Here is a 57,671-nt window from a genome sequence, read left to right as displayed (position 1 = left end):
AACTTGGGCGATTAACAAAGCGGTAGAATTATTTCAGCAAGAAGCCAAACAACTACAACAGCTAGGACAACATCCCCAAATTCCATCACTAGATGCCTATTTTGAACAAGACAACTATCTGTATCTCGTACAACAGTTTGTCGATGGGGACAATTTGTTAAACCTTTTCCAAAATCAAGGAATTTGGCCAGAAAACCAAGTTAAGCAACTATTACTCGAACTTCTACCTGTTCTCAACTTTATTCACGAACAAAAAATCATTCACCGAGATATCAATCCTCAGAATATTATGCGCCGTCGCAGCGACGGTGTATTAATGCTGATTGATTTCGGAGTTTCCAAACAGTTGTCGGGAACAGCGATGTCGAGACTGGGAACGCAAATTGGTACGCCTGGTTATTCACCATTTGAACAAATGAAAGGGGGTGAAGCTTATCCAGCCAGCGATTTGTTTAGCTTGGGGGCGACGGCTTTTCATCTACTGACGGGGCTATATCCTTTTGATTTGTGGGTGGATCAAGGTTATAGTTGGACAGGAAATTGGCAGCAACATTTGAAAAGTCCCATAGAAAAGGGATTGGAATTGATTTTATCTAAGTTGTTGGCAAAAGATATTCAGCAGCGCTATCAATCAGCCGAGGAAGTTTTAATAGATTTTCAACATCACTCAAGACAAACTCCCCCACCGACACCAACTCCCGCGCCGACTTTAAAAAGGTTTGACTTTGACCCGGTGACAGTTGAGGTGCGGGGTAATATAAGTAGCCGTCAACGCTGTCAAGCACAATTTTATAGTGAAAATTTAGGTAGCGGTGCAATCTTAGACATGGTAGCAATTCCTGGTGGCAGTTTCGTGATGGGTTCCCCCAATACGGAAGCAGGGCGAAGTAACAATGAAGGGCCGCAGCGTACTGTTAATATCTCTCCTTTTTTTATGGGTAAATATCCCATTACTCAAGAACAGTGGGAAGTAGTGATGGGGAATAACCCTTCTGATATCAAAGGTTTGAAACGTCCTGTAGAACAAGTAAGCTGGAATAATGCTCTGGAATTCTGCCAGAAAATTTCTCAAAAAACCGGCAAGATTTATCGCTTACCTTCGGAAGCCGAATGGGAATATGCTTGTCGCGCCGGAACTACAACGCCTTTCTATTTTGGCGAAACAATTACCCCAAATTTAGTTAATTATGATGGCAATTATCCCTACGGTGCTGCGCCGAAGGGACGTTACCGCAAACAAACAACGGATGTGGGGAGTTTTCCGCCGAATCCGTTTGGTTTGTATGATATGCACGGGAATGTTTGGGAATGGTGCAGCGATAAATGGCACGATAATTATAGTGGCGCACCGACTGACGGAAGTTCTTGGGAAACTGCAACGGATAATAAGCGGGTGCTGCGTGGTGGTTCATGGAACAACCATGCGCTCTATTCCCGTAGTGCCGATCGTGACAGGAATTCGGCGGGCTACAAGTTGAGGAACTGGGGTTTTCGTGTGGCGGTAGCTTCGGTTTCTTCCTCGTCCTAGTTTCCGCGTAGTAGTGGTAGGGTGCGTCGCATTGAACAATCTACAAATCAAATCCACAATCTCGCAGCGACGCACCGCGAGAGTCAGTCAGGTGCGTCGCCATCTCAAACCTGTAAATTCCATCGAATATCCCACAGATCCGCACCCTACAAAAACTGTTGACCTGCTATCATCAAGATAGACGCATCGTAGGAAAACAACCGATGACACTAACAGAATTACTCCCTACCATTAGAAAACTGTCTGCGATCGATAAACGAGAGTTAATCCGTATTCTCATGGCGGAAGAAGATATCAGTGAGAATATTTTTCCTTTGGAACCTTACAAGACTTACTACTTACCAACTCCCTACGATACTTTTGGCGCTGGTGCAGCTTTGATGCAGGCAATGAATCTGGCTAACAGCGACGAAAAGTGAGTATTATGCGATTTCAATACTCTACCAATCACCCCTCTCAAGATGAGTTTGACAGCTTACCGCGCATTCCCTTGATTCTGCGCCACAATAACCAGAGAGTCGAAGTTGTTGGGTTAGTAGACAGCGGTGCAACAGTGAGTGTATTGCCTTACCAAATAGGAATTCAGCTTGGCTTAGTGTGGGATGACAGCAAAGCCATTATTCGACTGGCCGGTAACGTGGGTAATCAACCAGCGATGCCAGTATTTTTCATGGCTGAAATAGGGGAGTTTGCTCCGGTAAGATTAGTATTTGCTTGGGCAAAAAGTGATAGTGTATCATTGATTCTGGGACAGACAAATTTTTTCTTAGAATTTGACGTTCACTTTTATCGTTCTCGGCTTGAGTTTGATATTGAGCTGAAGCGTTAATTTTTACCATAATTTATTGGCACGGTTCACTCCTGTCATACTTATCCTTCAATTCAGTCACAGCCAACTATAGCTACACTGTGGCTAACGCAGAATTAAGACAATTGACAGAAGATAAAAGTCATATTTTATCTACTTTGTCCTATCCTTTTCAAAATCAAGCAGGTTTGGTTGAGACAGGTTCTTCGTCCCTTTTCTACTTTCGACTGGAAGGGAATATTTGTATCGAAAGTCCTATACAATATAAACAATATCATTCCTAAAATAAATGATTTGCTGTATCAATCCCGATTGCCCCAATCCTCAAAACCCGGACGGGCAAACATATTGCATCAGTTGTGGCCTTCAACTCGTACCCATCCTGCGAAATCGCTTCCGCATGATCAAACTCCTCGGTCAAGGTGGCTTCGGTCGAACCTATTTAGCAGAAGATATTGATAGACTAAATCAACGCTGTGTCGTTAAACAATTAGCACCCGATGTCCAGGGAACTTGGGCGATTAACAAAGCGGTAGAATTATTTCAGCTAGAAGCTAGACAACTACAACAGCTAGGACAACATCCCCAAATTCCCTCCCTTGATGCCTATTTTGAAGACAACAAATATTTGTATCTCGTACAACAGTTTGTGGATGGGGATAATTTGTTGACGCTTTTCCAAAATCAGGGAATTTGGCAAGAAAGCCAAGTTAAGCAACTATTACTCGAACTTCTACCTGTTCTCAAGTTTGTTCACGAACAAAAAATCATTCACCGAGATATCAAGCCTGAGAATATTATGCGCCGTCGCAGCGACGGTTTGTTAATGCTGATTGATTTCGGAGTTTCCAAACAGTTGTCGGGAACAGTGATATCGCGACAGGGAACGCAAATTGGTTCCCATGGTTATGCACCGCTTGAACAAATGCAAGGCGGTGAAGCTTATGCAGCCAGCGATTTGTTTAGCTTGGGGGCGACGGCTTTTCATCTACTGACGGGGGTACATCCTTATGGTTTGTGGACGGAACACGGTTATAGCTGGACTGCAAATTGGCAGGAATATTTGAAAAGTCCCATAGACAAGGGATTGGAATTGATTTTATCTAAGTTGTTGGCAAAAGATATCCAGCAGCGCTATCAATCAGCCGAGGAAGTTTTAAGAGATTTTCAACGTCAGTCAACACAATCTCCCGCACCGACACCAACTCCCACAATTCCTGTGATTCCACAGCACTCTTTGCCGTTACGAACTAACACAACAAGGCGAGGTTTCTTGCAATTAGCGGGTTTTGCTGGGGGAGGATTTGCATTAGCTGTGCTGGGTCAAAGTTTGTTGAACAACAAAACTTCTTCATCTTCACCAAATCTTCCACCTTCATCCAACAAGGAACAGCCATCTCCTAAATCATCATCTCCTAAATCATCTCCAAAAACTACAGCCAAAAGTTCATCGCCAAAACCATCTCCACAATCTGTAGCAGAAAGTCCATCGCCAAAACCATCTCCCAAACCATCTCCCAAACCCGCACCAGAAACTCCAAAACCTACGCCATCTTCCAATGCTTTAAAAAGCTTTACTTTTGAAACAGTGACAGTCAACTCAACGGGGCAAATTGCCAACCGCCGTCAAGGAAAAGCACAGGCTTTTATAGAAAATATGGGGAATGGTATTACTCTAGAAATGGTAGCAATTCCTGGTGGCAGTTTCGTGATGGGTTCGCCCGATACGGAAGCCGGACGAAGTAGTTATGAAGGGCCGCAGCGTACCGTGAAGATCCCTGCTTTTTTTATGGGTAAATATGAGATAACTCAAGAACAATACCAAGCGGTGATGGGAAATAACCCTTCTGAGTTCAAAGGTGCGAAACTTCCGGTCGAAAAAGTAAGCTGGAATGACGCTGTGGAATTCTGCAAGCGGCTTTCTAAAAAAACAGGCAAGACTTATCGCTTACCTTCAGAAGCGGAATGGGAATATGCTTGCCGCGCCGGAACTAAAACACCTTTCTATTTTGGTGAAACAATTACCCCAGATTTAGTTAATTATAATGGCAATAATCCCTACACTGGGGCATCGAAGGGAGTTTACCGCAAACAAACAACTGATGTCGGGAATTTTTCACCCAATGCTTTTGGACTTTATGATATGCACGGAAATGTTTGGGAATGGTGCAGTCATCCCGACAACGATCAAAGCGATCGCCGGCTGCGGTGTGGCGGTTCCTGGAAGGACTCTGCGGTGAATTGTCGCAGTGCGTATCGTCTTAGCAATTCGGCGGGCGATCGTTACTCGGACATCGGTTTTCGCGTGGCTTTGGTTTCCGCGTAGTCTCGGGTTTTCGCTTCTTTGCTGTAGTCTCCCGCGAGGACTCTTATTTTAAGACTCGGCTGTTTCAACCTGGTTTATAAATATAGTCCTGGACGCATCAAAACCTTCATAACCGGGCTTTTTGCGGTTTCTGCGGTTTGTAGCGCGTCTTCTGGGCCAAAAAACCAGGTTCCTAACCACCCGCGCATAAGTCCTATAATAGTTAAAATATGCCAATGTCACATATTAGGAAGGATAAAAAATATGACCCTCAATCTTCCTCTGCCCCATTCAATTCAAAATTTTATTAACGAACAAGTGGAATCGGAGGCTACAGTAATGCAGCGGAATACATCTTGCATCTAATTCGCCAAGAACAAGCAAGACTCGCGCGGGTTGAGTCGTTATTTTTGGCTGGTTTGGATAGTGGCAATTCTATAGAGATTACCGATGATTGGTGGGAGCAAAAACGCGCTCAGTTGGTGCAGAAACTTGACCGACAGCAGCAATGAATGTAGCATCTCAGCAGTTGCCTAATTTAACGGCAAAAACCAAGTCAGAAGCCCTAGTGATTATAAGTGATTATAGCAGATAGCGGCTTTGTATTCAAAACTAAAACAGAGGGTGGATATGAAACATTCGAGCATCCTGATGGTAGTTTAATTCATATTAGACCCGCTGGTGAAATTGTCCGAACTGGGCCTAAAATAAAAAACGATCGCGGTAAAAGTTACCGCCGCCGATACGACCAGTTTGGCAATCAGATTCAATTCATGGCAGGTTCAAACACCCACAGTACCGGAGAAAATATAATTATATGACTCTTACAGCCGTGAAGCGTAGCTATCCCGTAGGGAATCGCCCTTTAAAACATTTTTGCATAGAAGACTTGAAAAGTGCCGACCTTGCAGGCATTACTCTAATCCCCCAACCTTTAACCTTGCGCTTAGACTTTACATTCGGAACCGGGATTTATGACACTTCCATCGAATTCTATCAACTCGTTCATCAGGTAATCTCTCAACCAGTCAACTCCGACTCAGAAGAGTCTTGCTTCTGGGTGGGTAACGCAGAATTAAGACAATTGACAGAAGATAAGAGTCAAATTTTATCTACTTTGTCCTATCCTTTTCAAAATCAAGCCGGTTTGGTTGAGACAGGTTCTTCGTCCCTTTTCTACTTTCGACTGGAAGGGGATATTTGTATCGAAGTAGTTTGCGGTAGTTACAAAATTTTTCAAGAATTGGAATCGGCGGTTGAAACCGCGTCTACACCAACGTAAACCTGATGGTGCGTGGGTTGAAGCTGTAGGGTGCGTCGCCCGAAACAATCTCCAAGTAAGAGGCCAATCTCATAGCGACGCACCCTACAAAATACGACATTACTTAATACTCTATCGCGCCCAAAATTGACTTTACATGGCCGCACAGATTCCCATGATGATATAGTAGGTCAATCTCACAGAAAAGTCAACCTCGATCGCCCTTAAATTCTAATATTTCAAAAAGCCCATCAAGCAATTTCCTAATTTATTTGCCATTGCACGATCGCCGATCTCTTCATTCTGGCGTTGCGCGGACTTCGTTTGACAATCGCCGCATCCCTCGCCACATCCCTCGCCCGCCCTTAATCAAGGTTAGTATAGAATTTGCGAGCGATCGATACTACAATGCCCTTAAACGCCGCATCGCTTCTGTCTGAAATGCTACACGAGTTGGAAATAATGACAGATCCGTGGCAAGATTAAGGGAATGTTAAGTTATGCGACGCTTTCGCAAACAAGATTTCCCGCTGAAACTGTCCCCCTAACCCACCTTCCCCATTAGGAACCCACCCATCTATGATTCCCAACCATTCCTTCGCGGCTGACGAGCATTCTAGTAAACCCGACAAGCCCGAGGAAGCTTGTGGCGTTTTCGGTATCTACGCACCGGGTGAAGATGTCGCCAAGTTGACCTACTTCGGTTTGTATGCTTTGCAGCACCGCGGTCAGGAATCAGCAGGAATTGCCACCTTTGAAGGTGAAAAAGTCCACCTGCACAAAGATATGGGACTGGTTTCCCAAGTCTTTAACGAATCGAGTTTAGGTCACTTGCCCGGTAACTTAGCAGTAGGCCACACTCGCTACTCTACTACCGGCTCCTCACGCGTAGTCAACGCTCAACCTGTTGTCGTCCAAACCCGTTTGGGAAGTCTGGCATTAGCACATAACGGGAATCTTGTCAATACAAAAGAATTGCGCGAAGAATTGCTGTCTCGGAAGTGCGAATTTGTCAGTACGACGGATTCAGAGGCGATCGCAGTGGCGATCGGTTCCGAAGTAGACAAGGGCAAAGACTGGCTGGAAGCAGCGATCAGCGCCTTTGGTATGTGCCAAGGAGCCTTTAGTTTGACCATCGCCACCCCCAAAGGCGTGATGGGAGTCCGCGACCCCCAAGGCGTCCGCCCGTTGGTAATTGGCATCCTCCCCACAACTCCGGTACGATACGTTTTAGCATCGGAAACTTGTGGCTTAGATATTATTGGTGCTGAATTTTTGCGGGACGTAGAACCGGGGGAATTAGTTTGGATTACAGAGGAAGGTATGGCTTCCTTCCACTGGAGTCAGCAACAAAAGCGCAAACTTTGCATCTTTGAAATGATCTATTTTGCTCGACCCGACAGCCAAATGGAAGGTGAAAGTTTATACAGCTACCGACTGCGGATCGGGCGTTTGTTGGCAGCAGAATCTCCGGCTGATGCTGATATAGTTATCGGCGTTCCCGATTCTGGAATCCCGGCGGCGATCGGCTTTTCTCAAGCTTCCGGCATTCCTTACGCCGAAGGATTGATTAAAAATCGCTACGTCGGGCGCACTTTTATTCAACCGACTCAGACAATGCGGGAGTCAGGAATCCGCATGAAACTCAACCCTCTCAAAGATGTCTTGGAAGGAAAGCGAGTAATTATTATCGACGATTCGATCGTGCGCGGTACTACCAGTCGCAAAATAGTCAAAGCCTTGCGGGATGCGGGTGCAACAGCAGTTCACATGAGAATTTCCTCGCCGCCGGTGACTCATCCTTGTTTCTACGGGATCGACACCGACAATCAAGATCAGTTGATTGCGGCTACTAAGTCAGTCGCAGAAATTGGCGCCCAAATTGGGGTAGATTCTTTGGCTTTCTTGAGTTGGGATGGAATGCTGAAGGCGACTAACGAAGACCCAATGAGTTTTTGTTCGGCGTGTTTCACTGGTGATTATCCGATCGACGTTCCAGAAATGGTAAAACGGTCTAAGCTCATATTAGAAAAAGCTGGAACCTAAAAAATAAAAAAGCGGGAAAGCGATTGCCCGTCACTTTCCCCAATTTATGGATTTTCAAGTTTTTATGGTAAGTCATTGCCAGAATGTGTGTAGAAATGTTACATTAACTTAGCTTTAGCAGTTCTTGCAGAATTTGTGAACAGTAGTGAACAGTCGGTTGGGTAGAACTTGTGTGAAACCCAACCCTCGGATTGGAGATGGGAGATTGAAGATTGAAGATTGGAGATTGGAGATTTGTGCTTGAATCTAAAATCGCAAATCTAAAATCGATGGTTTTTCCCTACACTCTCGTTCACAATTCTTGCTCGAAACGCTGTATGCTACCTGCAGACTGGAGGTAGTTCCTCCAGATGTCCACTCTCAGATTGAAGTCGCATTTCGCACCAACAACGGGCACAGGAGATTTTTTCAGATAACAGGGTCGATCGCACTAATTTTTCCGACACAAGTATTCGACAAGCCAACTTGCTTGAGAATCGCGGACGGGCTATTCATGCGAACTAAAGAACTTTAGAAACCCTTGCAGAGTAAAAATATGGCTCCTTGCAGGTTGAAACTGACCTCACCTGCATAGGGATACAACCCCCCGACTCATGTCGGGGAGAGCCAAAAAATTTAGATATTAGTTTAAGCCCCCAGATTCATCTGTGGAGTAAATCTAAAATCTAAAATCTAAAATCTAAAATCGATTGACTGTTAAAAGAAGGCGGAATGCGGTTTCTCAAGTCAGCTTAAATCGGAAACTTCGTGCAATCAAATACTGTTCTCAATCCCGCGAGCAATCCAGGCTCATCCTCTCGTACAGCAGAGTTACCTTTTACTCTTCAAGATATCAAGGCAGCCATTCCAGCCCACTGTTTTGAGCCCTCGGCATGGAAATCTCTGGCTTATTTCTTTTTAGATATTGGCATCATCGCAGGTTTATATGCGATCGCCTACACCGTCGATTCCTGGCTTTTTTACCCAATCTTTTGGTTGATGCAGGGAACCATGTTTTGGGCATTGTTTGTAGTGGGCCACGACTGCGGACACGGTTCATTTTCTAAGAGCAAATGGCTCAACAACCTGATCGGACACCTCTCCCACGCTCCAATTCTCGTGCCTTTCCACGGTTGGCGGATTAGTCACAGAACCCACCACGCAAATACAGGCAGCTTAGATAACGATGAAAGCTGGTATCCGGTATCGGAGAGCAAATACAATCAAATGCCTTGGTACGAAAAGCTGGGACGCTTTTATTTGATGTTATTTGCCTATCCAATTTATCTATTTCGCCGATCGCCCGATCGAACTGGTTCTCACTTCATGCCCGGTAGCTCGCTTTTCCGTCCGTCCGAAAAATGGGAGGTGTTGACGAGTTCCGCATCCTTGGTACTGATGGTAGGCTTTTTAGGCGCGCTAACCTATCAGTTTGGTTGGCTGTTTTTACTCAAGTTCTACTTAGTTCCCTATGTAGTGTTCGTGATGTGGCTGGATTTGGTAACATTCCTGCACCACACAGAAGCCGATATTCCTTGGTATCGCGGTAAAGATTGGTCTTTCTTGAAAGGTGCATTGTCTACGATCGATCGCGACTACGGAATCATCAATTCCATCCATCACGACATCGGCACCCACGTAGCCCACCACATTTTCTCGACAATGCCGCACTATCACTTGAAGGAAGCAACGGAAGCCATCAAGCCAGTGTTGGGCGATTATTACCGCAAGTCAACTGAGCCAATTTGGAAAAGCTTTATTCGCTCTTACTGGGATTGTCATTTTGTCTCCGATACAGGTTCTGGAGTTTACTACGAATCACCTAACAGTCGGCGCTCTGCTGAAGTTAAGTAGCTTAAATAAACAATAGAATAAGCAAAAACCCGGCTTTTTAAAGAAACCGGGTTTTTCTTTTTTGTGCGTGTTTGATAATAAGATGTTCCACATTTAGCCTGGATATTGGGGGCGGGCATCTTGCCCGCCCCACAAGAAATTTACAGATTACCTTTAATCCCGATCGCCGTAACAATAGTCCACGCATCTACCAACAGCAACAGCAGCGTACATCCCAGTAAAATAAGATACATCCAAGGCTGCGACAAAGGGCGGACATCTCTAGTATCAATACCTGTTTTTGCTTCCACCAAACCGACTAATTTACCAAACCCAGCCACTCGCATTGGCAACAAATAACCTTCACCCGAATGACTCAAAAAATAGTAAACTAAACCTCCTTGACCGGTCGATCGAGGTTTGAGAGCTTTTACCTCAGTCCAAGGTAGCGACCAACCCTTGCGAAACCAACGCGGAAACCAGTTGGGATATGTGACTTCAATCCCCTCCTCGCTCAAAATTACCCTTTCACTGAGCACGCCGTACAGGCCCACAGCGCCGACAAAGATTGCCGCCCAGAGGCCCGCCGGGGGAACCGGTGCTTTTGTTACTTCCGACAAAAACGGCAAGGGAATTGTCAGGGCTGTGTACAAGCTCAACAGCGTGATTCTAATCAGGGGAGAAAGCCGGAATACCGCCGGCTCAAATACTGGGGCCGAAGATGGGGAAGAAGCAAGAGGTTGTGCTGACATGGCTGAAATTCGAGAAGCTGTTTAATGATATTTTTGCACAGTTGCCGAACCCGCCAACCAAACTCAGGGAAATAGGAAAAACCGGACAATATTTGCCGTCGGGAGTTTTGATCTAAAATTCATTTCACAAACTTTGATTCTTAAGTGTTGAGTTTTTAAGGCTTTGTTGAAGTTGGAATTTTGAGCGCGGAGTTATCAATTCACTGACAATTTATAACTCAAAACTCACAACTTCAATTAATCAACGGCCGTTAGTGCCGGTACAGTCAGAGGTTCTGAGATTTCTCGGGATTTGGGGCGGCCAGTCATTGCTGCTCGATCGCCCTGAACTGCCTCTCGCGATCTGCTAGGATTGACGTTTGAATAGGGGCCTTCGTTAATCTGCAAGCGATCGCAAGGAATTTTATCCGACAAAATTGCACTGGCCATCATCCCGGTGTGAATTTCCAATGCTGCGGCCGGCATCGCTTCAAACACTAAGCGCTGTCCGGGAAACACCACTCGTTCAAAGTACCAGTTAGGAATGTTGGCGATGCGAGCAATCTGAATCTGACTGGTGGCGTTAACGTAGCAGCACAGAATCTTGCTGTCGGTGTCTGAGGGTACGGGGTCAAGAATTTGAGCCATAACTGCTGAGGGAGCCTTGCCTAAAAGTTTTAGTTATCTTCTCAGGCTAACACTAGGTGATCCCGCCTACTGTAAAGCCGACTACCAACTCCCTAATACATGAGAGACCGATCGAACTTAAATTAAAATCTAACCGGATAAATATCGGATTTTTGACTCCCCGCTGGGATTTTCATTCAAAATACGCTGTATTGACTTAAAAATTAGCTTTTTTCTGCTGCTCTCGCCGATCGACACCAACAAGCTCGGCCTTGAACCCAATAGAAAAATTTAAGAATATTTAATGTCAAATTGCGAAAATTAGACATATTGTAAAGTTATATTAAAAGAATATTAACATAGCTGAAAAAGTTCCACTTTAGGATATGGCAATCATGGAAAACCGAGAAAACCGAGTCCTGTACGTTCGCCTCCCCTGCAATCCTATTTTCCCGATCGGAGTTGTGTATCTTTCGGATCACGTACACAAGCTGTTTCCCGATGTCGAACAGCGCATTTTCGATTTAGGTGCCGTACCCCCCCTGGATTTCGCTAAAGCTTTGGATGCCAGCATAGACGAGTTTAAGCCGACTCTGCTGGTTTTCTCTTGGCGCGACATTCAAATTTACGCGCCCGTGGGCGGCCGGGGCGGCAATCCGCTGCAAAATGCCTTCGAGTTTTACTACGCCAAAAATCCGCTGATCAAGTTCCGGGGAGCACTCGGAGGACTGCGTTTAGCAGCGTCTTACTACACCGAACTCTGGCGCAATTTGGGACTGATTAAGCGCGGATTGAAGCGGGCCCGGAAATACCGCCCCGAAGCTCGTGCAGTGGTCGGAGGCGGTGCTGTGAGCGTGTTTTACGAGCAGTTGGGCCGCAGTTTGCCGACGGGAACTGTGGTTTCGGTGGGGGAAGGCGAAGCTTTGCTGGAGAAGTTGATTAAGGGCGAAGATTTGGCCGAGGAAAGGTGTTATGTGGTGGGAGAAACTGTGCCGCGCGCGAAGCTAATTCACGAAAAGCCAGCCAACATCGAGAAAACAGCCTGCAACTATAACTACATCGAAACCATTTGGCCGGAATTTTCCTATTATCTGCAGGATATGGACTTCTACGTCGGAGTCCAAACCAAGCGCGGCTGTCCTCATAATTGCTGTTACTGCATTTATACGGTGATTGAAGGGAAACAAGTGCGGATCAATCCAGCGGATGAGGTGGTAGCAGAGATGCGGCAATTGTACGATCGAGGTATCCGCAATTTCTGGTTTACCGACGCTCAATTTATCCCAGCACGCAAATTCATCGATGATGCAGTTGAATTATTGCAAAAAATCATCGCCGCCGGCATGGACGATATACACTGGGCCGCTTACATCCGTGCGGATAATCTCACACCAGAGTTGTGCGATTTGATGGTAAAAACGGGGATGAATTACTTTGAAATCGGCATCACCAGCGGTTCCCAGGAACTGGTTCGGAAAATGCGGATGGGCTACAACTTGCGAGTAGTTTTAGAGAATTGTCGCGATTTAAAAGCAGCCGGTTACAACGATGTGGTTTCCGTTAATTACTCATTTAACGTCATTGACGAAACCTTTGAAACCATCCGGCAAACTATTGCTTATCACCGAGAATTAGAGCGAATTTTCGGAGTAGATAAAGTAGAACCAGCTATTTTCTTTATCGGGTTGCAGCCGCACACAATTTTGGAGGAATACGCCTTTAAAAAGGAGATTCTGCAACCTGGTTACGATCCGATGAGTTTGATGCCTTGGACAGCGCGCAAGTTGCTGTGGAATCCCGAACCTTTGGGTTCGTTTTTCGGGCAAATTTGTTTAGAAGCTTGGCAGCGTAATTCCAATGATTTCGGCCGCGAAGTGATGGCTATTTTGGAGGAAAAACTCGGCTGTGCGGATTTGGAAGAAGCATTAACCGCGCCAGTGGAAATTAAAGACAAACAGTTGGCAGCAGTTAATTAATTACCAGGTTCCCCGTCAGGACGACGGTTCTTTTCAACAGGGGAAATGGGAGGAAAAATGTATCTTCTGTTTCCCTTTTTATTATTGACTAAATAGCTAAGCGCAAATAAACATTATCCTGTAACCGAGTCTGTTCGCGATCGCCTGGGCGTCTAGAAACCTGGTTTCTAGGAAAATCAAAGGTTTAGTAACGAGAAATATATGAAGAAACCCGGTTTCTCAAATCAGCGTGAACAAGTCATAAAACCTTAAAAATGTCCTAAATGCAAGAGATTGCTTTCCTGCGATCACATTGACATACTTATGTATTTTTACTGGTGTAGCGTGCACAGTTCGCACCTTACTTAAACCGACGGTGTACCGTGTTCCCTGCACATCTCACCTTTGACATTAAATATTATTAATATCCAGCAAGGATCGCTTAAGATGTAATTATATAGTTAAAACCAGGAGTGACAAGATGTTTTATAAAGAGAGAGTTAAGGGCATTAAAGGGGTAGTTCTAGTTATGACAGGCATTAGTGCGATCTGCTTTTTGACTGCCTCAGCAGAAGCAACTGCACTAAATCAACCGATTGACAAAGTTCGGGCGATCGAACCCAACACTTTTGGCAATAATCAACCGCTGCAAATTGCTCAAGTTGAGGGATGTCCGAGGGCCGAAATGGTGCAATCTTTCGCAACGCCCAACTTTTCTATATACATTTGCAAAACCCAGGAAGGCGATATTTTTTACCGAGGCCTCAGCAAAATAAATGGCAGCCAAATCAATGTCATGCAAGTAACGACAGGTGAGGACGGAACTTATGAAGCGACTAACGGCAATATTATCTATTCGATTAACCCCCAACGCCTACAAGTCCGGCAGAATGGTAAGGTAATCTTGACCGAAGGTGTGATTAAGTAACACTAATTGTTATTTAATCATAAATTCACTAAATTCAGGGTGTATTTTATTTAAGTGAAAAATTCAAGAGTCGCCAAAACATATTGATTCCTTAATTATCAAAGCTCATCAGTGGTAACGCTTATAAAATTGACTAACTTTTGTTTAAATACCTCTGAATTAGGACGATCGCCACAATATCGTCCACCGGTCTAGGCGGCGTCCGCATTCCCTGGGGAATCAAGCGAGAAAGTCCCGTCGGAGGGTACATTTGCCAGTAGCGTTCCTTGGCTTCTAAACTGCTGTATCTCTCGTCAACCTGAACAATTTTGAGCGCAGGCGACAAACTCTGCGTTAGTTTGTGTTTCCAACTCTTAGAAGTCGTTTGATCTCCGAGTACCAATAACTCAATGGGAAACTGTTCGCACAGAGATTGAATAGTAGAAATTGCTGCTTCGGACTGCACAACTTGATGGTAGCAGACCTTCTTATCTCTACCCATTACAGCTATGCCACATTTGTCTTTACCTGGATCGAAACCTAAAATCATAGCCAGTTACCTATTATTAATTACCATGTTTATTTTTTTATTTTCAAGTCTCCTGGGCCTGGTTTTTGTTGTCCGGTGCGGAAAACAACAGCTCCGTTTTCAAGAGCCACTAAATCTATTTTAAGGGGCCCGGCGATGTAAGTGACATCTGTGGCGATCGCCTGAACGTCCAGCGGTTTCTCGTACTGCTGCAATCGCTCGATAAAACCAGCTAAAGTTTCAATCTGACTGTCGGCCACTTGAACTCTACCGCCGACAACACCGATCAGGCGAGCGCGAAATTGACAAGCTTCTATCAATTGCAGCAACTGCTGCCGCACCTGTTCGTGGGTCAAAGTCACGGGATCGACAGCAACCCCTGCAATCACATCTCCAGCGCGGAACACAACTCGATTGATTTCTGCTTCTGCAAATACCTTAATTACCTTTTCTTCCCGCAGGTAATTAGCACCAGCGACAATCCGCACCACGTAATCTTGACCGTCTTTAATCTGACTAATTAGTTGATCGATTTCTGCTTTAGTAATTTGAATAACCTGGTCTCTAACCTTCCTATTTTCCGGCTGCATGAGTCCGACGGTGGTTTTATTTGCTTCTTGCAAGAGTCGATCGATCGCGCGACTCGCCATACCAGGCTCAATAATACGAACGACGCCAGCAGCTAAAATTTGACCGCGCCTGATGGCAACTGTACCCTCGCGGATTGCCTGAAAATCGCGTTCCAAAACTTGCACTTGCTGCTGCAATAAAGTTTGTTGCTGTTCGAGTTGAGATTGTTGCTGTGCCAAGGTTTCTAGGAGTGCTTCCCTCTCGGCAATTACTTTGTCGCGCTCGACAATAGTTCGATCGCGCTCGGCGAGATTTTGCACCCGCTGAGCAATTTCCTTGTCCCGTTGGGCAATTAGTTGGTTGCGATCGATAATTTCTGCGTCTCGCCTGGCAATTTCTCTCTCTCGCTTGGCAATTTCTTGATCGCGCTGGGCAATTTGAGTTTTTACCTGCTCGATTAACTGTTGGCGTTCCTCTTGCAGTTGGGCGATTTCCGCTCCTAAAGTCGTTTTTTGACCAGAAACTGTTTTCAACTGGTTCTCGGTGCGATCGAGCTGAGCTTGTGTAGTCGATCGGATCGTTTCAACCAGTTTCAACTGTTCTTCGGTGCGGGATTTAGCCGCTTCCACACTGCTGAGCTGTTCTTCTGTCTGAGATTTAGCTGCTTCTACCTGACTTAACTGCTCTTCAGTTTTAGACTTGGCTGCTTGCACGCTGTTGAGCTGGGCCCGCAGCGAGTTTAATTTTGTTTGCGTTCGAGCTTGCTCAGCATTAGCTGCTTGGAGGGATTGATTAATTTGCTCTAAATTGGCTCTAGCTTGCGCTTGGGCGGCTCTGGCTTGAGCTAATTCAGTTTCAACTCGATTTTTTTCTTGAGTAGCCTGGTTGATTTCTCGGCGGGCGTTGTTGAGCCTTTTTTGAATCTCGTCTATTCTAAAAACTCCCGTTCGCAGCGGCTTGCTAGTAGCAAACAATATGCCCAGAGTGAGTGCTGACAGGATGCTGCCGGCCATCACTGTCACAACAACAGCAGTATCGCGGGGGCGAAGTTTGAATAAGCTCAACCTTGCCTTGCCGACTTTCGTCCCAAGGCGATCGCTAACAGTGGCGATCACACCCCCCAACACTAAAATTACAAATACCAGGATGTATCCAGCAGTCATTCCGATTTTAGATTTTGGATTTTGGATTTTGGATTGAATCTAAAATCCAAAATCCAAAATCCTATACTTTCTCGGCATCAAGTAAATTGCTGGCTTAGGGCCACCGGGTTGTGGACTGTGATCTTTTTCTTGTGGATCGAGATCATGGTTTCTTGTCTGAGATCCCCGAGCAAACGAGTCACAGTTACCCGTGTCGAGCCGATCGCTTCGGCGATCGCTTGGTGGGACAGCTTCAAATCTATCGTAATCCCCTCTGTACCGGGTACGCCAAAATCCCGGCACAGAATCAGCAAAAAGCTGACGAGTCTCGAACCCATATCTCGGTGGGCCAGCGTTTCGATCATCATCTCGGTTTGCAAAATCCGAGACGACAGTCCCCGCAGCATCACCATCGACAATTCTGGGTCTTCCTTGAGCGCTTTCTCAACTTGTTCGATCGGCAGCGAGATCAATTCCACCGGTGTAAAGGCTACCGCATGGTAAAACCTGTCCGATCGGTGTCCCGTAATCAGAGACAGCACCCCAAATACGCTATTTTCGCGCAGGAGGGCGACTGTAATTTCTTCCCCTGCTTCGTACACCCTGGAGAGCTTCACAGCACCTCTAATGAGAACGTAGACGCGCTCAGCCGGGTCTCCAGGGAAAAAAATTGTCTTGCCCCGTTCAAAGGTTTCCACAATGGGTGGAAACGCCCCGCCGCTGATTTGGCGGAACACGGCTGCTAGCGGTCTATCATGCGTCACGACTAGATCCTTTGTACTAATCAATACTTTATAACTTGCCGATTAACCTTATTGAGTAAATATACTTCCTAACCTCCAATATCTAGGGATTCTGTTACTTCCATCTAATGTTAAGGTAAACACACGCTGTATGATTAAATCTAGCCCTTCTCTTAACTTTTTCAATTCCCCCCCATGTAGCTCCACAGCAAAATTAATATCAATTGTGTCTCAATTGTGTCTCAATCAGTTAAATCTGAATCAGTTGTGTCTAAACTGGCGGGGTTGTCGCATAGAGCCAATGAGAACGGTGCAAGTTGCTTTTAGATAAACTACAGATGATAGATTTGACCGGAAAAAATGCTCTTGTTACGGGCATTGCCAACAATCGCTCGATCGCCTGGGGCATCGCTCAGCAGCTCCACAAAGCTGGGGCCAACCTCGGCATAACTTATTTGAAGGACGAGAAAGGCAAGCACGAGCGCAAAGTCGCTGAACTGGTGGAACCGCTCAATCCCAGTCTGTATTTGCCCTGCAATGTCCAAGACGAGAGCGAAATTGAGTCTACTTTTCAAACCATCGCCGACAAGTGGGGCAAGTTAGATGTCCTGATCCACTGTCTGGCTTTTGCTGGCAAGGACGAACTTTCGGGAGACTTCACCAACACTTCGCGCCAAGGTTTCTCCAATGCTTTGGATATTAGCGCTTACTCGCTGGTGCGGCTTTGTGCTGCTGCTAAACCCCTGATGGCCGAGGGCGGCAGTATTGTGACGCTCACTTATTTGGGCGGCGTCCGAGTAGTTCCTAACTATAATGTGATGGGAATTGCTAAGGCGGCTTTGGAAATGAATGTTCGCTATCTGGCTGCTGAACTGGGCCCGTTAAATATTCGGGTAAATGCGATTTCTTCTGGTCCGATTCGGACTCTGGCTTCGTCAGCAGTTGGCGGTATTCTGGACATGATCCACCACGTTGAGGAAGTGGCGCCGCTGCGGCGGACGGTGACTCAGCAGGAAGTGGGAAATGCTGCGGCTTTTCTGTGCAGCAATCTCGCTAGCGGGATTACGGGTCAAGTTTTGTATGTCGATGCCGGTTACGAAATCATGGGAATGTAACGGTAGTCGAGAGTTTTGATTTATGTAGGGGCGGGTTTAGACAATAAACTTTTACTTTAACAAGTAAGTTTTATTCAAAAACCGCCCCTTTCGAGAGTTTTGAGTTTTGCATAATTCTCTTAACTAAACACTGGAGAATCAGCGCCGATCAAGCTGTAATCTTCAATTACTAATTATCAATAACTAATGAATGACCAATTGCGAATTATGGAGATAATCGATCGCCCTTCTCTACCTCCTACAAGTTCAGTTCAACCAGCTAGGGCCGCCCTGGTGAAACGCACGACACTGGAAACGGATGTCACGGCCAGCCTCAATCTCGACGGTGTGGGAACTTGCAAGGCGTCTACGGGGATTCCGTTTTTAGACCATATGTTGCACCAGATTGCTTCTCACGGATTGATCGATTTGGACGTGCAGGCGATCGGGGATTTGGAGATTGACGACCACCACACGAACGAGGATGTGGGAATTACCTTGGGCCAAGCCCTAGCAAAAGCTGTGGGGGATCGATCGGGCATTTCTCGCTTCGGGCATTTCATCGCACCTTTGGATGAAGCTTTAATTGAAGTAGTGCTAGACTTTTCGGGACGGCCTCACTTAAGTTACGGCTTGGAAATTCCCAACCAGCGGATCGGCACTTACGATACTGAATTAGTGAGAGAGTTTTTTTCGGCGGTGGTGAACCACACTCAAATGACACTGCACATTCGACAGTTGCAGGGCGGAAATTCTCATCACATTGTAGAAGCGGCGTTTAAGGCATTTGCGCGAGCTCTGCGGATGGCGGTAGAAATCGATCCGCGGCGCGCCAGTCGGATTCCGAGTTCTAAAGGAGTTTTGTAGTTCGCGGTTTGCAGTAGCGCTTCGGGGCTACTGCAAAGCTGTAAATCAAAATATATCTGCTATATAGTTAAAAACACCTTGACTTCCCTCGCCGTACTTCCCGATAAATTCATCGATTATTCGATCGCTACACCTTTCTATAGCTTCATCAATAGAACTTTGTGCTAAAACTTGACTAGCCGAGTGACGCAACACTTCAAACAGATTCACAGTATAGCGAGTATCTTCACTGACAAAATCCCACAGTTCTCGACCTATTAAAGTTATCATGTCCGAATTTGGCAAAATTTGCTTCAGTAAACCAAGTGTGACAGTTTTATTAGTTCTTTTGCCGTAAGCTATACCAATATAAGCGCGATCGCCCTCCTGAATTTTTTCCTCAATTTTGGCAGCCCAATATACTATCTGGTCTTTATCCATATCATTCGGGCCGCTTTTTACCTGTATCCAGCATTTCTCGCCATCACTGGTAGTTTTAATTGCGTCCCATCCTGACTTTCCCGGTGGACTTTCTGCACTTTCAGAGCAAGATATCAATAGTTTTTGAATAAAAAATCCCATTGAAGTGACAATAGACCTAGTAGCAGTCATATAAACATTGAGCCTGACAACTTCTTCGGGAGTGTCCAGATTTAACGCCCTAATTAAAAATGGGTTGGGATGAATTTTCCCTAAAGTCAGATTTTCAACCATAACTAGCTGTCGCCCAGTAAAATCTCGACAAATGCTGGCTAAAAAATTTTCAGCGATAGTAAGTTGCAGCGAAAGCTTGCCTGAAGATATAAATGCTAAAATGCGTTCAATCTCATCGGGAGTAAATCTGAGCGCTCTTTTGCCCGATATGCTGCTGATGCCGTTTCTGAGTGTTGCGGCTTCTAAGTTGAAAAATTCTTCTAACTCAGCAAAGTGACTGGCGAAAGAGCGAGACTTGCTGGCAGGCAATCCTATTTCTTTCTCTAAGACAAATGCTAATAATTCATGAAGTTGCTCTGACACTTTTATTTCTCCTCAACTCTCTTTTAAATATTAGTTAACTGAAAAGAGAAAGCTGTTGACTTATTTCTCTTCCTCTAACTTGATAGCCCTTAATTACCTGACAAAGGTACTTACCGATCGCCTCTCCCAATAATACCGGAACTGCATTCCCAATTTGCCGATATTTAGAAGCAGTTGAGCCATAAAAAACCCAATCGTCTGGAAACGTTTGAATTCGGGCGCACTCCCTTACACTCAAAGGACGCAATTCATCGGGATGACACATATCTGTAGCCTTTTGATGAGGACTCGTGGTCACAGTAGGCGATGGTTTCTCCCACGCTAAGCGTCGATAAAAACCAACTTTACCGCCTTCAGATTTATAAGCTCCTCCCATTGCTTCTTGCTTTAATTCGCTGGGTAAATCCCTCCAGTTTTGACCGGCTGTTAAAAGGCGCAAATACTTGACGCGACTTTCTGAGTAAGGGACAAATTCTGGTTGAGAATCTACTAAATCTTTTAATCCTTCTCTTAGCGTCAGCCATTTGGGTTTTTTACCAGTACCTTTCTGACTGTAAATTGGGAGCGGCAAAGTAACTGAATCATTACCTTTATAACCAATAAAAACAACTCTTTCTCTAACTTGAGGAACGCCGTAATCAGCAGTATTGAGCAAGTCATACACAACTTCATAACCAATGCGTTTCATCTCTGCCAAAATCACTTGTAAAGCTGCACCTGGCATCTCATCTGGTTCTAATTGCGGGAAATCTAAACCTCTGCGATCGTGAGGTCGATGTCGAAGCGGAGCTGACAGCAATCCCTTAACATTTTCCATGATAAAAAAGCGCGGTTTGATTTCGTCAACAATGCGTATGAAATCCATAAATAAGCTACCGCGCGGATCGCCAACAGACCCCCGTTTTCCGGCTGTGCTGAAAGGTTGGCACGGGGGGCCACCAGTCACTAAATCTACTTCCTCAGCGCGCAGAGGCCTATCTAAACCTAAGATTTTTCCGCCTTCTTGTAATAGAGTTTGGGCGCTGACTTGGCAAATATCTCTCGGTAGAGCAGATAAGGATAAATGAGGACGATTTAGAGAGATTGTTTTGGTAGCATCAGGTTCGATTTCTACTAAACTTACTGTCTGAAATCCGGCTTTTTCTAGACCTAAATCTAAACCGTAGGCTCCAGTAAAAAGACTAATAGTTATCGCTTGGTTGTCAATCACAGGTTTTTGCCTCAAGAACAGCTTGGATCATTGCTCAAAATTAAGTTGATGAGAATTTCTTTTAATGAACTGCATAGAGTGCAGAGGAAGCTGAGGAAGAAAAGAGAGAGAATATAAGAGAAGACAGGACTTACGCAGAACCTCTCTATGTAGGTGTGCAGTGCACACCTTACTGCTAAAAGCTCAAACCGGGGTTGCCGCTCAATCTATCCAAACTTCGTCAAGAATCGGAAAGCATCGAGTACATGACTCGCGCAAACGTAAGGCGAAGTATTATAAAAAGCTTGCCAAGCCGCAGCTTTATCTTCATCGTATTTATCCGCTCTTTCTGGGTGTTTACCTTGCCAATTCAGCCGCACTGCGTGACCGACTAATACATCTAAAACGATGTATTCTTCTACTTGCAATTCTGGGTTGCGCTGGGCGATCGCAGCCAACTCCATCAGCGCCTCAATATTGACTTGTCGGTATTCTGGTGCGACAATTTTATTCAGCAAATGCTCGATTTGTAGCGCAAAATTCTTTTCACCAGGGGTCATTTCCGATAAAATGATATGGCTATCTAACCGATTGCGCCGCTCTAATTTGTCGCCAATTATCAAGCCTTTGCAGTGCCGCAGGAGTCCCCAAACACTCGGATAAAAATCCTTCGGTACGCGATTGACTGTACCTTCCATTTGCCGCTTCCGGCGCCATCCTCCCCCAGGCATGGTTGGTTCTTCAGAAACTGGCGCGACTACCCATTCAATATCTTTTTCCGGCTGTTTGACGCGCAGGGATTCTTGCTGTTTGAGGATTTGATTCATTTCCTCGTATTCCGTCAACACTTGGCGCAGGCGATTTTTGATTTCAAAGGGACTTAGCTGCATTAAATATTCGTAAGCTTCATTTTGCGTAACTCCTAACTCGCGGGCTAATTCGCTTGTTAAGAGCAAAATAAAGTAGCTAACTCTCAGCGTCAGCAGGCCTTTAAATAACTGCGGTTCGGCTTTAATTAGCAGGCCGAGGTAGATGAGAACTTCTTGAGTTAGAACTCGATCGCGAATATCTTCTCCGCAGAATTGGCGAATTTTGTCCATCACTTCTGTATAAGAACCCGGTCGCGAAATTATCGAATCTTCGCTGTAAGCTTTCCCCACAGCAATCTGCTTTTGTCGCACCAAAATGTCTGTCACCGCATCTGACAAACTGATATCAACTTTGTCCAGCAAACCTGCGGCATGGCGGATGACTGCCCATTGGATTTTTGATTGCGAACTTTCTCCAGCTTTTGTATAAACTTCGTTGAGCAAATCCACAACTTTAACTGTTTGTTCTGCACCCCCAAATCCTGTATCAAAATTTAATCCCTTGAGGCGAACTAACGTGTGCAGCAACTCAATTTCTTCGTACAAGTTTTCTGAATCACGCAGGCTAGTTAGCAAAAATTGAGTATTAGTCTCGCACTCTAATTTAAATTCTTGCGTGTGACCCAGAGGCCAAGTTTTCTCAGGATTGTAACCGAGATATCTGGGGGTTTCGACTGCACCTGTAACTGGAGATTCTGTGAATTCAAAATCGTGCATGAAATCAATTCTTTCGGTGCCAGCGGTCAGCATTAACTGCTTAAGGTTTCCGAGTTTAACTGGCGTGTTATTACAGTGTCCATCCCGGAATTCTTTCATTAATTCTAACAACGCTTCCCGGCCTGTTTCCAGCATCGTGTGAGTCAGCATCAGCGTTACCGTAGGGCGTCCCAACTGATACCAGTGGCTGTGAATGTGAGCTATTTCGCTCTTGATTTGAGCTACTAAAAAATGGTAATCTAAAGTTAAGTAAAACTCTTGTCTGTTCAAAAATGAGGGGAGAAATACGATCGCCTCTTCGCGAATTTTAAACACCCGAGAAGTTGTTAAACTCCGCAGACGGCGCACAGGGCGGCCGGTTAAACCTAATGGGTCGTTGCGTCCAATTTGCGTGTAAATAGCTGATAATTCTTTAGTCTGGCGGACTTGAATTGGTTCTACCTGTTTTGGAGTTTGCGCCGCAATGCCGTTAGTGGCTAATTCTGCTTGCAAATCTTCGTCTTCAGCTAACAGTGCAATTTGCACTAAAGGTTCTCTGTGCGGGCCGACTGACAAATGTCTTCCCAGCGGGTCGATATCGCCCACTGCGATTAATCCTTCATTTAGCAATTGACCGAGAAAATACAGACTTTGCGCCCAAACTAGGGGAATATTTTCATTCGGTAAGCGCTGCTGGCTACTGGGATTTAGCTTTTCTGCTTCTATATTTTCGGCGGGCACGTAATACAATTCGGGTAGTAGCGGCAAACCAGAGCGATCGACTGCTAGAGATTCCAAACGCTGCTGGTACTCCTGCACTTGGGCTTGATTTCCCTGAAATATGCCGTCCAACAATAAATAAGTGAAAAATAGCGGCCACTCGCATTCAATGTGCTCGAACTGCCTTAATTCTGTGGGTTCGTAGTGCAGGCGATCGGCATCTTCCAAAACTGTCTGGTGTCCGTCCCGCAGAAACCGCTTGCAGCCGTATTTTCCTTGCAATTTGTCAATAATCTTATTTCGAGTCCGCTCTATTAATTCTCGATCTTCCACAGCAAAAGCCGGAAAACTAATCACACTCAATAAAGCGGCATCTACTTCTTTTGAACTAGATTCGCGAGGCAAAAGGGATTCCAGAGTTATGCGACTTCTGGCAATTTCGTCTGGCAAAACGTGAATAACTGACGCTTGAGAGCCTTTAATTCCGAACAAATCTAAGCCATTTATTGCTTCCAGCGCTGCTTTGGCCATACCAACTGAACTGGCGTTCAATTCTGCATTGCCGCGATTGATTTTATGGCCTCTTTCCCAAATTCCGTAATCCGGCGTGCGGTAGGCTCTACCGATGTAGTAAACTAAATTTTGCACGAAATTGACTTCATCAATTGTAAAAATTACGTGCAGCCCGGAAGCCGTCATTTGAGCAAGAATTAATAAGAATATAGATGTAGCGTCTACCTGTAAATGTCCCCACTTGTCATCGCCGACAACAATCCCTCCAGTTTGAGTATTGTATTTAGCGTGCAGGGCATCTAGCGGCGACTGAGTATTTTTAAAACGTTCTACTTTGCTCGATTGCTGCATCATCGCAAACAGCAGGCCTCGCATTAGTTTGACTGTGCTTTGTTCGAGTTCAAATGTTCTGCCCTGATCGCCATCAATTTTGCGATAAGCTAAACCCAAACCCCAAACCGCGAGAATGCTGTACACGTTGTCGCGTACCCAGGCATCGGTGTAGTCGCCGTGGGCGTTGACGGCGGTACTCGCCGGCAGCAAACCTGTAATTGGATTTTGGCGCTTGAGGATGATGTTTTTGATTTGCTGGTAGTAATAATCTAACCTGGTTTGCCGCTGGGTTTTTGCGATCGCCATTTCGTTTTCCTTCTTTTTCCTGATGCGAGTAGATTTGCGGTGAATAGACTTTTAAATATATCAGAGATTAGATCATTTCTCAAGTTATCCAAACACAAAAAGGTAATTGCCATGTCTACGCAAAACCACAATAACAAAAGCGTTCCTTTCGTGAAAGTTGTCTACTCTACAGTGAAAATTAATGGTAAAATAGAGCTAGTACCGATGGAATGGTACGCAGACGGCTCTGTCAAAAAAATCGAACGCTAATGCTCGATCGCACTTGGCTGGCAAACTCTAATGAACTTGCGCGACCGTCGCTTACAAAAAAACCGATTTCTGGGCCACCGAACGATGACTTAACAGACTATTGGTGGCACAAACCGGTTTTTGTGCGACCAAAACTGGTCTAGCGTCGATCGCCAATCTAAGCTAATTTAAATAACTAGGTGTGTAGGAATCTCAAAAAAAAAAATATGGATCGATCGCGCCCACAATTTTCAGTGCTGGGACTACCAGTTCACATATTAGATGATTATGCAGGTTGGCTGATGCAGCGCCTGCATCAAGGGTTAGGAAGTCATGTGGTGACTTTGAATGCTGAAATGGCCATGCAAGCCGAGCAAAATCAGGCTTTAGCAGATGTAATTCGCTCCGCTGAACTCGTGATTCCCGACGGTTCGGGAGTGGTGCTGTACTTGCGGATGCGCGGCAAACCGGCACGGCGCTATCCGGGGATTGAATTAGCAGAATCGCTGCTGCAAGAAGCCGGAAAATTGCCTGATTCAGAACCACTCTTTTTCTTTGGAGGTTCCCCCGGGGTGGCGGCTGCGGCGGCAGAAACTTGGCAGCAAAAAGTTAAGGGATTGTCAATTGCTTCTCAACACGGTTATCTTTCCGCAGATGAAGAAAAAGACTTCCGTGAAAGCCTCAAAAAAATGCAACCAAAACTGATTTTTGTGGGCTTGGGAGTGCCGCGCCAAGAATTTTGGATTGCCGAACACCGACACCTTTGTCCTGATTCGATTTGGGTGGGAGTTGGCGGCAGTTTCGATATTTGGGCGGGAACAAAAACCCGCGCGCCAGCGTGGTTTTGCGACAATCATTTAGAATGGTTGTATCGGCTTTATCAAGAACCTTGGCGGTGGCGCAGGATGTTAGCTTTGCCACAATTTGCTTTGAAAGCTTTGGGGGATTTTCGAGGGTAAAAGCTGCCACAATAAAATAGGTTTGTAGTGAGGACTCAAATCCTCATAAAATTATCAGGACTTCAGTCCTCACTACGAACCTATTGCCATTAGACAATGTAAGGAGAATCGATCGCCTTTGCCCGATTAGTTGCCACCAAAGTCTGGTAAATTAAAGCCGAAATCTCAGCGCGGGTAATATCCCGCTGCGGCGAAAGCCAATCGCGGGAAGGATAATTAACCACAATCTTCAAAGCAGTTGCTGTGGCGATCGCACTCAAAGCATAATTAGGAATTTGAGAACGATCGATGTAAACTTTCAAAGAATCAGGATTGCCACCCTTAAGTTCCAAACCGTTAACCAAAGACACGATCGCCTCAGCCTTAGTCAAATTCTGATTCGGGCCGAACTTCAACCCCGGAAACCCCGCCAAAAACCCCCCCCGATTTGCCCGTTCGATCGCACTTCTCGCCCAAAAAGTAGCAGAAACATCAATAAAATTTGTAGCCGGCACCCTCGGAATCGGACTAAACGCACTCACCAACAGCGCCGCATATTGAGCACGGTTTAAACTCTCATCAGGCCGAAAAGAACCGTCAGGAAAACCGCTAATTATATTCGCCGCAGCCAAAGCTTCAATAAACTTCTGTGCCCAATGTCCAGAAATATCGCTGAACACCGCACCCCCGATATTCGGATTGCCGCCGCCCTTTCTCACCGCAGCTTGCACAGCTTTAAAAGCATTCACTTTCCCGTAACCAAACCAATCGCTGCGGCCGTTGTTAGGATCGTAATTTCCCATGCGATTGCCCAACTGGGGATCGGGATCGAGATCGACAATTTTCTCAGCAGTTTGTTCGAGAATTCCCCGCACTTCCCGCGCCGTTAAACGGGGGTTAGCCGAAAGTATCAACCCTGCAACCCCAGCGACTACTGGAGTGGCGCTGGAAGTACCGCCAAAGGTATTCGTGTAGTCCCCCGAATCGTAGCCGGCAACCCCGACTCGATCGGCAGTAAACACCCCCAAACCGGGCAAATACTGCGTCACCTCCGGCGGCGTGCCGATATATCCGGTTTCTGGCAACCAAGTTCCCGGCGGCGCGTTGTTGCTGGGGGCGCAAACCGAGATGCTGGTGCCCCAATTGCTGTAGGCTGCTTTTTTGTTGAGGGAAGTGGAAGCGCTGACGGCAATTACGTCGGGGTGAACGGCAAATCCGTTTAGCCATCTAGTTTGACCCTCTACGACGTTGTTGGGCCAGCCTTTCTCGTTAACAGTACCGTTGACTGGGCGGTTGGCATTCCCCGCAGCGAACATAATAACGCAGCCTCTGCCGCCCCGCCCTTGGGTTGCGGCTTTGGTGATAACGGCACTCTGTCGCAGGGAAATGGGATAGTAAACTGCAGCAGGTCCCCAACTGCAAGAAATGACGGCGGCACCTTTTTCGATCGCCCAATTAAATATTTTTTCGACAGAATTGTCATCAAGAAAACCCGTGGTACGGATGGGCATCAGGGCGCATCCGGGGGCGACGCCGACAATGCCTTTGCCGTTTTCTTCAGCAATGGCGACGCCGGCACAACTTGTGCCGTGGTTGTCTGAGTCTGCGACTGGCATCGGGGAAGTGTCGCCGTCTTTGAAATCGATGGGTGAGACGATTTTGCCTTGGCCTTGAAAATCTGGGTGGGTGATGTCAACTGAATCGTCGGCGATGGCAATTACGATCGATCGAACTCCGCGAGTCATGTTCCAAGCTGGTTCTGCATAAATTTGAGCACCGCCGACAACTTCGTTGCCGCCTTTGTTGTTGAGATACCACTGTTTGGGATAAAGCGGATCGCGGGGCGTGTAATGCTGCTGCGTCTCTACTACAATGTTGGGTTCGGCTACGAGAACTTCTGGATATCTTGTCAGGCGGTTGGCAATTTTGACCGGGTTTTCTGTTGCTTGTTTTGTGACTTCGCAGACGAAAGTGTTGGGAATTCCTTCTACTGGCCGGACTATTTTTAAAGCTGCTGCATTGGCGATAGCCTTGCGCGATTGTTCGTCTACTTGTTCGCCAAATTGAATGGTAATTTGGTCGGTTATATAAAAGAATGTACTCGGATTGTTCGCGGGGCAATAGACGTGGCTGGCAAAAGCTACGGCATCGCTGGCCCGGGCTGCTTGCATTGCTGCTGCTAGGTTAGAGGGCGCAACGAGATATTCTTCGAGATTGCTTTGGCCGATGCGGCGGTTGAGTTTTGCCCCATTTGTTGCAGCCCAATCGTTTGAGGCTGATGCTGTTGATGAGGGGCGGACTGTAAAGCGATCGTTCGCTTTTGACAGCAGCAATTCGTCGCCGCCGCGCTGCAAAATCACTGCCAGACTTTCTTCTGGAACTCCGATACCTTGATAATTTTGTAAGGTATTTGCGGAAAGTTCGATCGGTTGTGTCATCAGAAATGCCTTTGTTTAATTTTAATCCAGTCTTACTATATTCTCAAGAACAGGCAGGATGCCTGTTCCACAAAAACTGAATTTTCTTGTGGGGTGGGCTTCTAGCCCGCCCGTAAAAGGCTTATTAACAATGATTCAGCAAATCCCTCAAATAAACACGCTAGGATTAACATTAAAAAATTCTCCCAGCGCCTTAGCTTGCGCCTTGCTAATCGCCCGTTTCCCATTAACCACCTCAGAGACTACTCCTTTGGAACCAATCACGCCCACTAAATCGGCTTGTTTGAGTTCGCGAACTTCCATGAAATGCAATAGAACATCCTGGAGAGTCGCTTGTGGAATTGGGTAATATTTTGATTCGTATTCTTCGATCATACAGATCCCAGAGGCTTAGTAAAGTTTCTTCTAATGTTAATTCTTCTTTAGACATCAGAAAATCGACTTCTGCGAGGGCAAGATCGTAATCTTCTTCGTTCAGGATTGGCTTAGGCTGAGATTTAGCCAGCAGTTGACCGTAAGCTGTTCTTTGAATTGCGATATTCATGGTTCGTTCGATTGTTGAATTAGATGGGGACTTACCCATCCAAACCAAAGAAACCGGGTTTTCCACCATTTTTCAAGCCTCAAAGGCAGTATTTAGGTAAAAAAAACCGGTTTCTGTGTCCAGGACTAGATTGCCGGGATCTGTCCAATCCCCCGCGATTTCCTTGTTCAATCCAAAATCTAAAATCCAAAATCTAAAATCCAAAATCGATCGAACCCTTTGACATTTCAACAAATTTGGTTTACACTTAGCCGGTTGCGATCGCCAATGGTAAGATCGGCTCAAGCTAAATATTTTTTTAAAGCGCACAGGCGCAAAGTAATTTCATGGTATACTCTGGAACTGTTTGTTGGCTTCGCTCCACTGCCCGGATTACGATCGGGGTGATCGCAGCTTTTATCCTGTTGCAACCGCTCTCAGTCCAAGCACAACAACCTTCTGGGCCAGAGAACCAACCGCAAGTCGATCCCGCCGACGACCCCACAGACCCCAACAATCTTCGCCCTCTGACGCAAGACAGCAGTCTGCTGAGCGTCCCAGGAGGCCAGCGTTTGATGACAGAAGCCAGCAGTGCTATTTCCTCTCAGAATTACGCACTCGCTACTCAAAAGCTGCAAGAATCCCGCCAAATTTTCAATCAACTGTCCAACTTCTACCAACAACTGGGTAGCAGTTTTGCCGGAATTGACATCCGCTTGGCCGAAAGCCACCGCACCAAAGCTGTAGAAACAGCCCAAATGCGCGACGAAGCTACCTATCGGCTGGCGTTGGTACACCGGGCGCAAAATAAGCCCGAACTGGCTGTGCCCCTGCTGATTCAGATTATTCGATCGCAGCAGCCAACTCGCGACTTGGGCAAGAAAGCTTACCAGCAGTTACTGGAATTGGGTTTTGTGGATTCGCCCTTTCCCCGGCCTGCCAGCACTCAACCGAGCTCATCGACAAAATAGTTCCACTAAAATCTAAATTACAGCCGTTTATCACAGAAACCAATGGTTACACCGTCTCAAGTAGCAGAAATGATTAAGGCAGGGTTGCCCGACGCTAAAATACAAGTTGAGGATTTGACTGGTGGCGGTGACCACTACCAGGCGAGAGTCGTCTCAGCAGCCTTTGAAGGAAAAAGCCGAGTACAGCAGCACCAACTGGTCTACGGCGCTCTCAAACAGGCAATGGCTAGTGAAGCCATCCACGCTTTGGGCTTGGAAACCTTAACTCCCGCAGAATGGGAAGCGAAAAGTCAAGCTGCTTAATTGTTGACTTGCAAGTGGATATCACAAATTTGTGCTGGTGTCAATAGTTGCTTGAAATACAACTGCTGCACTTACGCACAAAAACCAAAGAAACCGGGTTTTTGAACCGGAATCTATGGCTGTAACGAAAGATTGTCCTAAAAAACCCGGTTTCTGCGTCAGTCAACGTTTAAAAATTTTCAAACAATATTAGGAGCTACCATGACTACAGCAGCACATGAAAGAATTGACGAGTTGGTAAAGCAAAACAAAATCATGGTGTTTATGAAGGGCAATAAGTTAATGCCCCAGTGTGGTTTTTCTAATACTGTGGTGCAAATTCTCAATACTTTGGGAGTGCCTTACGAAACTGTTGATGTTTTGGCAGACCAGGAAATTCGTCAAGGCGTTAAAGAGTATTCCAACTGGCCGACAATTCCCCAAGTTTATATCAACGGCGAGTTTATCGGTGGCTCGGATATTATGATTGAGATGTATCAAAAGGGCGAATTGCAAGAAGTTGTAGAAGTTGCTTTGGCTTCTTAAATTAGACAAAAAAAACATATCCCCGACTTCTTAAAGAAGTCGGGGAAATAACAGCAATCGCGTTTTACGTTGAATTAGGTTGATTTACTTAATTACTCGTTACCAGGCAGAGCCTGGGAACGCAATGCGCTTGGCTCGACCTCCAATTTTTAGGCTCCGAAAGCGAGGCCAAGCCTCTGGACATGGGCTCCCAGCCCGAGCCAGGGAACCCGTTAAAATTCCCAATTCCCACTTCCCAATTCCCAATTCCCACATCCCAAATCATCAAGGGTTTATCAAACCGAATTTGCTATTTAATAGTAGTCTGCTTCAGTTTGGGTCTGGGGCATTACAAAATTGGAGGGGTCGTGAATGTAACGCGCTGCTTCTTCCTCTAGTCTGTGAATCAGATAGGGCTCCAAACTGTTGGAATGCCGCAGGGCTGCTAAATAGCCGTCTAAGTAAAGCCGCAGGTCATCAAAGCGATAACCTCTATTCCACATTTCGACGAGGGCGTCGGTGAGTTTTTGGTAGTGCCGGATTGTTTGGGTGTCTTGTAGCATAGTGTGAGTTTGAAATCCTTTGTGGTTTGTATAATGACGGCGGGATTTAGGAATGACCTCGATTGATGCTGAGTGGCTCAGCTTGAGGCTATTTCTAAATAAAAGTTTTTACCCTGCTCAACAGGCTACCCTCCATAAAAAATTTCACTCGTTGCAATGCAGTTGCTCGACTTTGTGCGCGCACCTAGATAATTCGCTGTGCGTTTAATAGAGTCGGGATATTGCTGAATTTGGCGGTCAAAGTGGCTGAGTGTTCCGGCTACCGAGCGAACGGTTGGAGGAATTCTAGTTTCACTTGCGCGATTTGTCAACCTCCTGGGAGTGGGGGCTGGGTCGGGGGGATCGCTTTTGGCAGGCGGTTGGGGCATGGGATCGATCGGCTGTACACTGTCTTATTTTCATTGTAAGCTTACCGCCAGAATGATTTAACCTTTCTGCAGGCTGACCCTCCCAAATTAACCCAATATTTAAAATTCCTACCCTGGGTGTGTCCGCTGCTTTAAACGCAGCTCATGCTTGAGTAGCGATGGTTACAAAAGCTTGACAAAAGCTCTGTTAACCTTGTAGCAATTAGTGATATGGGAAGTTCGCCTCTGTGGAATCTGCAAGTATTTCAATTGTTGAAGGGAATCCGCACCTGCGATCGCTCTTGGGCTGGCATCTACAGCAAGTCGGTCACTGGGTGCACCAGTCAGCGGATATCAGTCACGCTAGGGAAATATTTTTCAGCCGCCAGCCAACCCTAGTCATTCTGGATGCCCAATTGCCGGATGGGGACGGTTTGGAATTTTGCCACTGGCTGCAACAGCAGCAGCAGTCACTGATTTTGATGCTGTCGGCGCGGAATTCGGAATCGGATATTGTTGAAGGTTTGAAGGCGGGGGCAGACGATTACCTGACTAAACCCTTTGGGATGCAAGAGTTTATGGCGAGGGTGGAAGCTCTGATGCGCCGTAACCGCACGATGATACCGCCGGCGACGCTGGAGTGCGGGCTGCTGAAAATTGATTTGGTGCAGCGCCGAGTCAGGTTGTACGAGGAACATATTGAGCTGACTCCCCAGGAATTTAGCCTGCTGTACGTGCTAGCTCAAGCTGGAGGAGTGCCACTGTCGCGCTCGGATTTGCTGCGGAGGGCGTGGCCCGATGCGATTGATAACCCCCGGACGATCGACACTCACGTACTCTCTCTGCGTAAAAAAATCGAAATAGACCCGCGACAGCCGAGCCTGATTCAAACTGTACGGAATGTCGGCTACCGACTGAATCTGGAGTTGTTGAATGGGAACCAACGGCATTCTCCGCTCGTACCCGGAGCTGTGAGTTCTTAGAGTACGATCGGGCTATAAGTCGGATTTTATTTTGAGAATTGATTGGCGATCGCATCTGTTTTCGCTGCCATAATAAAATCATTGCGATGTAGTCCAGAAATCGCGTGAGTCCACCAAGTAACGGTAACTTTCCCCCACTCGGTTAACAGTGCGGGGTGATGTCCTTCAGTTTCTGCTGCTTCGCCGACGCTGTTTGTAAAGGCGATCGCACTTTTGAAATCCGGGAATTCATAGGTGCGTTCTATTTTGGGAATGCCATTTTTTTCGATCAAATTCCAGTCGGGAATTTGAGGTTTTAGTTGGACAATTTCGTAAGCTGTGACGCGGGGAGAGTTGGGGCTGCAGGCTGCACAGCGTTCTTCTGCTAAAGGTTCCATAAATTGCTTGTTAGCGATCGGTTCTAAAAGACATTATAGACATTTCTAATGGGAATTATTTTGGATGGGGCAACAGTCATTTAGCAGTGACGTAGAGAGTGTGATCAAAATAGTTCATAAAACAGATGAGCAATCATTTAAATTTTATGAAAATTATCCTGCACCGTGGAATCGGTTAACCGATAATATCAGGAATGGGCGGGTTAATTTGGCTATCTCGGTGATATTGTAAACGTTGGCGAACCCGCCCCTCCAAGTGCGCTCAACCGATAATTTTCTTAATCAAATCCAACTTACCCTTATAGGGGGCGTACCGCCATTTCAAGTCCAGCAAAAATGACTTTTGCAGCACGCTTTTGTAATGAGAAAAAGTATCAAAACTTGCTTTGGCGTGATAGCTACCGATGCCGCTGTCGCCAACTCCGCCAAAAGGTAAATCTTTTACCCCCACTTGCATAACCGTGTCGTTTAGACAAACTCCCCCCGAAGAAGTTTCCCTCAAAACTCGCTCTTGTTTCTCTTTATTTTTGGAGAACAAATACAAAGCTAGGGGTTTGGGACGGGCGTTTATTTGGGCGATCGCCTCTCCGAAATCATCATACTCCAAAACTGGCAAAATCGGCCCGAAAACCTCATCCTGCATCACCGGGGAGTCCCAGGAAACACGATCTAAAACCGTCGGTGCAATATATCTATCTTCCGGCTTAACTTCCCCACCAACGACAATTTCTCCATCTTTGATAAACCCACTCAAACGGTCTAATTGCCGCTGGTTGATAATCCGCGAATAGTCGGGACTTGTTTGCGGATCGTCGCCGTAAAATTCGTGAATTGCTGTTTTAATTGCTGCCATCAAAGCAGGTTTAACTTTTTTATCAACTAACAGGTAATCTGGAGCGATGCAAGTTTGTCCGGCATTGAGAAATTTGCCCCACGCAATGCGTTTTGCGGTGTATTCAATCTGAATGTCTGAGTCTACAATGCAAGGACTTTTGCCGCCTAATTCCAAGGTTACAGGTGTCAGGTGTTTAGCGGCAGCTTCCATGACTATTCTACCGATTTTAGTGCCTCCGGTAAAAAAGATGTGGTCAAATTTTTCGGCTAGTAATTGTTGGCTGATTTCCACACCTCCTTCGACGGCGGCTACATAGGCGGGATCGAAGGTTTTGGATATCATGTCGGCGATAACTTCGGAGGTGTGTGAGGCGATTTCCGAAGGTTTGAGAAGTGCACAGTTGCCGGCGGCGATCGCCCCGACTAAAGGTGATATCATTAGCTGAAATGGGTAATTCCAAGGCCCGATGATTAACACTACGCCCAAAGGTTCAGGGTAAATGCGGGCTGATGCTGGGAATTGATCTATCGAAGCAGGCACTTTTCTCGGCTTTACCCATGATTTGAGGTTTTTGAGGGCATAGTTAACTTCGGCAATCGATGCGATTTCAAGATAAGCCTCGAATTCCGGCCGACCCAGGTCTGCCTTGACAGCATCGACTATTCGTGATTGATTAAGTTCGATCGCACTTTTAAGTTTTTTGAGTTGTTCAAGCCGAAAATCCACATCTTTCGTTTTCCCAGTCGCAAAAAATTGCCGCTGCTGCTGGATAATATCGCTGACGCTGATTACCATTTTTTGTCCTCCATGTCTATAAATAAATGTTACAACAGGAAAACGGAACTTGGGTAAAGTGCGATCGGTGTTAAAGCGTAGACTTCTGGAATAAGTCTGCGATCTGGGCTTTATGCTATAACTTATAAGGTATTAATTGTAGATTTTTAATGTGAGTTAAGTCATGAAAATATCTAAGAACGATTTTTTTTTCTATTCCTGCTGGCTGCTTTGCTTGCTTGCAGTAGCAGGATGTACCTCTAAGCCCGAAAAGCAAGTTGTCATCTGCTCGAAAGACTTTACCGAACAAGCCATTCTCGCAGAAATTTTAGCACAGCATATCGAAGCTAAAACAGATATCAAAGTAGAACGAGAACTGAATCTCGGAGGTTCGCTTTGCCATCAATCCCTAACAGCAGGTAAAATCGATTTGTACGTTGAATACACGGGGACTGCTTACGCCAACCTGCTCAAACAGAAACCGATTTCTGACCCCAAAAAAGTCCTCGATTACCTCAAACAAGAATATCCCAAACAGTTTAAAGCAGAATGGACGGAACCGCTAGGATTTAATAACAGTTTTGCGATTATTGTGCGGGGAGACGATGCCAAAAAGCTCAATTTACAAACTATTTCGCAACTTGGGAAAGCTTCACCTAACCTCCGGGCTGGTTTCGGCCCAGAATTTAACGAGAGAGAAGATGGGTTTCCCGGATTGGCTAAAACTTACGGGATTAAATTTCGAGAACAACCCAAGGAATTGCTGTTAGGATTGCTTTATCAAGCGCTGCAACAAAAAGAAGTAGATGTGATTGCTGGTAATACGACGGACGGTTTGATTCAAAGTTTAGGTTTAGTAGTTCTCACAGATGACAAGAACTATTTCCCGCCCTACGAAGCAGTTCCGGTTGTGCGATCGCAAATTTTGGACAAATACCCGGAATTGCGTCCAGTGCTCGCAGAATTGGGCGGCAAAATCTCCGAGGAAGATATGCGACAACTGAATTATCAAGTTGATAAGAAACAGCAGGAAGCTGGACAAGTCGCCCAGGAGTTTTTGCAGCAAAAGTTGGGCGATGCAAAGCCTTAAACTCCGCCAAAATATGATTAAAATAGCCCTTGAAGAATTTATCCGCAGCCGCGAAAATCAACAACTGTTAGAAAAAATTAATGCTGCTTGCAAACCACCTCTTTCTGAAGAAGAACAAGTTTTGCTTCGCAAGATCAATCGCTCTCATCGGAGGCTGGTGGAAGGCGAATGGTAATCAATATTTTCCAAGCTGCAAAATAGGAGCTTTTATTGCTTCAATCTGGGACTCGGCAACTTCAACTGTAATTGCTTCGATATTGAAACCCTCTAAGCTATAACCATCTTCTTCACCTTCCGGCATCTGGTAGTGTTCAACGATAGTTGCTGTATCACCTTTTTTTAGGCCATACTTAGGAATATCTTCTCGCAATGCTACCTGTGAAAACAGTTCAAATTTCATGGAGTTTAACCTCTTGTCAATCAGGAACTAATGTAACAAATCTGGTTTCGGATGGAGTAACGATCCAAACGGTTTTAACTTGTAAAATTGTACCGTTTAGACCTGTTAAACTGCCTTTAATCATGTACTTTTGACCGTATCTGGTGTTTTCCATTTGCTCCGCTTCCAGAGGAAGTATCTGGCTTCTTAAATCTCGATCGAGCTGTTGCCAGTTGTCTATGTTGTAACCATCTCGATCGAGAAACTGAGATTTGTCGTCTTTAGGAAGCCGGATTAATAAATAGTTGGTCAGCTTTGCTGAAGGAATAACCGAGTTAAGGCTGAGTTTTGCCATAGGAAGAATTTCCTGTTAAGTCCCTTCACTCAGCCTCCGCAAATTCAAAATATCGCTCATCTTTTTAATTTGCATACAAGTGCGCTCGAACTGTTGTTTATCCTGGATATCCATGCACAAGTCAATTAATGCAGGCAATCCGGGATATGTTTTGACTTGAGCGCTGCGGACGTTTACTTGGTTGTCCTTCAAATGCGATAAAACATCATTGAGAACTCCCACTCGATCGAGGGCTTCAATTTGAATATTAACCGGATAAGTATTTGGTCGAGATTCATTGCGGTTGCTGGAATTCCAACTCACAGGAACCAACCGATCCCCAGGTACGCTCTCAACATTTGAACATCGTTGTCGGTGAATCGAAATTCCGCGAGTGCGAGTCACAACTCCAATAATTGATTCCCCAGGAATCGGACAGCAACAGCCGGCTAAATGGTATAGCAATCCCTCTACACCTGCGATGGGCGATTTGCTCGGAGATGAACTCGGTACTGGTTTCGGTGTCGTCGATGCAGGTATTAGCTGGGGCACTTCGTGGGTTCCTGCGGGAGCAGCTTCAATTTTTTGCTGCACTTTTACTAAATCTCGCAGTCGATTTACTACGAGATTTAAGGTAACTTCGCCGTAGCCCAAACCGGCGATTAAATCTTCGACGCTGTGGTAGTTACAGCGCTGAGCCACAGACTGCATGGGTTCAGATTTCAGCAAAGATTCTAATCCGTTTTTACCTAATTCTTTTTCCAGCAATTCCCGCCCGCGAGCAAGATTTTCATCTCGGTGCGATCGCTTCAACCACTGACGAATTCGGTTTTTTGCTCCGTTTGTCTTGACAAAATTCAGCCAGTCGGAACTGGGATGACCATTTTTTTGGGTCAAGATTTCTACAATATCGCCATTCTTTAAAACTTTGTCTAGTGTTACCATTCGCCCGTTGACTCTGGCACCGGTGCAGTGATTACCAATTTCGGTGTGAATGCGGAAAGCAAAATCTACGGGAGTTGACCCGCTATTGAGAGCAATTACGTCTCCGTTAGGTGTGAAAACGTAAATATCTTCGTCGAATAAGTTGTCCTTAATGCTTTGTAAATATTCGCGATCGTCTTTGAGGTCGCTTTGCCATTCTAGGAGTTGCCGCAGCCAAGTAAATTTTTCGTCGTCGCCAGTGACTGTTGTGTTAGAACCGCCAGTTTCTTTGTATTTCCAGTGCGCGGCAATGCCGTATTCTGCAATGTGGTGCATTGCTACGGTGCGAATTTGCACTTCGATGGGGCGACCGCTGGTTCCGATTACTCCGGTGTGCAAAGATTGATAGCGGTTGGCTTTTGGTAAACCGATATAATCTTTAAAGCGGCCGGGAATCGGGCGGAAAGAATCGTGGACGATCGCCAAAGCGCGATAACAGTCATCATTGGTTTCTACTATGATCCGCACCGCCGCAATATCGTACACTTGGTTAAAGCCTTTTTGGCGGCGCTGCATCTTCCCATAAATTCCGTACAAATGTTTGGGACGACCGCTGACTTCGTAGCATTTAATGCCTAATTTGTCAAGCCTTTCTCGTAAACTATCTGTGACTTCTGCGAGTTGAGTTTCTCGATCAGCTCGCTTCACCGCCACTAAGTCCTGAATTTCGCGGTAAGCTTCTGGTTCCAGGTATTTAAAGGCTAAATCTTCCAATTCCCACTTAAAGCGGCCGATACCCAAACGGTTTGCTAGGGGAGCAAAAATATCTCGGGTTTCTAGGGCAATACTGCGCTGCTTTTCTTCGGACAAATGCTCCAAAGTCCTCATGTTGTGCAGGCGATCGGCGAGTTTGACAACAATAACGCGAATATCTTTAGCCATTGCTAGGAACATTCGGCGGAAATTTTCCGCAAGGCGCTCTGTTTTGCTGGAAAAATTAAACTTAGAAAGCTTGGTGACACCTTCAACCAACTGTCGTACTTCCGCGCCGAACCGCTGTTCTATTTCTTCGAGAGTAATATCTGTATCTTCAACAATGTCGTGGAGGAAGCCGGCGGCAATCATGACGTTGTTGCCGCCCATATACCTGAGTATTCCAGCGACAGCTACCGGATGGCAAATGTAAGGTTCTCCAGATTTGCGGTATTGTCCTTCGTGCAAGTCGCGGGCAAATTCAAATGCCCGACAAATTAAGCTGTCGTCAGTCGAACAATTCGAGTTAGGGCTCCCATCAGGCTGCGATCGAGTATTCAGGCATTCTTGCAGCCAATCGGGAACTACGGCAGGATCGATCGAAGGAGAGGGAGTCAGAGTGTTCGCGTTCATGGGGTACACCTTTAAAACTTAGAAATACAAATGGTTAAAAGCCGGTTTCCGGTTGAATTGCCGAAATTATGTGTTTAGCTATACTAAGCTAATTGAATGCCACAATTTGCAATTCAAAAAAATAGTCGATTTTTCTCAAACTATACCTATGTAATCCCGAGTCGCCCCCCTCGGAGGTAGGAAAATATAGTGACACCACTGCCGCCGCAGCAGTCTGTCGAACGAGGAAAATCGGGTAAAATCAGCAGATTTGGGCGGTAGCCGTTGAGGTTGCGGGGGATCGGCATTTACCGGCAACGCTAAACTAAAAGCAGCAGCCAGAAGGGTAGAGTTAGGGCAGAAAATCGAAAAAAGTTCTCACAAAACAGGGAATTGCTCCAAAAACGCACCGCTTCCCTCCATATGAGCAAACTTAAGTAAGTATCTACTTTGATTATAAATACAAATTTGTTTACAAAATCATGATATTGTCCGAAGACCGCCGCCAGTGCTACCAAGAATTACAGCAAGCACTAGAACAACTACAAAGAACTGCTGCACAGGATAATCTGGATGGAGCCGCGCTGGCGATCGAATACACAAAAGTGCAACAATTTTTCGGAAACCAAATTATGAGAGCCGAAAGCGATGAGTTAGACGCCTCAGAAACACCCCCAGAGCAGTCCTATTTGACGGAAATTCACAAGCAACTGCGGTTATTGGGGACAGATGTCACCTTTTTGCAAGCGTCGCGCCAGCCAGCGACAGCAAAGGCGAGGCAAACTGCGGCGATCGCGCGACTCAACACGCTAATTGGCTACTGTGGCGCGCTGCTGCAAAAAAATTCTGGTTCTTCAGGGCCCGCCCAGATACAGAATTAATAATTGAATTAACAGGGAATTAATAAGGCAAGGAGAAATAAAGCGGTGGAATGTCCAAAATGTAAACATCCCAATTTAGAAGGCGGTACCTTAGCGGGCCGTATGTCGGTGCAGTGGTGTCCCAACTGTTACGGTATCTGGATTCCAGGCAGAGAATACGAAGCTTGGCAAAAAGAGCAAAGCCAGTGGTATAACAAATCCGAGAAGCCTGATGCGACAGCGACTCTCGGCATAGAATTCACGCCGTCTCCCTACGACAGCAAAGCAGCGCTGTGTCCCGAAGACGGTCACTATCTGTCGCGGGCGAAAGTTCCTTTCAGCAGAGTGCCCTTTTACATAGAGCGCTGTATGTTGTGCGGGGGCATTTGGTGCGATAACGGCGAGTGGGACATTCTCGAAAGTCTGGGATTCCACACCGAGATTGACAAGATGTTTTCTCCGAATTGGCAAGCTAAGGCCCGCGTGCAAGAACTCGCCTCTCGGGAACGTCAAGTGCTGACTGAGAAGCTGGGGCCGGATATCGCCGGATATGTGTTGGAACTCGCGGAAGTTTTAGCAGACCATCCTCACGCAGATTGTGCCGCTACTTACATACTGCGGAGAGCTGAGTTGAAGCGAAGGGAAATTTAGTCAGTTGGCTGTTGACAGTTGACTGTTAACGGTTGACTGTTGACTGTTGTTAGTAAGCGGCGGGTCGGTTAATGATGTAGTAATAAAATCTTGGTTTGTAGCAATTTATATTGGTATTTACAAACAGCATAGTTGACGGTTGAATATTGACGGTTCTTAGTAAGCGGTGGGTCGGTTAATGATGTAGTGATAAAATTTTTGTTTGTAGCAGCAAGTTCTATTGGTATTTACAAACAGCATAGTTGATGATTGACTGTTAACAGTTGACTGTTGACTGTTGTTAGTAAGCAGTTGGTCGGTTAATGATGTAGTGATAATTTTTTGTTTGTAGCAGCAAGTTCTATTGGTATTTACAAACAGCATATTGCTTCCTTGCCAATAACTAATAAGTCCTGAACAATACTAATAACTAACAACTAACCGCCAGTAGATTGATAAATAATAAATAACAACAGACAACTGTTAACCGTTAAGAGTCAACAGACAACAGACAACAGACAACAGACAACAACAGACTAAGGACTAAGGACTAATAACTAATGACTAATGACTCTTCTCTATTTTCCGTTGACAATCTGCGAGTAGCTTATCCCCAGCGGCGAGGCCAATCCGGTTGGGCCGTTGACGGGGTTTCCCTGACGCTGAAACCGGGGGAAAAGCTCGGATTAGTTGGGGAGTCTGGGTGCGGTAAGTCAACTTTGGGAAGGGCGGCGATGCGGTTGCTGCCGGATTCAACGCTGATTGAGGGGCGAGTTAGTTTTGCTGGAGAGTCGGTGTTTGATATGAATGCTTCGCGGCTGAGGCGGTTTCGGGGCGAAGCTGTAGCATTGATTTTTCAAGATCCGATGACTCGTCTCGATCCTTTGATGACTGTCGGGGAACATTGCATCGAGACTTTGCAAGCTCACAGACCGAATTTGGATCGCAAGCAAGCTAAGAAACGGGCGATCGAAACTCTGGAAGCTGTAAAAATTCCCGCGTCTCGTTGGTCGCAATTTCCCCACGAATTTAGTGGCGGAATGCGGCAAAGAGTAGCAATTGCTTTGGCTCTTTTGCTCGATCCCAAATTAATTGTGGCGGACGAACCGACTACAAGTTTGGACGTAACTGTAGCTGCTCAGATTTTGCAGGAATTAACCAGACTTTGTGAGGAACGGGGAACGGCTATTTTGTTGATTTCTCACGATTTGGCGATGGTGGCTGAGTATTGCGATCGCATTGCGGTGATGTACGGCGGTAAAGTTGTAGAAACCGGGCCGGTACTAAACGTTTTTGAGAAGCCGCAGCACGAATATACTCGATCGCTCCTCAAAGCAGCTTTGCACATTCAAGCCGATTCTGACAAAGGGTTAGCATTCGAGGAAATCAGGACTGAAGTCGTTACTGCAAACTCAACAAATTCGCCTCTTTTGACCGTAACGAATTTGCAGCAACACTACAGTTTAGAAAGCAATTTATTAGATCAGTTGTTTTCTAGGAATCGTCAGGTAATTAAAGCCGTAGACGGCGTTAGTTTAGACCTACAACGGGGAGAAACCCTAGGGCTGGTGGGGGAGTCAGGCTGCGGAAAAAGTACCTTGTCACGCACGATTTTGCAGCTAATTACTGCGACTGGTGGCAAAGTTGAATTTCAAGGAATAGATATAACTGCCCTGAACCGGGATGCTGTGAGGAAGCACCGCCGCGAAATGCAAATGATCTTTCAAGACCCCCACGCTTGCCTGAATCCGATGATGACTGTCGGGCAAAGTATTGCTGACCCTTTGTTTATTCACAAATTAGCTAATGGCAGCGAAGCTAAAAAACAAGTAATCCAAATGTTAGAGCGGGTGGGTTTAACTCCTGGGGAGGATTTCTTTCGTCGCTATCCGGGGGAATTGTCAGGAGGACAACAGCAGCGAGTTTCGATCGCCCGCGCTTTAATTACTCGGCCGCAACTGATAATTTGCGACGAACCTGTGAGTATGCTGGATGCCAGCGTGCAGACTCAAGTTTTAGAGCTGATGTTGGAGTTGAAGCAGGAATTTAATTTGACTTATCTGTTTATTACGCACGATTTGTGGGTGGCGAGATTTTTTTGCGATCGTATTGCGGTAATGAATGCTGGAAAAATTGTTGAAATCGGTAAGACTAGGGATATTTTTACTAATCCCCAGCACCCTTACACTCAGCAGTTGTTGCAGGCTGCTCCTTTACTAGCCCGAACTAATTGATTTGGGATTTGGTTGGGATTTCGGATTTGGGATTTCGGATTTGGGATTTCGGAAATTTCCGGTTAAATTGGTTAAAGTTAAGGGATACTTTTCAAATCCTTCCACCGACACCAAGCACGATATGGCAGAATCTGACCTAGGCAGTTTTGCGGTGGCACCCGAAGCCTCATTCGCGATCGCACAAGATGAAGACACCGAGATCGATCGTCCGACGGTAACTCGATCGTCAGCATACAACAACTGGTCTGCCGACGATCCAGTGGGAGCTTTGTTCAAGGAAATGGCTCGGTATCCTCTACTGACAGCAGCCGAAGAAGTAGAGTTAGCGCGCCGCGTTCAAGAATTGGTAGCCCTGGATGAATTAGAACAGCGTTTGCAGCAGGAATTCGACAGAGTGCCGACAAAAGCTGAACTCGCAGCGACTTTAGGGATAAGCGAAACTCAACTGCAACAGCTTCGCCACCAGTGTCAGTCGGCGAAACGGAAAATGATCAGCTCGAATTTGCGCTTGGTGGTTTCGATTGCCAAACGCTATCTTAATCGGGGCGTGCCTTTTCTCGATTTAATTCAGGAAGGAGCTTTGGGTTTGAATCGGGCAGCCGAAAAGTTCGATCCGGAGAAGGGTTACAAGTTTTCTACTTATGCCTATTGGTGGATTCGCCAAGGAATTACCCGGACAATTGCCAATCAAGGGCGGACGATTCGCTTGCCTGTTCACATTGTCGAACAGTTAAATAAACTCAAAAAAGTTTATCGAGATTTGAAGCGTTCTCTTCAACGAAATCCAAGTGAAACTGAACTTGCTAGAGAAATGCAAGTTACTTGCGAACAGCTTCGCTACCTCCAGCAAGTACGTCGGCAATCTTTGTCTCTCAACCACCGCATCGGCTCAGAAGAAAGTTCGGAACTTTTGGATGTTCTCGAAGATAACGCGACACAATCTCCCGAAGCTCAGATGAATGAGATGATGATGCGCCAAGATATTTTGGAGGTGTTGGACAGTATTTTGACTGAGCGGGAAAAAGAGATTGTTGCTATGCGTTACGGTTTGCTGACCGGCGAACCTTACACTTTAGAAGAGGTCAGCAGTTTGTTCAATTTGTCCCGCGAACGAGTCCGTCAAATTCAAAATAAGGCAATGCGAAAGCTGCGCCGCCCTCAAGTGACGGAACGATTGAAGGGTTGGTTGAAATAAACTAAAAAAAATTGAGTTGGCATTTTGAAAAATCTTAAAATTATTGTGGGGTGGCACTCCGAGGCCACTGTAAATATGCTGGTTTAATGTGGAAAAAATTAATTAAAAATTACCAATTAAAAATGTCTGGATGTGGTATTTTTAATTGTTGATTGTCGCGTACTACTTACTTATTTATGTCTTCTGAGGTAATTTTGCGTCCAGCTACCCGCGCCGACGTGCCGGTGCTGTTTGATTTGATTAAAGCTTTAGCTGAGTACGAAAAATTATCTCATGCCGTTACTGGGAATGCGGTTGATTTGGAGCATCATTTGTTTGGCGATCGACCTTTTGCTGAAGCGATTTTAGCCGAGTGCGAAAATCGAGTTGTGGGCTGGGCGCTGTTTTTTTACAATTATTCTACTTTTTTGACTCAGCCGGGAATTTATTTGGAAGATTTGTTTGTGGTGCCTGAGTTTCGAGGGCGGGGAATTGGCAAGTCTTTGATAGTTTATTTAGCACAGTTGACGGTTGAAAGGGGCTGCGGGCGTTTGGAATGGAGTGTTTTGGATTGGAATGAATTGGCGATCGGATTTTACAAGGGTATCGGTGCTGATGTGATGCCCGACTGGCGGATTTGCCGGGTTGCGGGCGAGTCTTTAGCAAATTTGGCATCGAAGTAATTTAGGGCGGGCTAGAAGCCCAACCCCTACTCCCCACAAAAAATTCATCTGTTGTGGAACAGGCATCTTGCCTGTGTGTGGAACAGGCATCTTGCCTGTGTGTGGAACAGGCATCTTGCCTGTTAACCTAAAATGCCGCACTAGGGTTAATTAATACCTACCTACTTAATTGACAAAAATATAGGAAAATTTAGATAATAGTTAAGTTAATTGGGAGAGTAGATCGTGATTATTTGGGTAAACGAGCAAATCGATCCGTCTGGTATTCTTTATTCTTGCATTGCTTGTTGCGATGAGACTCAAGCGAAGGATTGCCACGAATCTTTTGAGAAGAATTTGACGGCAGAACAAAAACAGCAGGGCTGGGTTGCTACTTTGCGGACTGTTAGTTCTTGGGATGAGGTTCCTGTTAATGCTTTGAAATTGAATTGATTAGTGCAAGTCATCAGCCGCTTTAGTCTCCTCCTGTTTCCGTTCGCTTGAAATGGCAGGAAAACGTTGCACGCTTGTGAGTCCAAGGCAAGATAACTCGATCGCACATTGGTCAAATTAACAGAGGTTTTGTGAATCTGAAGGCAAAAAGCTGCAAGCATTTGGGGCGGCCAGTCTGAGGATTGTGCTCTGGAAGGTGCGGGAATTTGGGCGGAAATTTTCGGGCCTGCAGTGCTGCGAACACGCTAGGACGAAAAAGCGTGCAAGTGCGATCCTCTTTGAGGGCTCCGCTAACGACAATTGGCATTTCTTAAACGGATTTTAGCATTACTATTAATAGATAGAGGCATTTCCAATTGTCTAGTTAAATTTTTATGATTGAAACCTTATTTCACGCTTATACGCCTCTAGTTATCTGGACTGGCTTAGGACTGCTGCTGTTTCGGTACATCCCAGTTGACTTTCCCAAGCTGCTGAGCCACTTTCTTTTCTGGATTGGGATACCGCTGCAAATTCTAGTTTTAGCCCGTCAAAGCGATTTTTCGGGTGCTGTGGGATTCACACCTGCGATCGCCATATTCGTGTTATTTCTGAGTACGAGTTGTGCTTGGCTGACTTGGGTATTATTGCGTAGGCTGAGTGCTGCCCACATCCAAAAGCCCTATTTTCAGGGCAAAAATTCTCTAGTCAATTTGTTTTTAGTAAATTTTAATTCCCTGAAGCGATCGAGCGAAGGGAGTTTTATCCTAGCTTCGATGTTAGGGAATACGGGCTTTGTTGGATTAGCAATCACCCCGTCTATCATCAGCACCGATAACACCAACTGGGCTGTCTTGTACAGCGTCACTAACAACGTTATTGGAACTTATTGTTTCGGTGTATTTATTGCTAGCTATTTCGGGAACTCCGAGCAAAAAAATCACTGGTGGACTCAGATCCGGGACGTGCTGACAGTTCCCGCCCTGTGGGCTTTTTTAATTGGTTTTTATACTAGAAACATCCCCCTGCCCGAGATAGTGGAATCGGGATTACAGACTGCTGTTTGGGTGGTAATTGCCAGTGCTTTGCTGTTGGTTGGCATCCGGCTGAGGTCTATTAAGAAATGGGAAAGTTTTGAACTGGCGTTAATCCCGTCGCTGTTAAAAGTGGTAATTGTGCCGGTGCTGATCGGATTGGGTGCTAGTTATTTCGGATTGAGCGGCGATCCGAGGTTCGTGTTGGTGTTGATGTCGGGAACGCCCACAGCTCTTTCCGTGCTGATTTTAGCAGAAGTCTACGAGCTCGATCACGATTTGTTAGCTAGCAGCATCGCCATCACTTCTGTTGGTTTACTGCTGATGCTTCCGTTGTGGTTAGCTGGGTTTAGTTAATATTAGCTGGAGTCTACAATCGGCGGAATCTAAAATTTCGCATTAGAATAAACAATAACTGTACGGAAAAGAGGATGAACGAGACAATAACTGCTAGAAGTCGGCCTCGTACATTCCCCGACCATACCCAACTGCCAGACTCCGACGGTACGTTTGTGAAAAATTTTCACGAGCATCCCCAGAGCATCATTCTGGCAGATTGGATGTTTTGGGATTTGCTAGCCGTAATGGAGAGCAAGAGCGCGATTGTACTCCGTTGGCTGTAGTTAGCGACTGCGAGCAATGGGAATCGATCCCGATGCTGAGGATTGATATCAAATTCCCAAAACTCTCTCTGTAGCGCGAGCATCCCGCACCTGATCTTTTATAATCACAAAAAACAAAGCTTATGGAAACTAAACCACCTCTACCGCCCTTTACGTTGGAAACAGCTAAAGCCAAAGTTCAAGCTGCTGAAGATGCCTGGAATACCCGCGATCCTGAACGAGTAGCCTTAGCTTATACGGAAGATTCTCAGTGGCGAAACCGTGCCGAATTCTTCAGTGGCAGGGAAGAAATCAAGGCTTTTTTAAGACGAAAATGGTCAAAGGAATTAGATTACCGTTTAAAGAAAGAACTGTGGAGTTTTACAGATAATCGGATTTCTGTCCGATTTGAGTATGAGTGGCACGATGATTCTGGCTATTGGTATCGCGCCTATGGTAATGAACAGTGGGAATTTGCCGAAAATGGGTTAATGCGAAGACGTGAAGCTAGTATTAATGATGTTCCCATTCAAGAGTCGGAACGGAAGTTTCGATAAGATTTATCTGTGAGTTGCTAGAGGCATAAACCTGGCTTTTTAGGAAAATATGCAGGTTTGTAGTCAGGACTTGAGTCATGATTGACTAAACGCCAGAAAGACGAATAAAGTCCTCACTACTAACGAAAGGTTTGTAGTAATGACTTGAGTCATGATTAGAACTCTTGCAAAAACACAAAGCACCCACCCCAACCCTGCCCTTGAGTCAGGGGAAGAAGCAAGATTATTCTTGTTTCTCCCCTGAATAAGGGGGGACTTGCTGGAGGTGAATTTGACTTTTGCAAGAACTGTAGAGAAGTTTATAGAGCATTTGCGATCGTGTAGAATATGAAAAAATAATTTTAATGGAGTGTTGTTGCAAATGAAATTTTTGGCGATCCAAACACTAATTTTTAGTTCTATCCTTCTGTCAATCTCATCATTGTCCTCTGCTCAAAGTAATCAACAGGGCTCTACAATTCTACCCACAGGAGCTTACTACGCTCAAGGAACAATGTTCAATAACTCCCGTAGAGAGATTGCACATCAAAACAATAGAATCTGCATCAAGATCGTTGATGGCCCTGCAAATCCCTACAAAGGAGTCGAATCTATCACAATTAGCAGCGTGTCTGTTGAAAATGGGAAATACTATATTGATGCAACTGGCACGGAGCTAGTATTAAAAAACAATGGAAAAGCATTCTCTGGCGACATTCGCGGTACATGGGAGTATAGAGGTATCTCCCCCGATCCCAGGAGTCAACCCATACAAGCTAAAAAAATGGCAGAATGTGTAGCGGCGCAAGGACGATATGTGCAGAAGATGGAAGGAATATCAATTTCAGGAATCGATTTTCCCAAGCATTAACCATCATTGAAATGGGGAGGGGCGCAACCAAAAGGTGATCTGTGGGATGCAGTAATGGGTAATCGAAGTAAGGTGCGCTGCGCGCACCCTACATCATTAGGTTATTCGTCCCAGACTGTATCCTCAATCGGTAAGCAAACTCGGAGAAGTCAGCACAAAGACATCCCTGGTTCCCACCCCTTCAGATTCCGGTTTAATCGGTGTAGTAAAGTGGAAAAACTCGTGGTCGTTAACTAACAGCAATTCTCCCGGTTGCAGAATTTTATTAAAAACAGGCTTCTCTTTTTTAGCCAAGTACAAATGCGTTTCCCCGCCGACAATATTAGTTCTGTCAACCGAGAAAATCCCGATAAAGTCAGTACCGTCTTGGTGAATGCCTTCCGGTGCGGGGTTGCCGAAATTGTTTGGCGAACAAGTCGTCCTGATTTGATGGATGCCGATTTCAGCTTCCGGGTGAATTTTGCAGGAATCGAAAAAAGCAAAAATCATCTGTTTGAAATTATCGAGGGCGATTAGCCGATCGTCCAATTCGGCAAATTCCCGCCTGATATCACCCACTAGCGGATTGTATGTTTTGCTTTGATACAAATAGCCGTGAGGTAACTTAACTAACTCATTTCCGTTGACTACAAACCGCGACAATCTTCTCGAACGATACTTACCTTTCACATACGGATCGACAGGCATATCGTCAAAAAATTCCTTGAAACCTTCTAGCTTAATCGAGTTTACTTTTTTGAAAGTAAACATGAAGGCATAATCCAAATGAATGGATTCTAATACGGTTTTCATAGATTTTACTCCCTGAAGCCTTGCTCCCCTCCCTAATTTTGCCTAGAGGAGGTGTATGCTTCTACTCTAGCGCAGGATTTTTGTATGTGTCGTAAAAAACACTACAAAAATTGCAAAGATATCGTAAAGACGACAAGATGAATTGGGTGCTGGTTCTTCTTTTAATCCAAAATCCCCAATCTAAAATCTAAAATCGATTGACTGCTTTCACCAGCGACTGACAGGCCCGCAGGAAAACGGCAACATCGACCCCAAGTGCGACGTACTGAACGCCAGCATCAATCCACTGCTGGGCGATTTCGGGGTTTTCGGCAAAAGTACCGGCGGCTTTGCCTGCTTTGCGGATGGTTTGGACTGCCTCTTGCATCATGTCGATGACTCGGGGATCGCGGACTTGGCCGGGAATGCCGATAGACTGTGACAAATCGTAAGGCCCCAGAAAAATCACGTCCACCTCTGGCACAGTAACAATTTCTGCCAGGTTGTCGATGCCGCATTTGCCTTCGACATGAATCACAACTAAGGATTCTTCGTTGAGTCGATCGGTGATATTTGTACCTGCAGCGGTGTAAAGTCCTGCCCGCGTAGCAAAGGAAAGGCCTCGCGTGCCAAGAGGACTGTATTTAGCACTTTTGACAGCGGTTTCGGCATCGATTTTGCTTTCAATTTGAGGTACTTGAACTCCTGCACTGCCGATGTCGAGAGCTCGTTGAATTTGCGGCCCGTCGTTTTTGCGGACACGAACAATCGGTGCAATTCCGGTGCAGTCGGCGGCGCGACACAAATCTTCAGCAGCAAGCGGGTTCAGGGGGCCGTGTTCCATATCGATAACGGCGAAATCAAATCCAGCGTGACCGCAGATTTCCATGAATGCGGGATAAGCGCAGTTCATAAATAAACCGAGGACTGTTTCGCCTTGTTTAATTTTTTGTTTGAGTTGGTTTTGACGCATGGGTAATCCCGGAAAGTTTAGTTTTTTTTTACTGCCGCAGATGAAGCCAGATTGTTTTTAACAATACAGCTCAAATATGGTCGTAATCAATTACTTTATGTTAAGAGAATAGACAGGAACTTTATAGCTGCTTTTGCTTCTATTTTAAAAGGAATCAAGCACAAAAGCCACCCAAAAATAAACATTCCTAAAATGGGTAAAAATATTGCTCCCACGGAGGGTTCGACTAACCAAGCAAATAAAGAAAACATTCCAATACTGCCAGTTGTCCACAGCCACAGAATCAGAAATCCTATAACTGTTGTATGTAAACTCATCCTAATCCTGATGGAACAACCGAACTGTTGATTATGTATATCTCCTTGTATAATTGGGAACAATAAATGTCTGCCGATGATGATGCGATTAATTTTGAAGGTTTTGCCATAAATCGTTCCTTCATAGGGTTTCGCAGGGGGCTGACCAAAGGGTATAATTATTCTAAAAACTTTGGGAGGAGTAACAACTTCGTCCAACCTGCGTAAAACTTCCGAATAAGTTAAACTGGTGGTAATTGTTAAAGTCTCAAAAGGAATAAATAACCTAAAAAATTTGACTATCTTGAGCATAAGATTCATCCGGCTGTTCAATAGTTGTTGCTGGTATTAATGCCTCTTCTCTAAAAAAGTTTTCCCTGACAACAGCGCGAAATACCAGTATACTGCAAAATAAACATTTAAATGGGATGAGTGTTTTTCGCGCTATGTCAAAATTAATTCCACAATCTCCGATGAAACTTCGACACTATCTATTTTTGCTCAAAGGTCGATCGATCCTTAGCCTCACCCTCGGCATAATTTCCGCGATGGGGAGCATTTCGCCAGTATTTGCTGCACCTCCCCGCAATCCCGACACTGCTGAAACTTGCGACATTCTAGTAGCAGGCGGCGGTCTCGCAGGGGCTGCTACCGCTTACGAAGGTTTGCTGGCGGGGCGCACAGTTTGCCTCACTGAAATTACTGATTGGGTAGGCGGTCAAATTTCCTCCCAGGGAACTTCCGCACTCGATGAAAGAGATACTCAGCGATCGCTCTTATATTACCCCCGCGGCTACCTAGAATTGCGGCAGCGGATCGAGCAACATTACGGCCGGCTAAATCCCGGAGGCTGTTGGGTTAGCTATTCGTGTTTCATGCCCTACGACGGTCACAAAATTCTATTTAACATTTTGCAGGATGCCGCTAAAAAAGGCAAAGGCACGCTGAAATGGTTTCCCAATACAGTTATTAAAGAACTAGCAATTACTCCTGCTGTGGCAGGGAATGCGGTTGGGGGCCAACAAATTAAAAGTGCGATCGCCATTCAACACAAACCCGCCGCCAACACGCCGCCAATCAACACCGAAACTCTTTCTCAGACGATCGAAGATGCCTATCGCTACGAAAATTCTCCGCGATTTAACAAAACTATTATTCGGTTTATTCCCAAACCACCTAACCAGTCAAATTCAAAACTTATATCTGCTGAGTGGTACGTGGTAGATGCCACCGAAACAGGTGAATTGATCGGACTTGCGGATGTTCCCTACCGCCTCGGAATCGACCCGCGTTCTCCTCTCGAACCTTCCTCCCCCAGCCCAACCGGCGACGCTTACTGCACTCAAGGTTTTACCTACACCTTTGCGATGCAAGCAACGAAGGAACCGCAGCAGCATCAAGTGCCGTCTTTTTATCAACAATACGCTCCTTACTACAGCTACGAATTGCAGAGATTGGCGAGCTTTCCCTTAGTTTTCACCTACCGTCAAATCAGGAGCATGAGACCGGATGAAAAGCGACCTTCAGACCCGAAGCAAATCCCGATTTATCCGGGGGATATTTCGATGCAAAACTGGACTTGGGGCAATGACTATCGTCCCGGTTCTGCCCAGGATAATTTAATTTATTCTCGCGAGCAACTGGAAGAAGCAGGTCAACTGCAACCGGGGGGATGGATGGGCGGTTTGCGAACCGAAACTTTGCGAAAGGGAGAGGAAAATGCCAAAGGATTTTTTTACTGGCTGGTAACAGGAACTACTGACTCGCAGCTAGGAGATGGAGTGAAAAAGCCTAATCCAAACAATCGTTTTTTGAGCGGGTTGGATTCGCCGATGGGGACGGCGCACGGACTTTCTAAATATCCTTATATGCGGGAGGGTCGGCGTATTATTGGGCGGCCGAGTTTCAATCAGCCTCAAGGTTTTACCGTGTGGGAAGTTGATATGTCTCGCACTGACTTTAAGGCTGATTTTTATCGCCAGAATTTGTCGGAGGAAGAGTATCGGAATTTGTGGTTGGCTGTGGGTGGTTTGAATGCGCCGGCTTTGGCTGTGGGAAGTCAATCTGTTGAGGATACAAAATCGCGATCGCGCGCTACGATTTATCCTGATTCTGTGGGTATCGGTCATTATGCGATCGACTTTCACCCCTGCATGACCAACAGTCCGCCGGAAGCACCAGGAAATACCGAACGCGAAGGCACTCGCAAAGCTCAAGGGCAAGCTTATCCCTTCCAAATTCCGCTGCGGGCAATGATTCCCCAAAAAATTGACAATATGTTAGTGGCGGGTAAAAGTATTGCTGTTAGCCACACAGCGGCCGCTGCTTATCGAGTGCATTCTTTTGAATGGTCTGCCGGTGCGGCGGCGGGAGTTACGGCTGCTTTTTCCCTAGAAAAGGGGATTCTCCCTTATGAATTAGTTGACGAATTACCGTCCCGCGAGCCCAACTTGGAAGTGTTGCAGTTGCGATTGCAACAAAATGTTAATCCGATCGCCTTTCCGGGTACTTCTATTTTCAATAGTTCGTGGCAAAATTGGAAATAATCGCAGTTGATAATCTGTAGGGCCGGCATCCTGCCCGCCTTACAATAAAATTCACTCTGTGTGGAACAGGGTGGAACAGGCTTTCGGGCCTGTTCCTGACACCCGACAATTAAGTAGTTAGCAAGAAGAGTTTGCTAACCAGTATAAAATAACCAATAACAAAATAGCTGATAAACAGCAATTTGTCATCCATCTTTCGATAGAAGCAATCAGACACTGCTTTAGTCGGATAATATCAATAATCTCAAAAATATTCCCCCCTTCCCCTTCAAACTCGTCAAAGGTAACGGTCATGTCAACTGCACAGATAACAAGTCCCAATTCCAATAATGGTTATGCCAAACAGTTACTCAGAACCTTAGTAGCTGTCAAAAAAGGGGACTTTTCAGTTCGGATGCCCATAGACCAGACCGGTCTAGCGGGGAAAATTGCTGACGAACTTAACGACATTATCGAGCTCAATGAGAGAATGGCGGCCGAACTCGATCGCATCGGCACAGTTGTCGGTAAAGAAGGGAAAATTGCCCAGCGGGCAACCATCGGCAGCGCCGAGGGGTCATGGGCAGCTAGTGTCAACTCTGTCAATACCCTAATTACAGATTTAGTACAACCAACCTCTGAAACCGCCAGAGTAATTCGGGCCGTAGCAAAAGGGGATTTATCGCAAACTATCGCCTTAGAAATAGAAGACAGACCCCTCAAAGGAGAATTCCTCCAAACAGCGCAAATTGTTAACACAATGGTAGACCAGTTGAGTTCCTTTGCGTCGGAAGTAACGCGGGTAGCTAGAGAAGTAGGAACCGAAGGGAAATTAGGTGTGCAAGCTGAAGTTAAAGGAGTTGCGGGAACCTGGAAAGATTTAACGGATTCAGTTAACTCGATGGCGGGGAATTTAACAGCACAAGTGCGTAACATTGCCGAAGTGACAACGGCGGTGGCAAATGGCGATTTATCCAAAAAAATTACAGTAGATGTTAAAGGCGAAATTCTCGAATTGAAAAACACGATTAACATCATGGTGGATCAGTTGAGTTCCTTCGCATCTGAAGTAACCAGAGTTGCTAGGGAAGTAGGAACGGAAGGCAAATTAGGGGTGCAAGCTGAAGTGCGGGGAGTTGCAGGAACCTGGAAAGATTTAACGGATTCAGTTAATTCAATGGCTGGCAATCTTACCGCACAAGTACGGAACATTGCCGACGTGACGACGGCTGTGGCAAATGGTGACTTATCTAAAAAAATTACAGTAGATGTTAAAGGTGAAATTCTCGAACTGAAAAACACGATTAACATCATGGTGGATCAGTTAAATTCCTTCGCTTCTGAAGTAACGCGGGTGGCGAGAGAAGTGGGTTCCGAAGGCAAACTCGGCGGTCAAGCAGAAGTTAAAGGAGTTGCCGGAACTTGGAAGGATTTAACGGATAGCGTTAACTTCATGGCAGGCAGTTTGACAGCACAAGTGCGGAACATCGCTGAAGTGACAACCGCTGTGGCAAAGGGCGATTTATCTAAGAAAATTACCGTAGATGTTAAAGGGGAAATTCTCGAACTCAAAAATACCGTCAACACCATGGTTGACCAGTTAAATTCCTTCGCATCTGAAGTAACCAGGGTTGCTAGGGAAGTGGGAACGGAAGGGAAGTTAGGCGTGCAAGCTGAAGTGCAGGAAGTAGCAGGAACCTGGAAAGATTTAACGGATTCAGTTAACTCAATGGCCGGAAATTTAACAGCACAAGTCCGCAACATTGCTGAGGTGACGACGGCTGTTGCTAACGGTGACTTATCTAAAAAAATTACGGTACAGGTTAAAGGCGAAATTTTAGAACTGAAAAACACCATTAACGTGATGGTGGATCAGCTTAATTCCTTTGCATCTGAAGTAACCAGGGTTGCTAGGGAAGTGGGTTCCGAAGGTAAACTAGGCGGTCAAGCGGATGTCCGAGGCGTAGCAGGAACTTGGAAGGATTTAACGGATTCAGTTAATTTTATGGCGGGTAGTTTGACAGAGCAAGTACGGAATATTGCGGCTGTTACTACTGCGGTGGCAAATGGCGATTTATCCAAAAAAATTACTGTAGATGTTAAGGGTGAAATTCTGGAGTTAAAAAACACCGTCAACACGATGGTGGATCAGTTAAATTCCTTTGCGTCGGAAGTAACTAGGGTTGCGAGAGAAGTAGGAACCGAAGGGAAATTAGGGGTGCAAGCTGAAGTTAAAGGAGTTGCGGGAACTTGGAAAGATTTAACGGATTCAGTTAACTCGATGGCGGGGAATTTAACAGCACAAGTGCGTAACATTGCCGAAGTGACAACGGCGGTGGCAAATGGCGATTTATCCAAAAAAATTACAGTAGATGTTAAAGGCGAAATTCTCGAACTGAAAAACACGATTAACATCATGGTGGATCAGTTGAGTTCCTTCGCATCTGAAGTAACGCGGGTGGCGAGAGAAGTAGGAACGGAAGGTAAATTAGGTGTGCAAGCTTACGTGCGTGGTGTAGGGGGAACTTGGAAAGATTTAACCGATAATGTTAACTTGATGGCGGGGAATTTGACGGCGCAGGTGCGGAATATTGCGGAAGTGACGAAAGCGGTGGCAAATGGCGATTTGTCTAAGAAAATCACCGTTGATGTTAAAGGCGAAATTCTGGAGTTGAAAGACACTATTAACGTGATGGTGGATCAGCTTAATTCCTTTGCTTCTGAGGTAACGCGGGTGGCACGGGAGGTTGGAACTGAGGGTAAATTGGGCGGTCAAGCTGAGGTGAAAGGAGTTGCAGGAACTTGGAAAGATTTAACCGACAACGTAAACTCGATGGCGGGGAATTTGACAGCGCAAGTGCGGGGTATTGCTAAGGTTGTGACGGCGGTAGCGAATGGCGATTTGAAGCGCAAATTAATGCTGGAAGCTAAGGGAGAAATTGCGACTCTGGCAGATACGATTAATGAGATGATTGATACGCTCGCGACGTTTGCCGATCAAGTTACTACAGTGGCCCGGGAAGTGGGAATTGAAGGGAAATTGGGCGGCCAGGCAAAGGTTCCGGGCGCGGCGGGGACGTGGCGAGATTTGACGGATAATGTGAATGAATTGGCGGCGAATTTGACTACTCAACTGCGGGCGATCGCCGAAGTGGCAATTGCTGTTACCAGAGGCGATTTAACGAGGTCAATTTCCGTCGCCACGGAAGGAGAAGTTGCCATTGTTAAGGACAACATTAACCAGATGATTGCCAATCTCCGGGAGACGACGCAGAAGAATACTGAGCAAGATTGGCTGAAAACCAACCTCGCTAAGTTCACTCGAATGCTACAAGGTCAGCGAGATTTAGAAACTGTTTCTAAACTAATTCTCTCAGAATTGACGCCGCTGGTTTCTGCTCAGCATGGCGTATTCTTTATGATGGAAGCTGTGGAACACGATCCGTTTCTCAAACTGTTAAGTACCTACGCCTACCGCGAACGCAAACAGTTAGGAAATAGATTCCATTTAGGCGAAGGTTTGGTAGGACAGTGCGCCCTGGAAAAGGAACGCATACTGTTGACTGAAGTGCCGGAGAACTACATTAAAATTGGATCTGGGCTGGGAGAATCTACGCCGTTGAATGTTGTGGTTTTACCCGTACTCTTTGAGGGACAAGTGACGGCAGTAATCGAGTTAGCTTCGTTCCGGCGATTCAGCGAAATACACTTAACATTTCTCGACCAACTTACAGAAAGTATCGCCATTGTCTTAAATACAATTGCGGCGAGTATGCGAACGGAAGAGTTGCTGAAACAGTCGCAGTCTTTGGCGGAAGAGTTACAAACTCAGCAAAAGGAACTAACGGAAACTAACAAGCGTCTCGAACAACAAGCGCAGTCTCTCCGCGCATCTGAGGAACTGTTGAAGAGTCAGCAGGAAGAGTTGCAACAAACGAATGAAGAATTAGAAGAACAAGCTGAATTGCTAGCGCTGCAAAATAAGGAAGTTGAGCGGAAAAACCGAGATATTGAACAGGCGAGGGGGTTGTTGGAAGAAAGAGCGGAACAGTTGGCTCTAACTTCTAAGTATAAGTCGGAGTTTCTAGCAAATATGTCTCACGAGTTGCGTACTCCGCTGAATTCGCTGTTGATTCTCGCTCGATTGCTTTCTGACAATACTGAGGGAAATTTGACTCAGAAGCAAGTTGAATACACGCGCACAATTTACTCGGCTGGAACAGATTTGTTAGGGCTGATTAATGACATCTTGGATCTCGCTAAGATTGAATCAGGCACGATGTCAGTGGAAATTGAGCAAGTGTTGTTTACGGACTTGCGAGATCATTTGGATCGGACTTTCCGCCAAATCGCCCAAGATAAGAAGTTGAGTTTTCAATTAGAGCTTGAGTCTGGGTTGCCAAAAGGTCTCTATACTGATGCTAAACGACTGCAACAAGTTTTGAAGAATCTCCTCTCTAATGCGTTTAAGTTTACAGAACGGGGTGAGGTGAAATTGCGTGTCGAAGTAGCGCGGGCCGGGTGGAATTTAGAAATAGAAAGTTTAACGAGTTCCCCTACTGTTTTGGCTTTCTCAGTTAGCGATACCGGGATTGGGATTTCTGCTGAAAAACACCGGGTTATTTTTGAGGCTTTCCAACAAGCAGATGGTAGCACTAGCCGCAAATACGGGGGCACGGGTTTGGGTTTGTCAATTAGTAGAGAAATCGCTAATTTGTTAGGTGGAGAAATTAAATTGACAAGTAGCCCTGGTGAGGGTAGTAGGTTCACGCTTTATCTGCCACAAACTTACCAAGAATCGCGAATAATGAATGATACGGGTTCGGGAACGGGCAAGCAAACGCCTCAATTACCCCCTGCTAATTCTCCCGCACTTCCTTTGCCGAATTTCCACTTGCCGATCGCGCCTTACCCCTCACCTTTAATCTCTGATGATCGAGAAAATATTGAGAGTGACGATCGCGTGCTGTTGATTGTCGAGGATGATGTAAACTTCGCTCGAATTCTCTTGGATATGGCGCAGGAACAGGGTTTTAAAGGTTTGGTGGCTTTGCGGAGCGATATCGGTTTGGCGATGGCGCGAGAGTTCAAGCCAACTGCGATTATGCTGGATCTAAATTTGCCTGTGATGGATGGCTGGACAGTGCTCGATCGCTTGAAGCACGACCCAAGTACGCGCCACATTCCGGTTCACATTGTATCAGTTGAAGAAGGGCGGCAGCGCAGTTTGCAGTTAGGGGCGATCGCCTACTTACAAAAGCCTGTCAGTCGCGAAGCATTGAGCAAAGCTTTGACTGATATTAAGGGGTTTGTAGAGCGACCAGTGAAGAATTTGCTAGTCGTGGAAGACGACGAAACACAGCGTCTAGGTATTGTGGATTTAATCGGTAATCACGATGTTTCTACCACGGCTGTGGGGAGTGGTGCAGAGGCGCTAGAAATTTTGAAATCGGGCCATTTTGACTGCGTTGTACTCGATTTGGGACTACCAGATATGACTGGTTTTGAACTGATAGAGCAGATCAAGCAAGAGGCTACTTTGAAAAGTCTGCCACTTATTATTTATACGGGAAAAGAGTTGACAAGATCCGAAGAAACTCAACTCAAGCGCATGGCGGAAACAATCATTGTTAAAGATGTGCGATCGC

Annotated in this window: 51 protein-coding genes and 1 pseudogene (2 of these 52 cut by a window edge); 33 read left to right on the top strand and 19 right to left on the bottom strand. The window is 45.8% G+C overall.

Annotated elements, in window-relative coordinates:
* The 9 genes from QUA24_RS08795 to QUA24_RS08755 all read left to right on the top strand — a co-directional run.
* A protein-coding gene (locus QUA24_RS08795) for a bifunctional serine/threonine-protein kinase/formylglycine-generating enzyme family protein (protein WP_333228884.1) crosses the window boundary here: on the top strand, positions 1-1,528 show its 3' portion. Its footprint begins 221 nt before the window's first position; only the last 1,528 of its 1,749 coding nucleotides appear in the window; the start codon falls outside the window, past its left edge; the stop codon is at positions 1,526-1,528.
* A gap of 203 nt (positions 1,529-1,731) precedes the next feature.
* Entirely contained in the window at positions 1,732-1,947 is a 216-nt protein-coding gene (locus QUA24_RS08790) for a hypothetical protein (protein ID WP_333106499.1), read from the top strand.
* Positions 1,948-1,952: 5 nt separating this feature from the next.
* Complete coding sequence (locus QUA24_RS08785) at positions 1,953-2,357, top strand: hypothetical protein (RefSeq protein ID WP_333106498.1); 405 nt, start codon at positions 1,953-1,955, stop codon at positions 2,355-2,357.
* A gap of 268 nt (positions 2,358-2,625) precedes the next feature.
* Positions 2,626-4,662, top strand: a complete 2,037-nt coding sequence (locus tag QUA24_RS08780) for a bifunctional serine/threonine-protein kinase/formylglycine-generating enzyme family protein (protein ID WP_333228882.1) — start codon at positions 2,626-2,628, stop codon at positions 4,660-4,662.
* Positions 4,663-4,997: 335 nt separating this feature from the next.
* Positions 4,998-5,153 carry a hypothetical protein gene (locus tag QUA24_RS08775; protein ID WP_333213545.1) on the top strand — a complete coding sequence of 52 codons (156 nt, stop codon included), beginning with the start codon at positions 4,998-5,000 and terminating at the stop codon, positions 5,151-5,153.
* Between the two features lie 66 nt (positions 5,154-5,219).
* Positions 5,220-5,462 (top strand): hypothetical protein, encoded by a 243-nt coding sequence (locus QUA24_RS08770; RefSeq protein WP_333213547.1) that lies wholly within the window; start codon positions 5,220-5,222, stop codon positions 5,460-5,462.
* On the top strand, positions 5,459-5,923 hold the full coding sequence (locus QUA24_RS08765; RefSeq protein WP_333213549.1) for a hypothetical protein: 465 nt from the start codon (positions 5,459-5,461) through the stop codon (positions 5,921-5,923). The genes QUA24_RS08770 and QUA24_RS08765 overlap by 4 nt, the downstream gene beginning before the upstream one ends.
* A gap of 558 nt (positions 5,924-6,481) precedes the next feature.
* A complete protein-coding gene (gene purF / locus QUA24_RS08760; protein WP_333213551.1) occupies positions 6,482-7,948 on the top strand; it encodes an amidophosphoribosyltransferase in 1,467 nt (488 codons plus the stop codon).
* Between the two features lie 747 nt (positions 7,949-8,695).
* Positions 8,696-9,781, top strand: a complete 1,086-nt coding sequence (locus QUA24_RS08755; RefSeq protein WP_333213553.1) for a DUF3474 domain-containing protein — start codon at positions 8,696-8,698, stop codon at positions 9,779-9,781.
* Positions 9,782-9,921: 140 nt separating this feature from the next.
* Here the strand turns inward: QUA24_RS08755 and QUA24_RS08750 are convergent, their stop codons facing one another.
* Both QUA24_RS08750 and QUA24_RS08745 read right to left on the bottom strand, forming a co-directional pair.
* Positions 9,922-10,512, bottom strand: coding sequence for a hypothetical protein (locus tag QUA24_RS08750; RefSeq protein WP_333213555.1), 591 nt, complete (start codon positions 10,510-10,512; stop codon positions 9,922-9,924).
* A gap of 237 nt (positions 10,513-10,749) precedes the next feature.
* On the bottom strand, positions 10,750-11,139 hold the full coding sequence (locus tag QUA24_RS08745) for a DUF1830 domain-containing protein (protein ID WP_333213557.1): 390 nt from the start codon (positions 11,137-11,139) through the stop codon (positions 10,750-10,752).
* Positions 11,140-11,513: 374 nt separating this feature from the next.
* Here QUA24_RS08745 and QUA24_RS08740 point away from each other — a divergent pair, with 374 nt between their 5' ends.
* On the top strand, positions 11,514-13,094 hold the full coding sequence (locus QUA24_RS08740; protein ID WP_333228880.1) for a photosystem II high light acclimation radical SAM protein: 1,581 nt from the start codon (positions 11,514-11,516) through the stop codon (positions 13,092-13,094).
* Between the two features lie 460 nt (positions 13,095-13,554).
* The gene (locus QUA24_RS08735; protein WP_333228878.1) at positions 13,555-14,001 is read left to right on the top strand and encodes a hypothetical protein; all 447 of its coding nucleotides are present in this window, start codon (positions 13,555-13,557) and stop codon (positions 13,999-14,001) included.
* A gap of 133 nt (positions 14,002-14,134) precedes the next feature.
* Here the strand turns inward: QUA24_RS08735 and QUA24_RS08730 are convergent, their stop codons facing one another.
* From QUA24_RS08730 to ntcA, 3 genes are all read right to left on the bottom strand, one after another.
* Positions 14,135-14,530: a pre-16S rRNA-processing nuclease YqgF gene (locus QUA24_RS08730; RefSeq protein WP_333228876.1), complete on the bottom strand. Its 396-nt coding sequence runs from the start codon at positions 14,528-14,530 to the stop codon at positions 14,135-14,137.
* A 29-nt stretch (positions 14,531-14,559) separates the two neighbouring features.
* Complete coding sequence (locus QUA24_RS08725) at positions 14,560-16,242, bottom strand: DUF3084 domain-containing protein (protein WP_333228875.1); 1,683 nt, start codon at positions 16,240-16,242, stop codon at positions 14,560-14,562.
* A 77-nt stretch (positions 16,243-16,319) separates the two neighbouring features.
* The gene (ntcA, locus tag QUA24_RS08720) at positions 16,320-16,985 is read right to left on the bottom strand and encodes a global nitrogen regulator NtcA (RefSeq protein ID WP_006634020.1); all 666 of its coding nucleotides are present in this window, start codon (positions 16,983-16,985) and stop codon (positions 16,320-16,322) included.
* Positions 16,986-17,302: 317 nt separating this feature from the next.
* On the opposite strand from ntcA, the gene fabI reads away from it, so the two are divergent.
* Positions 17,303-18,079 (top strand): enoyl-ACP reductase FabI, encoded by a 777-nt coding sequence (gene fabI, locus QUA24_RS08715; RefSeq protein WP_006634022.1) that lies wholly within the window; start codon positions 17,303-17,305, stop codon positions 18,077-18,079.
* 207 nt (positions 18,080-18,286) lie between these two features.
* Entirely contained in the window at positions 18,287-18,925 is a 639-nt protein-coding gene (gene hisB / locus QUA24_RS08710) for an imidazoleglycerol-phosphate dehydratase HisB (RefSeq protein WP_333228913.1), read from the top strand.
* Between the two features lie 45 nt (positions 18,926-18,970).
* Here the strand turns inward: hisB and QUA24_RS08705 are convergent, their stop codons facing one another.
* The 3 genes from QUA24_RS08705 to QUA24_RS08695 all read right to left on the bottom strand — a co-directional run bounded on the left by QUA24_RS08705 (position 18,971) and on the right by QUA24_RS08695 (position 24,547).
* Positions 18,971-19,921, bottom strand: coding sequence for a PmeII family type II restriction endonuclease (locus QUA24_RS08705; protein WP_333228873.1), 951 nt, complete (start codon positions 19,919-19,921; stop codon positions 18,971-18,973).
* A gap of 34 nt (positions 19,922-19,955) precedes the next feature.
* The gene (locus QUA24_RS08700) at positions 19,956-21,131 is read right to left on the bottom strand and encodes a DNA cytosine methyltransferase (protein ID WP_333228871.1); all 1,176 of its coding nucleotides are present in this window, start codon (positions 21,129-21,131) and stop codon (positions 19,956-19,958) included.
* A gap of 206 nt (positions 21,132-21,337) precedes the next feature.
* On the bottom strand, positions 21,338-24,547 hold the full coding sequence (locus QUA24_RS08695) for a glycoside hydrolase family 15 protein (protein WP_333228870.1): 3,210 nt from the start codon (positions 24,545-24,547) through the stop codon (positions 21,338-21,340).
* A 111-nt stretch (positions 24,548-24,658) separates the two neighbouring features.
* On the opposite strand from QUA24_RS08695, the gene QUA24_RS08690 reads away from it, so the two are divergent.
* Together QUA24_RS08690 and QUA24_RS08685 are read left to right on the top strand one after the other, a co-directional pair.
* Positions 24,659-24,796: a hypothetical protein gene (locus QUA24_RS08690; RefSeq protein WP_333228868.1), complete on the top strand. Its 138-nt coding sequence runs from the start codon at positions 24,659-24,661 to the stop codon at positions 24,794-24,796.
* A gap of 206 nt (positions 24,797-25,002) precedes the next feature.
* Complete coding sequence (locus tag QUA24_RS08685; protein WP_333228866.1) at positions 25,003-25,734, top strand: WecB/TagA/CpsF family glycosyltransferase; 732 nt, start codon at positions 25,003-25,005, stop codon at positions 25,732-25,734.
* 89 nt (positions 25,735-25,823) lie between these two features.
* On the opposite strand, the gene QUA24_RS08680 is transcribed toward QUA24_RS08685, so the two are convergent.
* Both QUA24_RS08680 and QUA24_RS08675 read right to left on the bottom strand, forming a co-directional pair.
* A complete protein-coding gene (locus tag QUA24_RS08680) occupies positions 25,824-28,151 on the bottom strand; it encodes a S8 family serine peptidase (RefSeq protein ID WP_333228864.1) in 2,328 nt (775 codons plus the stop codon).
* Positions 28,152-28,298: 147 nt separating this feature from the next.
* Complete coding sequence (locus tag QUA24_RS08675) at positions 28,299-28,526, bottom strand: hypothetical protein (protein ID WP_333213571.1); 228 nt, start codon at positions 28,524-28,526, stop codon at positions 28,299-28,301.
* 495 nt (positions 28,527-29,021) lie between these two features.
* Here QUA24_RS08675 and QUA24_RS08670 point away from each other — a divergent pair, with 495 nt between their 5' ends.
* From QUA24_RS08670 to grxD, 3 genes are all read left to right on the top strand, one after another.
* Positions 29,022-29,645: a hypothetical protein gene (locus QUA24_RS08670; protein WP_333213573.1), complete on the top strand. Its 624-nt coding sequence runs from the start codon at positions 29,022-29,024 to the stop codon at positions 29,643-29,645.
* A 42-nt stretch (positions 29,646-29,687) separates the two neighbouring features.
* Positions 29,688-29,948 (top strand): BolA family transcriptional regulator, encoded by a 261-nt coding sequence (locus QUA24_RS08665; RefSeq protein ID WP_333228862.1) that lies wholly within the window; start codon positions 29,688-29,690, stop codon positions 29,946-29,948.
* Positions 29,949-30,149: 201 nt separating this feature from the next.
* The gene (grxD, locus tag QUA24_RS08660; protein ID WP_333042762.1) at positions 30,150-30,473 is read left to right on the top strand and encodes a Grx4 family monothiol glutaredoxin; all 324 of its coding nucleotides are present in this window, start codon (positions 30,150-30,152) and stop codon (positions 30,471-30,473) included.
* Positions 30,474-30,766: 293 nt separating this feature from the next.
* Here grxD and QUA24_RS08655 read toward each other — a convergent pair whose 3' ends face one another.
* Complete coding sequence (locus QUA24_RS08655) at positions 30,767-31,015, bottom strand: DUF6761 family protein (protein WP_333228860.1); 249 nt, start codon at positions 31,013-31,015, stop codon at positions 30,767-30,769.
* Between the two features lie 595 nt (positions 31,016-31,610).
* Here QUA24_RS08655 and QUA24_RS08650 point away from each other — a divergent pair.
* Positions 31,611-32,345 (top strand): response regulator transcription factor, encoded by a 735-nt coding sequence (locus tag QUA24_RS08650; RefSeq protein WP_333228858.1) that lies wholly within the window; start codon positions 31,611-31,613, stop codon positions 32,343-32,345.
* Positions 32,346-32,371: 26 nt separating this feature from the next.
* Here QUA24_RS08650 and QUA24_RS08645 read toward each other — a convergent pair whose 3' ends face one another.
* A complete protein-coding gene (locus tag QUA24_RS08645; protein ID WP_333228856.1) occupies positions 32,372-32,722 on the bottom strand; it encodes a 4a-hydroxytetrahydrobiopterin dehydratase in 351 nt (116 codons plus the stop codon).
* A gap of 262 nt (positions 32,723-32,984) precedes the next feature.
* Positions 32,985-34,352 (bottom strand): aldehyde dehydrogenase, encoded by a 1,368-nt coding sequence (locus tag QUA24_RS08640; protein WP_333228854.1) that lies wholly within the window; start codon positions 34,350-34,352, stop codon positions 32,985-32,987.
* Between the two features lie 163 nt (positions 34,353-34,515).
* Here QUA24_RS08640 and QUA24_RS08635 point away from each other — a divergent pair, with 163 nt between their 5' ends.
* Both QUA24_RS08635 and QUA24_RS08630 read left to right on the top strand, forming a co-directional pair.
* The gene (locus tag QUA24_RS08635) at positions 34,516-35,421 is read left to right on the top strand and encodes a glycine betaine ABC transporter substrate-binding protein (RefSeq protein WP_333228852.1); all 906 of its coding nucleotides are present in this window, start codon (positions 34,516-34,518) and stop codon (positions 35,419-35,421) included.
* Complete coding sequence (locus tag QUA24_RS08630) at positions 35,408-35,596, top strand: hypothetical protein (RefSeq protein WP_333228850.1); 189 nt, start codon at positions 35,408-35,410, stop codon at positions 35,594-35,596. Before QUA24_RS08635 ends, QUA24_RS08630 begins: the two co-directional genes overlap by 14 nt.
* On the opposite strand, the gene QUA24_RS08625 is transcribed toward QUA24_RS08630, so the two are convergent.
* The 3 genes from QUA24_RS08625 to QUA24_RS08615 are packed head-to-tail and all read right to left on the bottom strand — an operon-like array spanning position 35,597 to position 38,444.
* Positions 35,597-35,821, bottom strand: coding sequence for a DUF4926 domain-containing protein (locus tag QUA24_RS08625; RefSeq protein WP_333228848.1), 225 nt, complete (start codon positions 35,819-35,821; stop codon positions 35,597-35,599).
* A gap of 16 nt (positions 35,822-35,837) precedes the next feature.
* Complete coding sequence (locus QUA24_RS08620; RefSeq protein WP_333228846.1) at positions 35,838-36,155, bottom strand: DUF6883 domain-containing protein; 318 nt, start codon at positions 36,153-36,155, stop codon at positions 35,838-35,840.
* A gap of 15 nt (positions 36,156-36,170) precedes the next feature.
* On the bottom strand, positions 36,171-38,444 hold the full coding sequence (locus QUA24_RS08615; RefSeq protein ID WP_333228844.1) for a bifunctional (p)ppGpp synthetase/guanosine-3',5'-bis(diphosphate) 3'-pyrophosphohydrolase: 2,274 nt from the start codon (positions 38,442-38,444) through the stop codon (positions 36,171-36,173).
* 461 nt (positions 38,445-38,905) lie between these two features.
* Between QUA24_RS08615 and patD the strand changes: the two genes are divergently transcribed.
* The 10 genes and pseudogenes from patD to QUA24_RS08565 all read left to right on the top strand — a co-directional run bounded on the left by patD (position 38,906) and on the right by QUA24_RS08565 (position 47,458).
* On the top strand, positions 38,906-39,304 hold the full coding sequence (gene patD, locus QUA24_RS08610; protein ID WP_333228842.1) for a heterocyst frequency control protein PatD: 399 nt from the start codon (positions 38,906-38,908) through the stop codon (positions 39,302-39,304).
* Between the two features lie 45 nt (positions 39,305-39,349).
* Positions 39,350-39,934 (top strand): zf-TFIIB domain-containing protein, encoded by a 585-nt coding sequence (locus QUA24_RS08605; RefSeq protein WP_333052547.1) that lies wholly within the window; start codon positions 39,350-39,352, stop codon positions 39,932-39,934.
* A gap of 539 nt (positions 39,935-40,473) precedes the next feature.
* Positions 40,474-42,147 carry an ABC transporter ATP-binding protein gene (locus tag QUA24_RS08600; RefSeq protein ID WP_333228839.1) on the top strand — a complete coding sequence of 558 codons (1,674 nt, stop codon included), beginning with the start codon at positions 40,474-40,476 and terminating at the stop codon, positions 42,145-42,147.
* 121 nt (positions 42,148-42,268) lie between these two features.
* Positions 42,269-43,342, top strand: a complete 1,074-nt coding sequence (locus tag QUA24_RS08595; protein WP_333228837.1) for an RNA polymerase sigma factor, RpoD/SigA family — start codon at positions 42,269-42,271, stop codon at positions 43,340-43,342.
* Positions 43,343-43,518: 176 nt separating this feature from the next.
* Positions 43,519-44,004 (top strand): GNAT family N-acetyltransferase, encoded by a 486-nt coding sequence (locus QUA24_RS08590; protein WP_333213589.1) that lies wholly within the window; start codon positions 43,519-43,521, stop codon positions 44,002-44,004.
* A gap of 225 nt (positions 44,005-44,229) precedes the next feature.
* On the top strand, positions 44,230-44,436 hold the full coding sequence (locus tag QUA24_RS08585) for a glycogen debranching protein (RefSeq protein WP_333038077.1): 207 nt from the start codon (positions 44,230-44,232) through the stop codon (positions 44,434-44,436).
* A gap of 374 nt (positions 44,437-44,810) precedes the next feature.
* Complete coding sequence (locus QUA24_RS08580) at positions 44,811-45,806, top strand: AEC family transporter (RefSeq protein WP_333228835.1); 996 nt, start codon at positions 44,811-44,813, stop codon at positions 45,804-45,806.
* 74 nt (positions 45,807-45,880) lie between these two features.
* Positions 45,881-46,006 (top strand): annotated as a pseudogene (locus QUA24_RS08575) (Uma2 family endonuclease); the annotation flags it as partial.
* 188 nt (positions 46,007-46,194) lie between these two features.
* On the top strand, positions 46,195-46,608 hold the full coding sequence (locus QUA24_RS08570) for a nuclear transport factor 2 family protein (protein ID WP_333228833.1): 414 nt from the start codon (positions 46,195-46,197) through the stop codon (positions 46,606-46,608).
* Between the two features lie 361 nt (positions 46,609-46,969).
* Positions 46,970-47,458 (top strand): hypothetical protein, encoded by a 489-nt coding sequence (locus QUA24_RS08565; RefSeq protein ID WP_333228831.1) that lies wholly within the window; start codon positions 46,970-46,972, stop codon positions 47,456-47,458.
* 123 nt (positions 47,459-47,581) lie between these two features.
* Here QUA24_RS08565 and QUA24_RS08560 read toward each other — a convergent pair whose 3' ends face one another.
* The 3 genes from QUA24_RS08560 to QUA24_RS08550 form a co-directional block, all read right to left on the bottom strand.
* Complete coding sequence (locus tag QUA24_RS08560) at positions 47,582-48,250, bottom strand: 2OG-Fe dioxygenase family protein (RefSeq protein ID WP_333228829.1); 669 nt, start codon at positions 48,248-48,250, stop codon at positions 47,582-47,584.
* A gap of 187 nt (positions 48,251-48,437) precedes the next feature.
* Entirely contained in the window at positions 48,438-49,202 is a 765-nt protein-coding gene (locus QUA24_RS08555; RefSeq protein WP_333228826.1) for an aldolase/citrate lyase family protein, read from the bottom strand.
* A 95-nt stretch (positions 49,203-49,297) separates the two neighbouring features.
* A complete protein-coding gene (locus tag QUA24_RS08550) occupies positions 49,298-49,810 on the bottom strand; it encodes a hypothetical protein (RefSeq protein WP_333228824.1) in 513 nt (170 codons plus the stop codon).
* A gap of 161 nt (positions 49,811-49,971) precedes the next feature.
* Between QUA24_RS08550 and QUA24_RS08545 the strand changes: the two genes are divergently transcribed.
* A complete protein-coding gene (locus tag QUA24_RS08545) occupies positions 49,972-52,044 on the top strand; it encodes an FAD-dependent oxidoreductase (protein ID WP_333228822.1) in 2,073 nt (690 codons plus the stop codon).
* Between the two features lie 292 nt (positions 52,045-52,336).
* A protein-coding gene (locus tag QUA24_RS08540; RefSeq protein ID WP_333228820.1) for a HAMP domain-containing protein crosses the window boundary here: on the top strand, positions 52,337-57,671 show its 5' portion. 482 nt of this gene lie beyond the right edge of the window; 5,335 of the gene's 5,817 nt are visible here — the first part of the coding sequence; its start codon is at positions 52,337-52,339; its stop codon lies off the right edge, out of view.

Origin of the sequence: Microcoleus sp. Pol12B5, assembly GCF_036701335.1 — a bacterium.
Taxonomy (GTDB): domain Bacteria; phylum Cyanobacteriota; class Cyanobacteriia; order Cyanobacteriales; family Microcoleaceae; genus Microcoleus.
Note: the sequence above shows the minus strand (reverse complement) of the source record. Positions and strands in the feature narration are given on the sequence as shown.

Coding starts and splice junctions, on each gene's coding strand:
- QUA24_RS08635 (WP_333228852.1), top strand. CDS start 34,516: ATGAAAATATCTAAGAACGATTTTTTTTTCTATTCCTGCTGGCTGCTT.
- QUA24_RS08640 (WP_333228854.1), bottom strand. CDS start 34,352: ATGGTAATCAGCGTCAGCGATATTATCCAGCAGCAGCGGCAATTTTTT.
- QUA24_RS08555 (WP_333228826.1), bottom strand. CDS start 49,202: ATGCGTCAAAACCAACTCAAACAAAAAATTAAACAAGGCGAAACAGTC.
- QUA24_RS08675 (WP_333213571.1), bottom strand. CDS start 28,526: ATGATCGAAGAATACGAATCAAAATATTACCCAATTCCACAAGCGACT.
- QUA24_RS08565 (WP_333228831.1), top strand. CDS start 46,970: ATGAAATTTTTGGCGATCCAAACACTAATTTTTAGTTCTATCCTTCTG.
- QUA24_RS08735 (WP_333228878.1), top strand. CDS start 13,555: ATGTTTTATAAAGAGAGAGTTAAGGGCATTAAAGGGGTAGTTCTAGTT.
- QUA24_RS08595 (WP_333228837.1), top strand. CDS start 42,269: ATGGCAGAATCTGACCTAGGCAGTTTTGCGGTGGCACCCGAAGCCTCA.
- QUA24_RS08560 (WP_333228829.1), bottom strand. CDS start 48,250: ATGAAAACCGTATTAGAATCCATTCATTTGGATTATGCCTTCATGTTT.
- QUA24_RS08680 (WP_333228864.1), bottom strand. CDS start 28,151: ATGACACAACCGATCGAACTTTCCGCAAATACCTTACAAAATTATCAA.
- QUA24_RS08670 (WP_333213573.1), top strand. CDS start 29,022: ATGGTATACTCTGGAACTGTTTGTTGGCTTCGCTCCACTGCCCGGATT.
- QUA24_RS08620 (WP_333228846.1), bottom strand. CDS start 36,155: ATGGCAAAACTCAGCCTTAACTCGGTTATTCCTTCAGCAAAGCTGACC.
- QUA24_RS08550 (WP_333228824.1), bottom strand. CDS start 49,810: ATGCTCAAGATAGTCAAATTTTTTAGGTTATTTATTCCTTTTGAGACT.
- QUA24_RS08580 (WP_333228835.1), top strand. CDS start 44,811: ATGATTGAAACCTTATTTCACGCTTATACGCCTCTAGTTATCTGGACT.
- QUA24_RS08695 (WP_333228870.1), bottom strand. CDS start 24,547: ATGGCGATCGCAAAAACCCAGCGGCAAACCAGGTTAGATTATTACTAC.
- QUA24_RS08725 (WP_333228875.1), bottom strand. CDS start 16,242: ATGACTGCTGGATACATCCTGGTATTTGTAATTTTAGTGTTGGGGGGT.
- QUA24_RS08780 (WP_333228882.1), top strand. CDS start 2,626: ATGATTTGCTGTATCAATCCCGATTGCCCCAATCCTCAAAACCCGGAC.
- QUA24_RS08625 (WP_333228848.1), bottom strand. CDS start 35,821: ATGAAATTTGAACTGTTTTCACAGGTAGCATTGCGAGAAGATATTCCT.
- QUA24_RS08785 (WP_333106498.1), top strand. CDS start 1,953: ATGCGATTTCAATACTCTACCAATCACCCCTCTCAAGATGAGTTTGAC.
- QUA24_RS08740 (WP_333228880.1), top strand. CDS start 11,514: ATGGAAAACCGAGAAAACCGAGTCCTGTACGTTCGCCTCCCCTGCAAT.
- QUA24_RS08655 (WP_333228860.1), bottom strand. CDS start 31,015: ATGCTACAAGACACCCAAACAATCCGGCACTACCAAAAACTCACCGAC.
- QUA24_RS08545 (WP_333228822.1), top strand. CDS start 49,972: ATGAAACTTCGACACTATCTATTTTTGCTCAAAGGTCGATCGATCCTT.
- QUA24_RS08730 (WP_333228876.1), bottom strand. CDS start 14,530: ATGATTTTAGGTTTCGATCCAGGTAAAGACAAATGTGGCATAGCTGTA.
- QUA24_RS08745 (WP_333213557.1), bottom strand. CDS start 11,139: ATGGCTCAAATTCTTGACCCCGTACCCTCAGACACCGACAGCAAGATT.
- QUA24_RS08590 (WP_333213589.1), top strand. CDS start 43,519: ATGTCTTCTGAGGTAATTTTGCGTCCAGCTACCCGCGCCGACGTGCCG.
- QUA24_RS08570 (WP_333228833.1), top strand. CDS start 46,195: ATGGAAACTAAACCACCTCTACCGCCCTTTACGTTGGAAACAGCTAAA.
- QUA24_RS08765 (WP_333213549.1), top strand. CDS start 5,459: ATGACTCTTACAGCCGTGAAGCGTAGCTATCCCGTAGGGAATCGCCCT.
- hisB (WP_333228913.1), top strand. CDS start 18,287: ATGGAGATAATCGATCGCCCTTCTCTACCTCCTACAAGTTCAGTTCAA.
- QUA24_RS08645 (WP_333228856.1), bottom strand. CDS start 32,722: ATGGAACCTTTAGCAGAAGAACGCTGTGCAGCCTGCAGCCCCAACTCT.
- patD (WP_333228842.1), top strand. CDS start 38,906: ATGATATTGTCCGAAGACCGCCGCCAGTGCTACCAAGAATTACAGCAA.
- fabI (WP_006634022.1), top strand. CDS start 17,303: ATGATAGATTTGACCGGAAAAAATGCTCTTGTTACGGGCATTGCCAAC.
- QUA24_RS08665 (WP_333228862.1), top strand. CDS start 29,688: ATGGTTACACCGTCTCAAGTAGCAGAAATGATTAAGGCAGGGTTGCCC.
- QUA24_RS08615 (WP_333228844.1), bottom strand. CDS start 38,444: ATGAACGCGAACACTCTGACTCCCTCTCCTTCGATCGATCCTGCCGTA.
- grxD (WP_333042762.1), top strand. CDS start 30,150: ATGACTACAGCAGCACATGAAAGAATTGACGAGTTGGTAAAGCAAAAC.
- QUA24_RS08630 (WP_333228850.1), top strand. CDS start 35,408: ATGCAAAGCCTTAAACTCCGCCAAAATATGATTAAAATAGCCCTTGAA.
- purF (WP_333213551.1), top strand. CDS start 6,482: ATGATTCCCAACCATTCCTTCGCGGCTGACGAGCATTCTAGTAAACCC.
- QUA24_RS08790 (WP_333106499.1), top strand. CDS start 1,732: ATGACACTAACAGAATTACTCCCTACCATTAGAAAACTGTCTGCGATC.
- QUA24_RS08600 (WP_333228839.1), top strand. CDS start 40,474: ATGACTAATGACTCTTCTCTATTTTCCGTTGACAATCTGCGAGTAGCT.
- QUA24_RS08685 (WP_333228866.1), top strand. CDS start 25,003: ATGGATCGATCGCGCCCACAATTTTCAGTGCTGGGACTACCAGTTCAC.
- QUA24_RS08690 (WP_333228868.1), top strand. CDS start 24,659: ATGTCTACGCAAAACCACAATAACAAAAGCGTTCCTTTCGTGAAAGTT.
- QUA24_RS08750 (WP_333213555.1), bottom strand. CDS start 10,512: ATGTCAGCACAACCTCTTGCTTCTTCCCCATCTTCGGCCCCAGTATTT.